The organism is Bacillus sp. 11C (assembly GCF_055486375.1).
This window is the reverse complement of the sequence record NZ_JBUPVZ010000011.1, coordinates 56977-114647: the sequence shown is the minus strand read 5'-3', so window position 1 is coordinate 114647 and position 57671 is coordinate 56977. Positions and strand designations below refer to the sequence as shown.

General features: G+C 45.7%; 50 protein-coding genes and 4 pseudogenes (2 of these 54 only partly in view). 30 read left to right on the top strand and 24 right to left on the bottom strand.

Going from position 1 to position 57671, the window contains the following annotated elements; genetic code table 11:
* From ACY3LV_RS15650 to cysC, 3 genes are all read left to right on the top strand, one after another.
* Positions 1-657 carry the 3' portion of a phosphoadenylyl-sulfate reductase gene (locus ACY3LV_RS15650; RefSeq protein ID WP_333561939.1) on the top strand. 57 nt of this gene lie to the left of the window's left edge, so the window shows 657 of its 714 coding nt (coding positions 58-714); its start codon lies beyond the left edge, outside the window; it ends in the stop codon at positions 655-657.
* 110 nt (positions 658-767) lie between these two features.
* A complete protein-coding gene (sat, locus tag ACY3LV_RS15645) occupies positions 768-1937 on the top strand; it encodes a sulfate adenylyltransferase (protein WP_148964249.1) in 1170 nt (389 codons plus the stop codon).
* Complete coding sequence (gene cysC / locus ACY3LV_RS15640; RefSeq protein ID WP_333561940.1) at positions 1934-2533, top strand: adenylyl-sulfate kinase; 600 nt, start codon at positions 1934-1936, stop codon at positions 2531-2533. The genes sat and cysC overlap by 4 nt, the downstream gene beginning before the upstream one ends.
* Positions 2534-2560: 27 nt before the next feature.
* Here the strand turns inward: cysC and ACY3LV_RS15635 are convergent, their stop codons facing one another.
* A complete protein-coding gene (locus ACY3LV_RS15635) occupies positions 2561-3367 on the bottom strand; it encodes an alpha/beta hydrolase (protein ID WP_333561941.1) in 807 nt (268 codons plus the stop codon).
* A gap of 204 nt (positions 3368-3571) precedes the next feature.
* Between ACY3LV_RS15635 and ACY3LV_RS15630 the strand changes: the two genes are divergently transcribed.
* Complete coding sequence (locus ACY3LV_RS15630; protein WP_333561943.1) at positions 3572-4210, top strand: pentapeptide repeat-containing protein; 639 nt, start codon at positions 3572-3574, stop codon at positions 4208-4210.
* Between the two features lie 6 nt (positions 4211-4216).
* On the opposite strand, the gene ACY3LV_RS15625 is transcribed toward ACY3LV_RS15630, so the two are convergent.
* Positions 4217-5668, bottom strand: coding sequence for a PLP-dependent aminotransferase family protein (locus ACY3LV_RS15625; RefSeq protein ID WP_333561944.1), 1452 nt, complete (start codon positions 5666-5668; stop codon positions 4217-4219).
* A gap of 82 nt (positions 5669-5750) precedes the next feature.
* On the opposite strand from ACY3LV_RS15625, the pseudogene ACY3LV_RS15620 reads away from it, so the two are divergent.
* Together ACY3LV_RS15620 and ACY3LV_RS15615 are read left to right on the top strand one after the other, a co-directional pair.
* Positions 5751-6400: pseudogene (locus tag ACY3LV_RS15620) on the top strand (LysE/ArgO family amino acid transporter).
* 49 nt (positions 6401-6449) lie between these two features.
* Complete coding sequence (locus ACY3LV_RS15615; protein WP_148964243.1) at positions 6450-6959, top strand: DinB family protein; 510 nt, start codon at positions 6450-6452, stop codon at positions 6957-6959.
* A gap of 47 nt (positions 6960-7006) precedes the next feature.
* Here the strand turns inward: ACY3LV_RS15615 and ACY3LV_RS15610 are convergent, their stop codons facing one another.
* From ACY3LV_RS15610 to ACY3LV_RS15600, 3 genes are all read right to left on the bottom strand, one after another.
* The gene (locus ACY3LV_RS15610) at positions 7007-8035 is read right to left on the bottom strand and encodes a Gfo/Idh/MocA family oxidoreductase (RefSeq protein ID WP_148964242.1); all 1029 of its coding nucleotides are present in this window, start codon (positions 8033-8035) and stop codon (positions 7007-7009) included.
* Between the two features lie 207 nt (positions 8036-8242).
* Positions 8243-9256 carry a LacI family DNA-binding transcriptional regulator gene (locus ACY3LV_RS15605; RefSeq protein ID WP_333561945.1) on the bottom strand — a complete coding sequence of 338 codons (1014 nt, stop codon included), beginning with the start codon at positions 9254-9256 and terminating at the stop codon, positions 8243-8245.
* Positions 9257-9273: 17 nt separating this feature from the next.
* Positions 9274-10137: an AraC family transcriptional regulator gene (locus tag ACY3LV_RS15600; RefSeq protein ID WP_333561946.1), complete on the bottom strand. Its 864-nt coding sequence runs from the start codon at positions 10135-10137 to the stop codon at positions 9274-9276.
* A 123-nt stretch (positions 10138-10260) separates the two neighbouring features.
* Between ACY3LV_RS15600 and ACY3LV_RS15595 the strand changes: the two genes are divergently transcribed.
* Positions 10261-11628: an MATE family efflux transporter gene (locus ACY3LV_RS15595; protein WP_414957458.1), complete on the top strand. Its 1368-nt coding sequence runs from the start codon at positions 10261-10263 to the stop codon at positions 11626-11628.
* A gap of 32 nt (positions 11629-11660) precedes the next feature.
* Here ACY3LV_RS15595 and ACY3LV_RS15590 read toward each other — a convergent pair.
* Positions 11661-12472 (bottom strand): annotated as a pseudogene (locus ACY3LV_RS15590) (phytoene/squalene synthase family protein).
* A 207-nt stretch (positions 12473-12679) separates the two neighbouring features.
* Here ACY3LV_RS15590 and ACY3LV_RS15585 point away from each other — a divergent pair.
* The gene (locus tag ACY3LV_RS15585; RefSeq protein WP_087993630.1) at positions 12680-13147 is read left to right on the top strand and encodes a DinB family protein; all 468 of its coding nucleotides are present in this window, start codon (positions 12680-12682) and stop codon (positions 13145-13147) included.
* A 161-nt stretch (positions 13148-13308) separates the two neighbouring features.
* Here the strand turns inward: ACY3LV_RS15585 and asnB are convergent, their stop codons facing one another.
* Positions 13309-15153, bottom strand: coding sequence for an asparagine synthase (glutamine-hydrolyzing) (gene asnB / locus ACY3LV_RS15580; protein ID WP_148964237.1), 1845 nt, complete (start codon positions 15151-15153; stop codon positions 13309-13311).
* Positions 15154-15322: 169 nt separating this feature from the next.
* Here asnB and ACY3LV_RS15575 point away from each other — a divergent pair, with 169 nt between their 5' ends.
* On the top strand, positions 15323-15880 hold the full coding sequence (locus ACY3LV_RS15575) for a DUF2777 domain-containing protein (protein WP_148964236.1): 558 nt from the start codon (positions 15323-15325) through the stop codon (positions 15878-15880).
* 31 nt (positions 15881-15911) lie between these two features.
* Here ACY3LV_RS15575 and ACY3LV_RS15570 read toward each other — a convergent pair whose 3' ends face one another.
* From ACY3LV_RS15570 to ACY3LV_RS15560, 3 genes are all read right to left on the bottom strand, one after another.
* Positions 15912-18593 carry a peptidase S8 gene (locus ACY3LV_RS15570; protein ID WP_333561948.1) on the bottom strand — a complete coding sequence of 894 codons (2682 nt, stop codon included), beginning with the start codon at positions 18591-18593 and terminating at the stop codon, positions 15912-15914.
* 165 nt (positions 18594-18758) lie between these two features.
* Positions 18759-19115 carry a YisL family protein gene (locus ACY3LV_RS15565; protein ID WP_087993634.1) on the bottom strand — a complete coding sequence of 119 codons (357 nt, stop codon included), beginning with the start codon at positions 19113-19115 and terminating at the stop codon, positions 18759-18761.
* A gap of 115 nt (positions 19116-19230) precedes the next feature.
* Positions 19231-20136, bottom strand: a complete 906-nt coding sequence (locus tag ACY3LV_RS15560; protein WP_148964234.1) for a fumarylacetoacetate hydrolase family protein — start codon at positions 20134-20136, stop codon at positions 19231-19233.
* Between the two features lie 154 nt (positions 20137-20290).
* Between ACY3LV_RS15560 and ACY3LV_RS15555 the strand changes: the two genes are divergently transcribed.
* The 8 genes from ACY3LV_RS15555 (at position 20291) to ACY3LV_RS15520 (ending at position 23880) form a co-directional block, all read left to right on the top strand.
* Complete coding sequence (locus ACY3LV_RS15555) at positions 20291-21214, top strand: CotH kinase family protein (protein ID WP_333561951.1); 924 nt, start codon at positions 20291-20293, stop codon at positions 21212-21214.
* Between the two features lie 143 nt (positions 21215-21357).
* Complete coding sequence (locus tag ACY3LV_RS15550; RefSeq protein WP_087993637.1) at positions 21358-21528, top strand: aspartyl-phosphate phosphatase Spo0E family protein; 171 nt, start codon at positions 21358-21360, stop codon at positions 21526-21528.
* 418 nt (positions 21529-21946) lie between these two features.
* Entirely contained in the window at positions 21947-22168 is a 222-nt protein-coding gene (locus tag ACY3LV_RS15545; protein WP_087993638.1) for a spore germination protein, read from the top strand.
* 13 nt (positions 22169-22181) lie between these two features.
* Complete coding sequence (locus ACY3LV_RS15540; RefSeq protein ID WP_148964232.1) at positions 22182-22415, top strand: spore germination protein GerPB; 234 nt, start codon at positions 22182-22184, stop codon at positions 22413-22415.
* A gap of 23 nt (positions 22416-22438) precedes the next feature.
* Positions 22439-23056 carry a spore germination protein GerPC gene (gene gerPC, locus ACY3LV_RS15535; protein WP_087993640.1) on the top strand — a complete coding sequence of 206 codons (618 nt, stop codon included), beginning with the start codon at positions 22439-22441 and terminating at the stop codon, positions 23054-23056.
* Entirely contained in the window at positions 23053-23229 is a 177-nt protein-coding gene (locus ACY3LV_RS15530; RefSeq protein ID WP_333561952.1) for a spore gernimation protein GerPD, read from the top strand. Before gerPC ends, ACY3LV_RS15530 begins: the two co-directional genes overlap by 4 nt.
* Positions 23229-23612 carry a spore germination protein GerPE gene (locus tag ACY3LV_RS15525; protein ID WP_148964230.1) on the top strand — a complete coding sequence of 128 codons (384 nt, stop codon included), beginning with the start codon at positions 23229-23231 and terminating at the stop codon, positions 23610-23612. Before ACY3LV_RS15530 ends, ACY3LV_RS15525 begins: the two co-directional genes overlap by 1 nt.
* 49 nt (positions 23613-23661) lie before the next feature.
* Positions 23662-23880, top strand: a complete 219-nt coding sequence (locus ACY3LV_RS15520) for a spore germination protein (protein ID WP_010333667.1) — start codon at positions 23662-23664, stop codon at positions 23878-23880.
* 36 nt (positions 23881-23916) lie between these two features.
* Here the strand turns inward: ACY3LV_RS15520 and hlpB are convergent, their stop codons facing one another.
* The 5 genes from hlpB to addB form a co-directional block, all read right to left on the bottom strand.
* Positions 23917-24213 (bottom strand): HNH nuclease-like protein HlpB, encoded by a 297-nt coding sequence (hlpB, locus tag ACY3LV_RS15515; protein WP_148964229.1) that lies wholly within the window; start codon positions 24211-24213, stop codon positions 23917-23919.
* 16 nt (positions 24214-24229) lie between these two features.
* Positions 24230-27622 (bottom strand): exonuclease subunit SbcC, encoded by a 3393-nt coding sequence (gene sbcC / locus ACY3LV_RS15510; protein WP_333561953.1) that lies wholly within the window; start codon positions 27620-27622, stop codon positions 24230-24232.
* On the bottom strand, positions 27619-28794 hold the full coding sequence (gene sbcD / locus ACY3LV_RS15505; RefSeq protein ID WP_087993645.1) for an exonuclease subunit SbcD: 1176 nt from the start codon (positions 28792-28794) through the stop codon (positions 27619-27621). The genes sbcC and sbcD overlap by 4 nt, the downstream gene beginning before the upstream one ends.
* Positions 28795-28867: 73 nt before the next feature.
* Complete coding sequence (addA, locus tag ACY3LV_RS15500) at positions 28868-32572, bottom strand: helicase-exonuclease AddAB subunit AddA (protein ID WP_464864115.1); 3705 nt, start codon at positions 32570-32572, stop codon at positions 28868-28870.
* Entirely contained in the window at positions 32559-36059 is a 3501-nt protein-coding gene (addB, locus tag ACY3LV_RS15495) for a helicase-exonuclease AddAB subunit AddB (RefSeq protein WP_464864114.1), read from the bottom strand. The genes addA and addB overlap by 14 nt, the downstream gene beginning before the upstream one ends.
* A gap of 184 nt (positions 36060-36243) precedes the next feature.
* Between addB and ACY3LV_RS15490 the strand changes: the two are divergent.
* Positions 36244-36675: pseudogene (locus ACY3LV_RS15490) on the top strand (ferritin family protein); the annotation flags it as partial.
* Positions 36676-36909: 234 nt separating this feature from the next.
* On the opposite strand, the gene ACY3LV_RS15485 reads toward ACY3LV_RS15490, so the two are convergent.
* On the bottom strand, positions 36910-38637 hold the full coding sequence (locus ACY3LV_RS15485; protein ID WP_333561957.1) for an ABC transporter substrate-binding protein: 1728 nt from the start codon (positions 38635-38637) through the stop codon (positions 36910-36912).
* Positions 38638-38750: 113 nt separating this feature from the next.
* Between ACY3LV_RS15485 and ACY3LV_RS15480 the strand changes: the two genes are divergently transcribed.
* Both ACY3LV_RS15480 and ACY3LV_RS15475 read left to right on the top strand, forming a co-directional pair.
* Positions 38751-39953 carry an MFS transporter gene (locus ACY3LV_RS15480; protein ID WP_333561958.1) on the top strand — a complete coding sequence of 401 codons (1203 nt, stop codon included), beginning with the start codon at positions 38751-38753 and terminating at the stop codon, positions 39951-39953.
* 107 nt (positions 39954-40060) lie between these two features.
* Positions 40061-41215, top strand: coding sequence for an AbrB family transcriptional regulator (locus ACY3LV_RS15475; RefSeq protein ID WP_333561959.1), 1155 nt, complete (start codon positions 40061-40063; stop codon positions 41213-41215).
* 575 nt (positions 41216-41790) lie between these two features.
* Here ACY3LV_RS15475 and ntdR read toward each other — a convergent pair.
* The gene (ntdR, locus tag ACY3LV_RS15470) at positions 41791-42780 is read right to left on the bottom strand and encodes an NTD biosynthesis operon transcriptional regulator NtdR (RefSeq protein ID WP_464864113.1); all 990 of its coding nucleotides are present in this window, start codon (positions 42778-42780) and stop codon (positions 41791-41793) included.
* 105 nt (positions 42781-42885) lie between these two features.
* Between ntdR and ntdA the strand changes: the two genes are divergently transcribed.
* From ntdA to ACY3LV_RS15445, 5 genes are all read left to right on the top strand, one after another.
* Positions 42886-44211, top strand: coding sequence for a 3-dehydro-glucose-6-phosphate--glutamate transaminase (ntdA, locus tag ACY3LV_RS15465; RefSeq protein WP_148964220.1), 1326 nt, complete (start codon positions 42886-42888; stop codon positions 44209-44211).
* The gene (ntdB, locus tag ACY3LV_RS15460; protein ID WP_148964219.1) at positions 44183-45028 is read left to right on the top strand and encodes a kanosamine-6-phosphate phosphatase; all 846 of its coding nucleotides are present in this window, start codon (positions 44183-44185) and stop codon (positions 45026-45028) included. The genes ntdA and ntdB overlap by 29 nt, the downstream gene beginning before the upstream one ends.
* A 16-nt stretch (positions 45029-45044) precedes the next feature.
* Positions 45045-46088, top strand: a complete 1044-nt coding sequence (gene ntdC, locus ACY3LV_RS15455; protein ID WP_464864112.1) for a glucose-6-phosphate 3-dehydrogenase NdtC — start codon at positions 45045-45047, stop codon at positions 46086-46088.
* A gap of 82 nt (positions 46089-46170) precedes the next feature.
* Positions 46171-47376, top strand: coding sequence for a glucose/mannose transporter GlcP (gene glcP, locus ACY3LV_RS15450; protein ID WP_464864111.1), 1206 nt, complete (start codon positions 46171-46173; stop codon positions 47374-47376).
* A gap of 646 nt (positions 47377-48022) precedes the next feature.
* Positions 48023-48220, top strand: a complete 198-nt coding sequence (locus ACY3LV_RS15445) for a hypothetical protein (protein ID WP_087991290.1) — start codon at positions 48023-48025, stop codon at positions 48218-48220.
* A 220-nt stretch (positions 48221-48440) separates the two neighbouring features.
* On the opposite strand, the gene ACY3LV_RS15440 is transcribed toward ACY3LV_RS15445, so the two are convergent.
* From ACY3LV_RS15440 to ACY3LV_RS15425, 4 genes and pseudogenes are all read right to left on the bottom strand, one after another.
* Entirely contained in the window at positions 48441-48968 is a 528-nt protein-coding gene (locus tag ACY3LV_RS15440) for a MarR family transcriptional regulator (RefSeq protein WP_333561961.1), read from the bottom strand.
* A 76-nt stretch (positions 48969-49044) separates the two neighbouring features.
* The gene (locus tag ACY3LV_RS15435; RefSeq protein WP_464864127.1) at positions 49045-50544 is read right to left on the bottom strand and encodes a monooxygenase; all 1500 of its coding nucleotides are present in this window, start codon (positions 50542-50544) and stop codon (positions 49045-49047) included.
* A gap of 177 nt (positions 50545-50721) precedes the next feature.
* Positions 50722-51228 carry a signal peptidase I gene (gene lepB / locus ACY3LV_RS15430; RefSeq protein ID WP_333518271.1) on the bottom strand — a complete coding sequence of 169 codons (507 nt, stop codon included), beginning with the start codon at positions 51226-51228 and terminating at the stop codon, positions 50722-50724.
* A gap of 1 nt (position 51229) precedes the next feature.
* Positions 51230-51854 (bottom strand): annotated as a pseudogene (locus tag ACY3LV_RS15425) (TVP38/TMEM64 family protein).
* A gap of 150 nt (positions 51855-52004) precedes the next feature.
* Here ACY3LV_RS15425 and ACY3LV_RS15420 point away from each other — a divergent pair.
* The 3 genes from ACY3LV_RS15420 (at position 52005) to ACY3LV_RS15410 (ending at position 54258) form a co-directional block, all read left to right on the top strand.
* Positions 52005-52367: a YhjD family protein gene (locus ACY3LV_RS15420; RefSeq protein WP_148964212.1), complete on the top strand. Its 363-nt coding sequence runs from the start codon at positions 52005-52007 to the stop codon at positions 52365-52367.
* Between the two features lie 224 nt (positions 52368-52591).
* Complete coding sequence (locus tag ACY3LV_RS15415; RefSeq protein WP_464864110.1) at positions 52592-52792, top strand: DUF3311 domain-containing protein; 201 nt, start codon at positions 52592-52594, stop codon at positions 52790-52792.
* Positions 52789-54258: a sodium:solute symporter gene (locus ACY3LV_RS15410; protein WP_333561962.1), complete on the top strand. Its 1470-nt coding sequence runs from the start codon at positions 52789-52791 to the stop codon at positions 54256-54258. The genes ACY3LV_RS15415 and ACY3LV_RS15410 overlap by 4 nt, the downstream gene beginning before the upstream one ends.
* 242 nt (positions 54259-54500) lie before the next feature.
* Here the strand turns inward: ACY3LV_RS15410 and ACY3LV_RS15405 are convergent, their stop codons facing one another.
* Positions 54501-54770 carry an excalibur calcium-binding domain-containing protein gene (locus ACY3LV_RS15405; RefSeq protein ID WP_087991283.1) on the bottom strand — a complete coding sequence of 90 codons (270 nt, stop codon included), beginning with the start codon at positions 54768-54770 and terminating at the stop codon, positions 54501-54503.
* Positions 54771-54978: 208 nt separating this feature from the next.
* Here ACY3LV_RS15405 and ACY3LV_RS15400 point away from each other — a divergent pair, with 208 nt between their 5' ends.
* Complete coding sequence (locus ACY3LV_RS15400) at positions 54979-55878, top strand: SDR family oxidoreductase (protein ID WP_148964210.1); 900 nt, start codon at positions 54979-54981, stop codon at positions 55876-55878.
* Between the two features lie 44 nt (positions 55879-55922).
* Here ACY3LV_RS15400 and comK read toward each other — a convergent pair whose 3' ends face one another.
* A complete protein-coding gene (gene comK / locus ACY3LV_RS15395; protein WP_087991281.1) occupies positions 55923-56501 on the bottom strand; it encodes a competence transcription factor ComK in 579 nt (192 codons plus the stop codon).
* A gap of 292 nt (positions 56502-56793) precedes the next feature.
* Here comK and ACY3LV_RS15390 point away from each other — a divergent pair, with 292 nt between their 5' ends.
* A complete protein-coding gene (locus ACY3LV_RS15390) occupies positions 56794-57027 on the top strand; it encodes an IDEAL domain-containing protein (protein WP_148964201.1) in 234 nt (77 codons plus the stop codon).
* A gap of 26 nt (positions 57028-57053) precedes the next feature.
* Here ACY3LV_RS15390 and ACY3LV_RS15385 read toward each other — a convergent pair whose 3' ends face one another.
* A protein-coding gene (locus ACY3LV_RS15385; protein WP_464864109.1) for an SDR family oxidoreductase crosses the window boundary here: on the bottom strand, positions 57054-57671 show its 3' portion. The gene runs 240 nt beyond the window's last position; the window shows 618 of its 858 coding nt (coding positions 241-858); the start codon falls outside the window, past its right edge; it ends in the stop codon at positions 57054-57056.

The following is a 57671-nucleotide window of genomic DNA, read 5'->3' as shown; positions in this document are numbered from 1 at the left end:
ACGGGTCAATTGATCGATGAGCTCGATGTGCTGAAATGGGCTTACCGAACATACGGGGATAAGATTGTGTACGCGTGCAGCTTTGGCGCAGAAGGGATGGTGCTTCTCGATTTATTATCAAAAATCAACAAAAACGCGCACATCATCTTTTTGGATACAGGGCTGCATTTTCAGGAAACATATGAGCTGATCGAGACCGTCAAAGAGCGATATCCGAGCTTGAGAATCCAACTACTCCAACCCGAGCTGAGCTTAAAAGAACAGGAGTCCCAATACGGCGAAGAACTGTGGAAGCATAACCCTAACCTATGCTGCCAATTGAGAAAAATCGAGCCGCTGAAAAAGCACCTTTCCGGCATGACAGCTTGGATTTCAGGGCTGCGCCGGGAGCAGTCGCCTTCGAGAAAGCATATTCAATACGTGAATCTGGATCAGAAATTTGAGCTCATTAAAATTTGCCCGCTCATCCACTGGACATGGGATGACGTTTGGACGTACATCCGCCTGCACAATTTGCCTTATAACAAACTGCACGATCAACATTACCCGAGCATAGGCTGTGAAATGTGTACATTGCCTTCCTCGGACCCGAACGATGAGAGGGCCGGAAGATGGGCCGGACGGGAAAAAACAGAATGCGGCCTGCATCAAGAATAATGGCCGGCATGTCCTTGTTATGGGTTGAAAAGATATTAAGTGCTGCTTTAAAGCTTTCAGCAAGCGCAGAAAAGAAAACAAAGGAAACGTAAAAATGGAGGTTGAACACGTTGAATGGAAACGAGCCCCATGGAGGGGTGTTAATCAACCGCTGCGATCCCGCATGCCATTTTGAAGGGTGCACGTGCGAAGCGGAGCTGGATCAGCTTGCACTGAGCGACCTGGAGCTTATCGCGATCGGCGGCTACAGCCCGTTAACTGGTTTTTTGGGAGAAAAAGATTATCATTCTGTTGTGAAAGAGATGAGGCTGGCAAACGGCTTACCGTGGAGCCTGCCGATTACGCTGCCTGTCGGAGAAGAAACAGCAAAACAGTTGTCTGCCGGAGATCGCGTCAAGCTTGTGAAAGACGGCGTTGCGTACGGCATGATCACAGTCATTGATATATACCAGCCTGATAAAACACAAGAAGCACTGTCTGTTTTTAAAACAAACGATCCTGCCCACCCAGGCGTAAAAAAACTGCTGGAGCGTCCGGATTACTATATCGGAGGGCCTATCACGGTGAGCCGCCTACCCGACAAAACCTTCGAACAGTTTTACGCAGCGCCTGCAGAAACAAGAGCGGCCTTTAAAAAACTCGGCTGGCACACAATAGTCGGTTTTCAAACCAGAAATCCTGTTCACAGAGCGCATGAATACATTCAAAAAACAGCGTTAGAAACGGTCGACGGTCTGCTGCTTCATCCGCTCGTCGGAGAAACGAAGTCAGACGATATCCCAAGCGATATCAGAATGGAAAGTTATCAGGTTTTGCTTGATCACTATTATCCAAAGGATCGCGTCATGTTATCGGTCTTCCCTGCCGCCATGCGGTATGCAGGTCCGCGGGAAGCAATTTTCCACGCGCTCGTCCGCAAAAATTACGGCTGCACCCATTTTATTGTAGGCCGTGATCACGCGGGTGTCGGCAGCTATTATGGAACGTACGACGCACAAACTATTTTTCAATCATTCACAGAGGAGGAACTGGGCATCAAGCCGCTGTTTTTCGAGCACAGTTTTTACTGCCGGAAATGCGGAAACATGGCCACCTCGAAAACATGTCCGCATAGCCAAAGAGACCACATCCACTTATCAGGCACAAAAGTAAGAGAGCTTCTCCGCCAAGGGAAAAAACCGCCTAAAGAATTCAGCCGGCCTGAGGTCGCAAACGTGCTGATCAAGGGTCTACATCAACAGCCCGTTGCCATCCAGCAAAACAGCGGGGGATTGCAATGACGCATAATCCGAACATCATTTGGCACCCCGCTGCAATCTCAAAGTTTGACAGACAGTCCTTAAACGGACACAAAAGCTGCGCCCTCTGGTTTACCGGGCTGTCCGGCTCAGGAAAATCAGTGCTGGCCAATGCCGTTGATGAAAAACTGTACCGCATGGGCATTCAGAGCTATGTGCTTGACGGCGATAATATCCGCCACGGCTTAAACAAAGATCTTGGTTTTCAGACTGAGGACAGGATTGAAAACATCCGCCGGATCGGAGAAGTGGCGAAGCTGTTTGTCGACAGCGGGCAAATGATTTTAACGGCTTTTATTTCTCCATTCAGAGAGGACCGGGACATGGTCAGAGCACTATTCCCTGAAGGAGAGTTCTTCGAAATTTATGTGAAGTGCCCGCTGCATGTATGTGAACAGCGCGATCCGAAGGGACTTTATCAAAAAGCGCGAAACGGAGAGATCAAACATTTTACCGGAATCGATTCTCCGTATGAAGAGCCGCTTTCACCGGATTTCATCATTGAGTCAGACCAGACATCTATTTCCGATGGAGCTGATCTGATCATTACAGAACTGCAAAATAAAGGCATCATATGAAAAACCCGATCAATATCGGGTTTTTTCTCATGATTTGGCAAACTGCGCAATCAAACTGTTGATCTTCTCTTTTTCCTCATAAAAAGCTCCGTGCCCGCTTTTTGCAAATGGAACCCATTCAGACTGCTTGATGCCGCGCTTCAATTCTTTCGCAAAATCAAACGGCGCAATTTGATCCTTTCTCCCGTGCAGGATCAGCGCAGGCACCTTGATTGACGCAAGATCCTTTCTGAGATCCTCGTCTCTTAATGCAATGCCTGAGTGGATCGTCCCATAGGAGGAAGCCTCCAGCATCAAATTGAGAAACCACTGCCTGAGCTCTGGAGACACTTTTTTCTCAAAAAACTGTGTCCCTAAATCAGCAAGTGTTTTGGGCCGATCCATTTTGAATTGTTCGATCATATCGTCAATATCCTGCTTCCTCATTCCGTACGGATAACCCGGGCGTTTTGTAAATGCGGGGGCCGCTGCCGACAATAAAATCAGCTTATCAATATCGGCTCCGTCATGCCTTGCCATATAACGGATTGCAATTGCGCCGCCCATCGAAAAACCGGCAAGAATCGCGTTCTCAAGCTGCAGTGTATAAATGACTGCCTTGACATCATCGGCCATCGTGTCATAATCGTAGCCTTCCCATGGGCGGTCAGATTGCCCATATCCCCGTAAATCAATGCCGATAAAACGGAATCCTCTTTTCGGAAGCTCATTCATTTGATATTCAAACATCTTATGATTCAATGGCCACCCGTGCAAAAAGATGATCGGCCTTCCATGCCCGATATCCTCTACAAACAGTGTCACATGCTCCTCGGTTTTGATGTACTGCCCCATTCCGCACTCCTCCTGTTCCCTTTTCTTTCCCGGCCTGTAAACGCCTTGACGTACAGGAAGCTTTCCATTTATGCTTACAAAACAAGCGGGCTGCCATACCAAGAAAAGGCTCTTCATGATTCACTATATGTAGCAATTCCCGTAACGATCTATTAAATTGATCCCGGAGGCTTCTGGTTTTCGGGCAGCAAAGGATGTCATCGCATGAATAAAATAGTGATTCAAAAACCTCACATACCGGAAAACCTGCAAACCGCAGATTTCCATAAAACCGCGGTGCAGGATGATGTAATCAGCATGCGCTTGTTTGAAGATTGTACAATCTGCGGCGAAGATATTGAAAAACTTTGTGTGGAAAAAACGGTATTCAGAAATGTCGTATTTATTGATGTGTCTTTCCGGCAGATTGAACTGACCGATGTGATCTTTGAAAAATGTGATTTGTCAAACACCGATTTCAGCGGGGCTGTCATTCACAGAACTTCTATTAAGCTATCAAAAATGGTTGGAATGAATGTGGCGGACTCAACGCTGCGGAATGTTTCATTCGAGGAATGCCACGGACATTTCAGTTCATTTTCGTACTCAAATATGAGACAAGTTCGATTTGATCGCTGTGCCCTTATGCAAAGTGAGTGCGGCAATATGACGCTCCAGCAGACACACTTTGACGGGTGCGAACTGGAAGGCGCCAGCTTTACCGGCACGTCCCTTCAGAACATGGACATCAGCACGTGCCGTTTTGAACAGCTTCATGTCTCCCTCGACAAATTGAAAGGCTGCAAAATCGCGCCGGAGCACGCGATGGCTTTCGCCAGAGCGCTGGGAGCTGTCATTGTATAACAAATGTTAGATCATCAGGCGGCGGGCTGTATCGGCTGCCGCTTTAATGCCTGTTTCCAAATCCGCAAGAGATGCATAGGAATATGACAGCCTGATGCTGTTGCGGTCTTCGCCGTTATAAATAGAACCGGGATTCACCAGCACCTGCTGTTTCAGCAGTTCATGAAAGAAACGGCTGACAGGCAAGGGTTTGTGAAATGTCACCCACATATAAAAGCCGCCGGCGGGAATCCGCCACGTCGCGATGTCCCCGGCATACCGCTCGAGAAACTGAACTGCCGCATCTCTCCTTTGTTTTAAAACCGCGCGTATCCATGTCAGATGCTCTTCATAATATCCCTGTGACAGCCATTCGGCTGCCGCCCACTGGGACAGGCCGCTCGATCCGTAGTCTGTCTGCATTTTAATGTCCGCCAGCCGTTCAATGACCGTCTCTGGTCCGGCCAGCCAGCCGATTCGCAGGCCGGGGCTCACTGTTTTTGAAAACGTGCCCACATATAAAATATTGCCTTCATGATCCATTGCTTTTAACGGCTGCGGCGGTTTTTCTTCAAACCATAAATCACCGTACGCATCATCCTCAATGATCGGCAGCTGCTCATTTTTTGACAGGCTGATGATCTCTTTCCTTCGTTGTTCTGACATGACAATGCCCGTCGGATTATGAAACGACGGAATGGTGTAAAGCAGCTGTCCTCCGTACTGTTTTCGATAAGAAGAAATAAGCCCCGCCTTGATTCCCGCTTCATCCATCGGCAAGCCGAGAAGCCGCATCCCCGCTGATTGAAACACATGCAAAGATTGAAGGTAGGACGGCTTTTCCGTCAAAATGACTGAATCTCGTTTTAAAAGCCCGATCGAGATAAGCTGAAGCGCCTGAAGTGCGCCGGACACAATTAAAATCGCTGACGGTGATACATGGATCTGCTTGCCTTTTAAATGGTCCGCCACCGCCTCTCGCAACTTACGGTTTCCTTTCGGCTGCTCGTATCCTAAAGAAAGAGCATGAGGATTGATCTGCTGAAACATCCGGCGCATTGTGTCAACAGGCAGCATGTCCGGTGAAAGCTCCCCTGTGCCTAATCTGATGATATCCGCTCTTGGTTCGTTTTGATTAATCTCCTGAATGATGGAAGAATTAGGGTGATGAATACCTGAACGGACGTAATTGCTCCAATCGAGCGGAGGCTCAGCCGTCAGCACGCTCCACGTACTGTTTACAACCTTCGTGCCGCCACCTCTTCTCCCCTCTAACAGGCCTTGAGACGTGAGTTCATCAATGGCTGCTGTCACTGTGCTGCGGTTCACTTGAAACATGTCGGCCAGCGTTCTCTGTGAAGGGATTTTCGTCCCTACAGCCCACTCTCCGTGAAGTATTTTGTCTTTCATGTACTGTTCGATCTGCCGATGCAGCGGAACATCCGAATATCGGCTTGGCCGCCATTGTGACAAGTTCATCCCCCCTCTTTTCTTCACATTATACATTTGGCTGGTCTTAAACCCAACCAAATGGCCGGAGACTTAGGAAAAAATCTCCCTTATGATTGAAAAAACAGATGTGAAGGGAGTTTTTTCAGTATGAATGCAATCATTCACGGAGTTGTGCTTGCCTTTGGCTTAATTTTGCCGCTGGGAGCGCAGAATGTATTTATTTTTCAGCAAGGGGCATGGCAAAGGCATATTTGGCGGGCACTTCCCGCCGTCATCAGCGCGGCTGTCTGCGATACCCTATTAATCGTATTAGCCGTTGCGGGTGTATCTGTCATTGTTCAGCAGCTGCCTGTGTTTGAAACAGTGATGATGGCCGGGGGATTTTTGTTTCTCCTCTATATGGGCTGGGTGACTTGGAACAGCCATCCGAAAGCAAACCAAAATGAGAAAAATACGTTCACAGCTAAAAAACAAGTTGCGTTTGCGGCCGCCGTTTCTCTTTTAAATCCGCACGCCATTCTGGACACGATCGGCGTCATTGGCACAAGCTCGCTCCAATACTCGGGGCTTGAGAAATGGCTCTTTATGGCCGCCTGCATCGCTGTGTCTTGGTTTTGGTTTATCAGTCTTGCGATAGCGGGCCGGCTGTTTCAGACAATGGATACGAGCGGCAGGCTTATGCTGATCGTAAACAAATGCTCGGCAGTGGTGATGTGGGCAGCAGCAGGGTATTTCGGATTATCACTATTAAGAAATTGAAGGGAAAACAAAAGAGACAGCGAATTTCATAGAAAAGGAGGCAATGCTGATGACTGATGCTAAACAGTTTTATGACTACCATTCCTGGGCGAACAAGCGAATCTTGAATCATATCGAAAGCCTGCCGGAGGAAACAGCTTATCAAGAAGTACAGAGCGTATTCCCTTCTGTCAGCGACGTGCTGCTTCATATGTGCAGGGCTGACTACATTTGGCTGAAAACTCTTTCAGGAGCAACCTACCAAGAGGTGATAGACAGCGTCGGAAAATTTGAGGCCGCGCATCGTGATATGGCAGTGATTAATGGGCATTTTTCTGAACTGGAGGCACAGTATCACGATTTCTTCAGCCGCCAGACGGACTTTGAACAGCAGGTCTTATTTCAGCATCCGACACACGGGACACTCGTAACAACTTATACAGGCGTCATCCTGCATGTCGTCAATCACGGCACGTATCACAGAGGGAACGTGACCGCCATGCTGAGGCAGCTTGGCCATCCAGGCGTACCTACTGATTATGTGTACTATTTATATGAGAAGAAAGAAAGCAAGGGCTAAACTGTCCTTGCTTTTTTGATAGGAAAGATATGCGGGAGTGCCGACGCCTATAAACGAATATGAGCACTTTTCACATCCAGCTGTACAGGCCTGCCGCTTCGATACGATTGGGTCGCGGCAATGCCGACTTCTAAATTGATCGTTGCATCGATATCTGTCACAATCGGTGTTTTTCCATCCCGGACACACTCGGCAAAATGCTGAAGCTCTAAGCAGTAGGCCTCATGAAAACGAGTTTGAAAGTCTGGGATAATATCATAGCTGCTCCCTTTCGCCGACAGGATGGTCACATGTTGATTTCTCAATGTCCCTATGAAAATACTGCCCTCTGTCCCGATAACTTCCGCCCGGATGTCATGTCCGTATGGAGAAGTTCTGCTTGCCTCGACGTCCCCCGCTGCGCCGGAGTCAAATTCTATATATGTCAATGCCTGATCCACATCGCCGTACTGCTCCATAAACGGGTTGTTCAGGATCCTGCCGTGTCCCGAAACAGAAGTGATCTCTGCTCCGAGCAAATAACGGGCGATATCATAGTCATGGATGGAGCAGTCTATAAAGATCCCGCCGCTGTGTTTGATAAACGCTGCGGGAGGCGTTCCTTTATCGCGCGTAAAGCCTTTATAATAGATGGGTTTGCCGATTTCTCCAGCGTCGATCCGCCGTTTGGCGTCTGCGTATGCGGGATCGAATCGTCTCATAAAGCCGACTTGGCAAATGACACCTGTCTCTTTCACTTTTTCAGAAACTGCTTTTGATTCCTCAAGGCTTAATGTCAGCGGTTTTTCAACGAAGATCTGCTTGCCGTTCTCCGCTGCTTTGATGATCATATCGCTATGTGTGCTTGTCGGCGTTACGATAATGACAGCATCAATGCCGGGATCTTGCAATATCTCATACGGGTCCTCTGACCATTTTTCAATACCGAATTCTTTGGCAACTTGCTCCGCTCTCCCTTTCAACGGATCACCGACACTGACCAGCTTTGCACCCGGAACACTTGTGACGAGATTTTTCGCATGGTTATAACCGAGCCTTCCTAACCCTAATACCGCGCATCTTACTTGATATTCCACGTCCCATCCTCTCCTTTATCGCATTTTGGAATCGCCTTAAGAAAGCGCTTTCTCTCGACAGCTAAAAAAACAGTCCTCCAATCCGCTTTAACACGTTGCGCAAGCGCTTTCTCAAAAGATGGTTTCATTTTACAATGTCTTTTGCCTGCACGCAATATGTTTTTTGGCTTCAACAGTCAACATGAAAAAACCCGCTCATTAGCGGGCTCAAGTTTTGAGCGGTGATGTGGAATGCCTGACCACAAGCTCAGGCGGCAGCACGATTTTTTGTTTCGTCTTTCGTTTTCCTTCGATGGCTTCGGCCAGCAGTTCGATGATGCTCCGCCCCATATCTTTAATCGGCTGGGCCACAGTCGTCAGGGGCGGGGCCGCCATTTCTGCAAGAATCGTGTTATCAAAACCGATAATCGAAAGGTCATCCGGCACTTTTAGTCCTCTTATCCTTGCAGCTTGTATGGCAGCGCAGGCCAATACGTCGTTGAAGGCAAAAATAGCTGTTGGGGCGTTCTTGTCCAGCAATTTCCCCGCTTCTTCCTTGCCGCTTTCCAAAGAAAATCGCGTCGGGACGATAAGAGATTCATCTACAGGCGCGTTCGCCTCCTCCATCGCCTGACGAAAGCCTTTGATTCTGTTTTTTTCACCCGTCGTTGACCCGTCTCCAACAATGCAGGCGATGTTCGTATGGCCGAGTGACAGTAGATGTTTGGCGGCCTCGTACCCGCCGCGAATGTCATCCACCACGACAATATCCATCGGGAGCAGCGGCTTATCCTGAGAAATCATGGCAAGCGGGATTTGTTCGCTGGCGATTTCCTCCAAAGCAGACATGCTGTCATGATTCTCAATCCCTGTCGCAAAAATAATGCCGTCCACCTTTTTCTGCTTCAGGACAGAAAAATATTTTGTTTCTTTTTTCGAATCGTAATCGGTGCTGCAAATCATCATTTGAAAACCGAGTTCACCCGCCCTTTCCTCAATGCTTTTGGCAAGTTCGCCGTAAAAAGGATTTGAAATATCAGGCGTTACAAGAGCGATCATATTCGTTCGTTTTCCCGTTAACGCCGAGGCGTGGACATTGGGCGTGTACGCCATTTCTTTCATGACAGTTATCACCTTCTGCCGCGTTTTATCACTGATTCTGCCGGTATTGTTAATCACACGCGACACAGTTGTGATCGAGACACCCGCCGCCCTTGCCACATCGTAGATTGTTGTTTTCATATTCATCCCTCGTCTGGTTATTGAACTTTCCTGCTGACAATTTTCCGGTATTCAATTGGTGAAATGCCTTCTATCTGCTTAAAGAGTTTTGAAAAGTATGTCGGGTCTTCCATTCCGATCGTTTCCGCAATAACGCCCATTTTATCGTTTGTAGAGGATAAAAGTCGCTTCGCTTCCGTCATTCTCACCCGGTTCGTGTATTGTGCAGGCGTAACGCCAAGCACCTGCTGCATGCAGCGGCTCACATAATCCTGATGATAGTGAAGGGCGAGCGATAGATCCTTGATTGTTGTCTTTTCCTTATAATGCTCCTGTAAGTACCGGGCCGCCTCCCAGGCAACCCGCTCTTTCGCAGACGGAATTTGAAACGCCTCTTTTTGAAGATGCAGCATCAGCTCTTCAAATAAGATTTGTTTTCTAAGCGGCAAATCGGAGTTTTCCGCGGAGTAATCGATCAGCCTTTCAAACTGCTGCGCCATAAACTGCGGGCGCTGCACCTTGCCTTTTCTCGGCAAAGCCAGTCCGTAGCGGGCCGGCTCCTCGAAGCTCCCTTTTTCCTGCTGAAGCTCAGACCAATTGCTGCCTCCCTTTGCCGTAAATTTATACCGATGTTCATCAAAGTGAAGCCAATAATAGGAGGTTGCTTCATCACTGCCCTTCGTCCCATAGTGTTCAAGACCGGGAGAAAGCAAGATGTACTCGCCCCCTTCAACTGAGAACGATTTTTCATTTTCTGTAATATATAACGTTCCCTGCTTGACGTATATCAGGTCAAACACAGAGAATACGCGTTTCACATGGGTTTCTCCCTTTTTAAAAACCCCTTCTCCGGCTGCGATAAATACCGGAAATGGCGGGACTGTAAACTGGATGCGGGGCATTTTGATCATCCTCCTTTTTAAGTCGGATTTTTGCAAGAAGTATCGTTTCTCTCCCTTTTTATTATAGGAAAATGGAGGTACACTTTAAAACGTTGATTTTATTTACGAAAGGGGTTAGACACAATGAAACAAGCTGTCTTCAAATCAACTGCTTTGAAAAAACCCGCTGACAAATCGTTCTCATTATTTTCGCTTACTTGGCCGATCTTTATCGAGGTCTCATTATATATGTTTATGGGTAATGCCGATACACTGATGCTCAGCCAATACTCAGACAACAGCGTGGCAGCAGTCGGCGTCAGCAACCAGATTTTGAATTTAATTATCGTGATGTTCAGCTTTATCGCAACAGGAACGACTGTTATCATTTCACAATTTTTAGGGTCACGGCAAAAGAAAGAAGCCATGGAAGTCGCTTATGTGTCAATCGGCGCCAACTTCTTCATCAGCCTTGCCATCAGCGCCCTCGTCTTTTTCGCGGCCGTCCCTCTCCTTCATATGATGGGGTTATCAAACGCACTGATGCCTGATGCGAAAGTTTTTTTACAAGTTGTCGGAGGTCTGTCCTTTATTCAGGCTTTAATCATGACGTTCAGCGCGATCTTAAAAAGCTACGGCTACACAAAAGATACAATGTTTGTCACAATCGGCATGAACCTTTTAAACATTGCCGGAAACTTTATTGTGATTTTCGGCCTGTTCGGCTTTCCTGTTCTCGGCGTTGCCGGTGTGGCGATATCTACATCTATCGCCCGCGTCATCGGATTAATCGCGATGATTGTCATTGTCAACAAACGCATTCAGCTGAAAATGTCGTTGAAAAAAGTCTTTCATATGCATAAAGAGCATCTGCGCAAGCTGCTGAAAATCGGCATCCCTTCTGCGGGAGAACAGCTTTCATACAACCTGTCGCAAATGATTGTCACTTATTTTATCGCCATCATGGGCGCGCAGGCTTTGACAACAAAAGTGTACACGCAAAATATTACGATGTTTATTTTGCTGTTCGGCACCGCTATCAGCCAAGGTACGCAGATTTTAATCGGCCGCTATATCGGCGGGAAACAGTTTGACGCCGCTTATGAACGCTGTATGAAGAGCCTATACTGGGCACTCGGAATTGCGGCGGCAACGTCTGTTTTAATGACGATCTTTTCCAAGGATCTCATCGGCATCTTTACACAAAGCCCTGATATTATCGCTACTGCAAGCTTATTGATTGCGATGACGATTATTCTTGAACCGGGCCGTTCATTTAACGTCGTCATTATCAACTCCCTGCGGGCGGCTGGCGATGCGAAGTTCCCTGTCTACATGGCAATGATTTCGATGTGGGGCATCGGGCTTCCGCTTGCCTATCTATTCGGCATCCACCTCGGTTTCGGCCTTGCCGGCATTTGGATTTCCTTTATCGCGGACGAATGGGTCCGGGGAATCTTAATGTACAGAAGATGGCGCTCACGTATCTGGATTCAAAAAGGCATGGCGTAACACCCGGTTCAAGGCCGGGTGTTTTTTAGATATCAGAACGCTTCGTTCTCTGTGACAGCGTATTGATGTTGAAAGACATCGTATTGCTCCGACCGGATTTTTTCTAAAACAGCACGGTGCAAATGAAGAGCGGCTTTCACCGTTTTTTGCGAATACATCGGGAATAGCGGCAAGGCATCCTGGCACTCTTCAAGGTAGGCTTCCGCTTCAAAAGCGATATACTCCCATGTCATTGTGAACGGCTTATTGACGACGCCCTTCTGAAGATCGTCCTCTGTATATCCAAATTGCTGCATCACCTGCCGGGGGATGCGGCTTTTTTGCTGGTGGTCCGTGCCGATATCTCTTAAGATTCGAATCAGCTGTATAGCCAAGCCGAGAGAGACGGCTGCTTGTTTGAGCTGATCTTGGTTTCGACGTGTCAGTATCGGCAGCAGCATCAATCCGGCCGCACCACCCGTCTGATATGCGTACATGAGCAGTTCATCAAGGCTATCGTACGGTTTATCTTCCGCTTTCTGTGCGGCAATGAACTCACGGAACGGCCCGCTGTCCAATGTAAAGGTCTGGTACGCATGGCCGAAAGCCTTCCATAAATAATCATTTCCGTTATATGTCCCGGAAAATACCTGTTCCGCCTCAGCTTCCATGGCAAATAACGCCTTCTCATCCGCACTGGCCGCCGTATGGCAAAACGCCATGGCCGCCCAAGCGGCCTGTCTTTGCTTCAGCGGCAGAAACAAGAATGCATTGTAACAGGCTGGTTCGCGGGCGCTGACGATCTGCCCGCACTGCTGATAGGCTTCTTTTATCTCTTTCATTTCTTTTCACTCCTATGTATCACTGCTTCTTCAAGTCTATTATGTTTTCTCCCAATTGTATATGAAGAAAAAGCCGATTCCCACTTTGTAAAAGATAAGTGAGTGTATGTTTTTATGATGACAGCTAAACTTGCCTTTCATGTCACAGGCAGGTTACTTCAATAAAAGGAGGAATGTAAGGGAAAAAGGATAATTGTTATTTGATGTATCCTATTATTGGAGTGATTTAAGTGATAAAATTTTTTGAGTATAACTGGCAGGTAAGGGATGAATGGTTTACTTGGTGTCATCAACTATCCACTGAAGAGTTACTGAAAAACCATCTTGGTGGGGTAGGAAGTATTTTATATACCCTTTTTCATATTATTGACGTGGAATATAGTTGGGTTCGTGCTATCCAAGGGAAAGAAGATATCGTTGTTCAGTTCGCTGATTATCATACACTAGAGAAGGTTCAATCCCTTTCAATTAGTTTCCGAACTGACATTATTGACTTTTTAGAAACAAATTCAGATGAAATAAAAGATGAACTTGTAAGCGTTCCTTGGGATAAAGAGGTTTTATATACGAGAGATGATATATTACACCATATCATAGCTCACGAAATTCACCATATTGGCCAACTTTCTGTATGGGCTAGGGAATTAAAATTAAGCCCTATATCAGCTAATTTCATTGGGAGAAAATTGAACTATTGAAGTAACGGGGGTTTTCGTGCAACAACAAGTCGAAATTGGTGCTGCAGTACAAAAAAAGGATAAGTAGAGCATATTTTCTGCTCACCTATCCTTTTTTGTTTTTATATATAAAAAATGTGATATTCTATTGGGAACCTTCTAGATCATAATGTTAAATATCTTTATCCCTCATCAATATCAATGCGATACGCTTCAAACCACGTATGAATTTGGGCAAGGTGGGCGATCAGCTGAGGCCCCTTCATGAGCTGTCCGAACCACGGAACCTTGAAGGAGGAGCCTTCCGTTTCTAAGAGCTGATCCAATTGTTTTCTGTCCAGCAGGGTATGGAGCACGGAGTCCTTTTGGCTTCTGATCGTTTTCAGCCATTCGCTGACGCCTTTTGTATATTCCGGGTGGTGTGTTTTCGGATACGGGCTTTTTTTGCGATACAGAATGTCATCAGGCAAAATGCCCTCGAGCGCTTTGCGCAAAATGCCTTTTTCCCGGTTGTCATGCATTTTCGTTTCCCATGGGATATTCCAAACATATTCCACGAGCCGGTGATCGGCGAACGGCACCCGCACTTCAAGGCTCGCTCCCATGCTCATGCGGTCCTTCCGATCCAAAAGGTTCGTCATAAACCAAAGCATATTTAAGTAGAAAAGCTGTCTTCTTGCTTTGTCCACACCCGTTTCTCCGTCTAATAATGGTGTTTCTGCCAAGGTTTCTTCGTATTTGGCATTTACGTAGTCTTTGAGATTCAATTTTTTCTGCCATGATTCAGATAGCAGCTTGATCCGCTCCTCTGTCGATCTCATCCACGGAAATCCCGACTCAACGTCTGCTGTATGGAACCACGGATACCCCCCGAAAATCTCATCCGCGCACTCTCCCGACAGGCTGACGACAAAGTCCTTTTTGATTTCCCGGCAAAACCACAACAGGGATGAGTCGACATCAGCCATTCCCGGCAAGTCTTTAACCAATACGGCTTCCTCTAAATGATCGACGAGATCCTTTTGGCTGATGACGCATTTGTGGTGCGTTGTGCTGAAGGCATCTGTCATTTTTTCAATCCAAGGCCCATCGTCATTCGGCTGAAAAGCGCTTGCTTGAAAAAATTTATCATTCTCTTCGTAATCAATCGAATAAGTATGAAGCGGGGCTTTTCCTTCCTTTTCAAAATGGCCTGCCGCAACCGCTGTAATGGCGCTTGAATCCAGTCCGCCTGATAGGAACGTACAAACCGGCACATCCGATACAAGCTGCCGCGTCACTGCATCCTGAAACAACGACCTGACATTGGCAACCGTGTCATCAAAACTGTCCGTATGTTTTTCGCTTTCAACATTCCAATAACGCCAAATGTTCAGCCCGTCTTTGGAAAACGTCAGCGCGTGAGCCGGCCGGACTTCTTTCACGCCCTTAAATACGCCAGTACCCGGGGTTCTGGACGGTCCAAGGCCGAAAATTTCAGAAAGTCCTGTTCTGTCCACTCGGGCTTTTATATGAGGGTGTGCGAGAATCGCTTTGATTTCTGACCCGAAGAGAAAAGAAGATCCCTGCTCCGTATAAAAAAACGGCTTCACGCCGAGACGGTCTCTCGCGGCAAACAGCAGTTCACGCTTTTCATCCCACACAGCAAAAGCGAATATGCCATTGAGATGGTCTACACAGTCTTCCTGCCATTCAATGTAGCTGTGCAGCAGCACCTCGGTATCTGACGTCCGCTCGAACTGATGGCCCCGCGCCCGCAATTCTTTGCGCAGATCTTCCGTGTTATACAGCTCGCCATTGTAAATAATGGTGTACGTATCTCCTTTATAGGTGCATGCCATCGGCTGGCGCCCGCCTTCGATATCAACGACCGCAAGCCTTTTATGTCCGAATAAAACATGGTGCTCCCCCCAAACGTTAGAATCATCAGGCCCCCGTTTGGAAAGAGTGTCTGTCATTCTGTTGATCGTTTGTTTTTCCTGGACGAGCTGCTTTTTAAAATCGACCCAACCCGTAATTCCACACATGTGATATCAGCTCCAATCCCGTTTCTTTCGTAACAATTTCGTTTCTTTCAGCACCTTAGTAAGTTTATGCATCTATAGGCAGATAGTTGATTTGTCCACAAAAGAGTTGTATGGGACAGGCTTGAATTGGAAAGAAAGGAGAGGAAAGAAGAAAAAGGAGACAGCATGCATGAAACGGAAACAATTATTATATAAAGAGGAACGAAAATGGGAATACGGTACCATCCTCATCGAAGATGGCATCTGTTTAATCGAAAACGGAGAAGGCGATATACTGCTGGCAGACAGTCTGCATCACAGCCCAATCTGGATCCATCATAAAGGAAAGTGGGAACAGGCCGGCTTTCAGGATAAATCGATTCTGGCATGCGGTGAAGAAAACATCTCCCTTTCAGGCGGAGAACGCATCCGCTATGAAAAATCAGTCAAGCGGCCGCTCATGACGCTTTTGGATTCGCTTGATGACGAAACCTTTCTCGCATTTTTACAGCATTTGCACAGCTTTGGCTTATCGGTATTCGATTGCGTGTTTTCTTATAATAAAGGAGTCTTTACGAATACATCGGAGGAGCAGGGTGTTTCTTTTTATCACTTTTCAAACGACACCGCCCAATGCGCAATGCAGCATCACTATAGCAGCGAAGGGACAGGAGACCGGTTCGAATGGACGGCATCAAATGGAAAGCGATCCATTATGTATTCAGCGGTCCGGCGGGGGCGCAAATAAAAAAAGCGGTGCAGCGAGCACCGCTTTTTGGTTATTTTTCAACGACGACTTTTACATTCTTGCTTTCTTTTTTGTCTGGATCAGCAGCCGTGACGTACAGCACCGTTCCGGCTTTTTGTTTTTTGATTTTCACCGTGAACGTTCCTTTCGCGTCAGCTTTGGCAGAAGCGATGACTTTCTTTGATTTGTTTTTCACTCTGATCATTGCTTTGCTGTTCGCCTTTCCTTTCACTGCCGTATCTTTCGTTTTCACTGCGTTGACTTTCGGTGTGCCTGAAGGTTTTCCTTTGACAACGACAATTTTATACGACGTTTTCGCATCGCCGTTTGCTGCTTTTACATACAGTATTTGATCTTGTTTTTGAGTTGGAATAGTGACCTTAAATGCACCATTTTTTCCGGCTTTGGCGCTGCCGAGTTTTTTCTTGCCGCTCATCACTTCGATAAGCGTGTCTTCCTTCGCGCTTCCTCTGACGGCTGTTTGTGTGCTTTCAAGCTTGTTGACTTTGAGCTGTACATCAACTGCGCTGACAGCCTTCATGACATTCAGCCGCCCGTAGCCTGAGTGCCAGTCAACTCCGGGGATCTTCGGAATGTCAATCGGATCACCATAATCGTCATACAATTCTTCTTCTTCGCCATCGACACTTTCAAACGAAATATCATCCGCCGTCTTTTTCAAAATATCCTCTGCTTCTGTTCTTTTCAGCTTAGGGTTTTGTGCAAACAGCAAGCCTGCAGCAGCGGCAGCATACGGTGTCGCCATAGACGTTCCGCTCATGTACGTGACATTTCCGTTCGGCACTAAGCTCGGGATATCAGACCCTGGCGCTGAGATATCAAGACCTTTACCATAGTTAGAGAAATCAGCGGTCATATCCATGCGGTTCGTTGCTCCGACTGACATCACATATTTAGAAGATGCGGGATAAGATAAGGAATTGGCTCCGTCATTTCCGCTGGCTGCGGCAATCAAGACATTTTTGTCAGCCGCGTATTTCAAAGCAAATTCAAGTACGCGGCTGTAGCCTCCGCCTAAACTTAAATTAATCACCTTTGCCCCTTTGTCAGCAGCATATTTGATGCCGAGGGCAATTTGTTCAGTATCTCCGGCTCCTGTGGAATCAAGCACTTTTACCGGGATGATTTTCGCTTTGGCGTTCAAACCAGTCATTGAATAGCCATTATCGCTTTGAGCGGCGATAATGCCGGCGACGTGCGTCCCATGCCCCTGATCGTCCATTGCGTTGTTATTCCGTCCGACAAAATTGCGTCCGAGATCTGTTCTTACTTTTCCTTTTAAATCGGCAAGTGTGCTGTCCACACCTGTGTCTACGACCGCAATGAATGTATCGTTCAGCTTGCGTTTGGACAGCAGAGTGCTGGCAGGCTCATATTTCACATCCGCGTTTTTAACACCGCCGTTTTCACCATTGTTTTTAAGCGGCCATTGGTAAGGATATTGAATATCGTTTGACAGGCTTTTGTATTCCTGCACAGGTTCCGCAAACTCTACGTTAGACATCTTGGATAATGTCGCAGCAGCACTCTTGACCCGTTTTGCGCTTGCCGTATATGTGCCGTTCTGTTTCTCGTCTTTCGGAAGCTCAAATGAATAAAGATTGTCAAACAGTTTCTTTGCCTTTTTCACATTGGAAATGTCTTTTTTCGATTGCGCGCTTGCAGAAAAGCCCTTCATTTCATTATGTACGGATGAGAGGCTTTTATTGTTCTTCACCTTGAAAATGACTTTTGTTTTCTGAACTTCACTTTTTGCCGCAAGTTTGTTTTCAGTTAAAATCGCTCCAGCTGTTTTGCCTTGCAGCTGCTTGATATTGAATCGTTCCGCCTGTTTCTTTATCTCCTTTTTAAGGAAAGACGGGACGGATTGTAAAGCATTCTCGTATAGCCGATTGATCGCTTTTTGATCCTTTTCGGTTATCTGATATGAAGATGACGCACCGTTTTCTGACACATCATCAAACAACGGCTTTAATGTCACAAGATCCTGATAGATTTCATTTCTCGCTGTTTTATTGAATGCGAGCTTTGCCACAATAAACGGTGCCGCTTTGTAATAAAGGCTTGTCAGTTCTTTGCCTTCTGCTGTTTGGCTTAACTGGTCATCGCGAATCGCTCTCAGTTTGTCCAGAATGCTTTTTCCCGATTTTTTCTGATCGACACTCATTTCCACCGGACAAGCTTCTTCCTGTTCTAAATCTGACGGTTGCTTTTTCGTGCCTTTATACCCAATCGTATACTTGGCTTCCGCAGCTGCTTCCGCCGTTCCGCCGTCCTCTGGTTCTTCTTCCCCGAGGTATTCAACTTTTACATAGTAAGGGCCGCTCCACGCGTACGGAAAAATCACTTCGCTTTTTCCATCCTCCGCCGTATAAGAACGGTACATTTCAAACGTTTCATCTTTAAGCGCTTTTTCCATACTTGGATATACAGATACATTCAGTACTGAATCACTCTTTACGGTCAGTGCCATATGTGAGTTTTTCTGAATATCCGCTTTTCCCGGAGTCACTTTGTACCATTTCACCTGTTCCGGTTCCTTCATGGTGCCTGTCTGTTCTTTGCCGTTTTCCAGAGCATCCGCCTGATCGATCGCGCCGGCCGCCGCTTTGGTTCCCGGAGAAAAAAGGCTGAAGATCAGTGCAAAAATAAGCACTGCCGCCACAAACGAGCTGAACTTTCTGCGTTTCATGATATCCCTCCTGTAAAATAATGAATCTTCTTGAAGGTATCATAATTTCATAGGACGAGATACCGCTTGCAGGGAATTTTAAGGTTATTTTAAATTTTTTTGGGATATTAGGAAGATAGTAACAAAACCCGACTCCATCCATAGAGCCGGGTTCGCACGTTTCTATTAAAATAAGTGAAAGCCGATTGGCAAATGCAGACCGAGCAGCACTGTCAGCACAAGGACAATGACGAAGCCGATCCATAGGCCTCCGGTTGATTTTTCTTTTTTCTTGCGGATGAGGAGCATTTCCATCAGGCCGATAGTGATAATGCCAAGAATCATTTTGCCGGCGTATTCTCCGTTCCAGTTGGCGAAATCGACAAACAGCCAAGCTCCGGTCAAAATAATTAGGATATAGAATAACCGCAGAATCATATGAGTGATTTTTGCGCCCTTCGCACTTCTTGACGCATACAGCGAGTAGCTGACGAAAAGCAGAATCAGCGCTACCACCCATGTCGTAATATGTAAGTGTGTCATACAGGTTCCCCCTATCAGATAAATTACCCCACTTATAGTACCATGAACTTGTCCTCTCCCACAAAGACGAGTCTCAGAAAAAACGGGCGGGTCCGCGTCCGCCCTTCTGTTTGGTTCAGCCGATTGGGTTTGACAGCGTTCCGATCGGATCAATCGTAATGTCGATTTTGTCACCTGACCGCAAGAATTTCGGCGGCGTAAATCCCTTTCCGACGCCAGACGGCGTACCGGTGGCAATGATGTCTCCCGCTTCAAGCGTCATCCCCTTTGAGAGGGTTTCAATTAATTCCGGAATGGAAAAGATCATATCGCTTGCCGAACCGGATTGGCGCAGCTCACCGTTGACTCTCGTTTCAACCTTGAGGCGCTCAGGCTCCTGAATCGATGATTTATGTACAAGCACAGGTCCCATCGGACATGTCGTATCCAGACTTTTTCCGATAAAAAACTGCTTATGCCTTTTTTGCAGATCACGCGCCGTGATATCATTCACAATCGTATATCCGAAAATATGGTCATATGCGTCTTCTTTTGATATGCGGTTGCCGCTTTTTCCGATGACGACAGCAAGCTCTCCTTCATAATCAAGCTGAGAGGTGACCCCTTCATGGCTGTTTACGATATCACCATGCCCTGTAACCGTAACCGGCGATTTTGTAAATACCATCGGATGTTCAGGAATGTCAGCCTCGCTTCCCATTTCAATCGCGTGATCCCTGTAGTTTTTGCCGATGCAGATGATATTTTTTGATGGCCTAGGAATCGGTGCATGGAGCTTCACCTCAGATAATGAATACATAAATGACCCCAGCTCATCATTCGGTTTCTTTGCCCACTCGGCCAGCTGCCTCGCATGCGTAACGAATTTATCCCCTTCTGCGATACATTCAATCAGCGATCCCGGAATCGTCTCAAGTTCAAACAGTTTCTTTTCAGCCTTTTGCAAATCCATGATTTTCTCATCATCAATGATCAGGCCGACAAACTTTCGGTTGTAAAGTTCCCCTGTCGCAAATTTCATGTTATTCCTCCATCATCTTTTAAATCAGAATGCTCCTTCATGTATTCTCTGTCGAATGCTGAAATCCCTTTTTATCACGACCGTTTTCATTTCGTTTCAGGACGGGCTTGCAGTACATATCATACAAATGTCGTTTTGAGGAGGAGGAAAAAAGATGGAGAGCGTACATTTATTTTTTCATCGGCATCAGCTTAAGAAAAAAGGAACTGCCAAGGGGCTTCTGGTGACAGACCGGTTAGTTTCTCCCATTCTTCTCACACAGCGTGACAGAGCGGAAAAGACATCCTATGAAATCAGCTGGGAAAAGGCTCCGCTAGGTGAAAGCACACTTTTTTTGAATGCGGAACAGGGTGATCCGTCCCTGATGCGGCGCAGGCTCGCTTATTGTCTTTTTGGCGAGATCGGTGTTCCTGCTCCCGCCGCCTCATACAGCTTTCTGACCATCAATGGCCAGCCCGAAGGCGTTTATTTGAACATCAAGAACCGTCAGCTAGCCGATAGGACAGCTTATCGAGTAAAGACTGCCGATCCGCGGGTTCCGCTGTCCGTTTTTAAAGATGAATCTTCCGCGTTTTCACACAAATTTTTCACGCTGATTCGTACAGCGGAAGATGCCGAATTAGCTGAACGCATTAAAATGTATCTGGATATCAAATTGTTTTTTTTGTGGCTGATCGGCAATGCCTGCACCCGTCAAGGCTTTTATTACACATTTTGTTTAAACGAATCCGGCCGGCTTCACGTTTCCCCGACAGAGACACGATCGCTTGCCGCACACGGAATAGCTGACGAAGATCCTCTGCTGACTAAAGGACGGACGCTTGCGTCAAGGCTGCTTTCCATTCCCGCTTTCCGGTCGCAATATCACACATTAATGAAAAACGTGCTGTACCGGTCGTTTACCATTGAACGATTGTCTCCTTTCATCAGCGAATGGCAACTTGACATTTGTCAAAAAGCTGATGATGATCCTTTTATAAAAAAAAGCCCCTTTCAATTCGAAAAGGAGCAGACAAACATACTTAGAGAAATTGAGGAACGGCAGGACTTTTTGCAAGCACACTTAGCAAGACTATAGTCCTTCCTTGCATGAAAAAAGGCCGCAAAAAAATTGTCGCTTTTTTAGTCAAATTGACGAAAGGCAACCTTTTCAGCAAAAATGGGTTATACTAACGATATCCTGTTTTGATCAAAATAAATTCTAGAATTGGAGATAGGGTAATGAATAGTAAAATTGAAGAAATGAGAATCACACTAATTGAAACAGCACAAAAATACGGCATGAACTCAAAGGAAACGATTCAATGCAGCCAAGAGCTGGACAGTCTGCTGAACACCCGAATTAAAAAAGAAATGGTTTTTGGGGGATATCCTGAAAACTCCCGTATGTGAATCATTTTCTATAACGTTGAATTCACCATATGTAACTCCGCTTTTTGCTCAGCACTTCTGAGATATACCTCAGGGCGAGAATGTGTCCGCCCAAAAAATCGGTTACCGCAGCACGACAGCTCCAAAAAGCATCCTACACGCAAAAACACCGAAGAAACTGAAATAAAAATCACGCAGGCGGATAGCGGTATCCATCGCCGCAATTCCGCTCGGTTTATACATTCCCCGCTTTTCAAACAATTAAACATATCGGCTGAAAAGATTTAATCGTTTGCATGAAAAGCTGATATGTCCCCTTTAAATTTCCTTCACACATATGTGCGTTTGTCATAAGCTATCGTGAAAAGCCCAATTGAAATCAAATTGTATTTTTACTTTACCCGCCTTTTTTCAATTTTTCAACAAAGGATGTGCTCGTATGCCGGCCATTGTCGGAGCGTTTAAAATTAATGCGATTGGTACGAGCGGAGTCGTTCACATCGGGGACTGTATTACGATTTCTCCTCAGGCACAGGTCAGAACGTTTGCCGGTGCGGGCAGTTTTAATACCGGTGACAGCCTCAAAGTGACGAATTACAAAAACGCGACGAATGTGTATGACAACGATGCAGTTGATCAGCCGATCGCAGGGAATGCATAAAGGAGTGAGGCCCATGAATTTCTATGTGAATCAAACCATTCAAATTAACTATCTTCGGCTTGAATCCATCAGCAACTCCTCTATTCTGCAAATCGGAAGCGCCGGATCAATCAAATCTTTGTCAAACTTGTATAATACGGGCAGTTATGTAGAAGCCGCCCCAGAGGTAACTGCTTTGGGGCAGCCAGTCGAGTCGCAGGAGCCCGATACAGGTGCATTGGTCCCGCTCCAGCCTCCTGGCCGTTAATCATATGAAAGAGGTGAAAGACCATGTATGATCAATCTGTTTCCTCTTATTTGCAAAACTTGAACTCCTTCGTTCAGCAGCAGGCGCTTCATATTCAGCAGCTCGAACGTCAGCTGAAAGAGATTCAAACTGAAATGAATTCGATGAAACAGCGGCCGGCCACAACCATTGAGCGTGTGGAGTATAAATTTGACCAGCTGAAAATTGAACGGCTCGACGGGACACTGAATATCGGCTTAAATCCGACAGACCCGAACAGTGTCCAAAATTTTGAAGTCAGCCAAACAACACCTGAAATCGGGATGATGCAGCAGGAAGAGAGCGCCCAGCTCATGCAGCAGATCCGACAAAATGTCGACATGTTCTTAACCGAAGAAATTCCAGATGTTTTGGAGCAGCTTGAAAACCAATATGACAGCAGGCTTGACGATACCAACAGGCATCATGTCATTGAAGACATCAGAAAACAAATGGACAGCCGGATTCACTACTATATGTCCCATATCAAAAAAGAAGAACAGACACCGCCTAAACAATATGCGGAACATATCGCTGAGCATGTGAAGCGGGACGTGATCCGTGCTGTAGAACATTTTCTGGAACATATCCCATCCGAAATGAAAGGAGATGAGCAAGCATGATTTTCACAGTCATTAACCGTAATCTGGAAGTCGGGAATATTCGAATGAACGGTGTGTCCAGCTCCTCTATTTTCCACATCGGAGACACTGAATCGATCTATCTTTCTTCTATTTTCGATACACCGCCTGAATCTCTTATTATCGGACCGTTTGCTCCGCCGTCGCCGGCATAATGCTTAAGCGTATATCCCGCATCAGAATGATTAAATTTAACTCTCTTGGTATAGCAAGTGTGTTTCAAGTTGGCGATACAAACGAAATCGATATGAGCATAAAAGTATTTGCTGTACAACGCTCGCTGTCTACGTTTTACAATAATGAAGGCTCGTTTCACAGCAAGGATTACCCGATCTTTCAGCAGCAGGCTGTGACACCGATTCCGGAAACAGGGGTGCAAAGCGCATTTTGCCACGAGGTTCCGGTCATTCATGTTCGCAACGTCAAAATTCAAGGGGTCTCATCCTCTTCTGTCTTTCATGCAGGGGCGGCTTCGGTTGTCCGCGGCGATGCGAGAATCAAACATATCAGGCAGATTCAGTCTCCGCGCTCACAATAGTCCGCCAAGAGCATATACTAAACAGAGACTTCGATAAAGGGTGTCGTTTATGCCAGCAATTGTCGGGCCTATAGCTATCAATTCGATATCGGGCGGAGTCGTAAACTTTGGTGATTCCTTTTACCTTTCTCCGAAAAGCTCTTCAAAATCTGCGCTCGGTTCGGGAGCAGGAAACACGGGAGACTTCCTTCTATTAAACAATGCAGTCAACGCGACAAATTATATAGACCCCGATGTCAGCGATCAAGATATGGTTGGAAATGGATAAAAGCAGCCGCTCTGCAAAGAGAGGGCTGCTTTTTAGTTATTTTTTTCGTTCATTTGATTTCTTTGTTTTGATCAGCTTCTCAGGCGGCTGTTTTCTGATCCATTTGACAAACCGCGCAAGCTTCAGATCACTTCTAAGTTCATCTATTCCGTTCAAGCGAACCGCAAGCTCTTGATTGGTATATAAGGCATGAATCTGTTTATGGCAAGGAATACAGAGCATGGCTGTGGGCAGGAATGTTCCGCCTTCCTCTTTCGGTGTGAGATGGTGCTCTGTCAGCTGGACATCACTCCGGCCGCACAGCTCACATATTCCGGCAGTCTGCTTTGCCATATCCGTTTCCCCCTTCTTACATCAACTCAAGAGATATCCGTGTTCCGCGGCCGCTCGGTTCAGCCGGATGGACGATCAGCTTTTTCGGAAGCCGTGCCCGCAGTTCCTGCACATGGCTGATGACACCGACAGACAGATTGTCGGACTGCAGTTTTTCCAAGGCTGTCACAACCGTATCCAGCAGATCTTGATCAAGGGTGCCGAACCCTTCATCTAAGAAAAAGAACTGCAGCGGGTATTCCCCGCGAAGCTGGATCTGCGCGGACAGCGCAAGAGCGAGAGAAAGCGAAGTGAGGAAGGTCTCTCCTCCAGATAAGCTGGATACCGGGCGTTTGACGCCACCATTCGCGTCATCCCGCATCACGAATCCGCCTTCTGAATCCACTTCTATGGCATAGCGCTGTCTCGTCAGCATGCCAAGTCTTGCTGATGCGTCCCGCGCAACGCTTTCAAGCTGCTCCTCAGCTAAAAATTCAACGAAGGTATTGCCTTTAAACACAGCTTGCAGCTTGTCCAGCCTGTCAATATGTGTCTGCCATTTTTTCAGTTCAGCTTCAATTTCGTTAAACCGTTTATGATGGTCGCGAATGACGGCCAGCGCTTTCGCTGCTGCGCCTTTTTCCTCTATAGCAGCGCCTAATGCGTCCTCAGCTTCTTGTAATGCCGTAACGGTTGCGCTCCATTCGCTCTCTGATAAGGCTCGGCCGGCAAGTATCTCTGCTACACGTTTTAAGTTTGCAGCATTCTGCTTCAGCTTATCCATAAACTGGTCGATGCCGACTTTCATCTTGTCAAGCTCATCGGCTGGGATAAGACTTCGCTCCACCTCCTCAGCCCGGGTAAAGCAGGTGCTTTTCGCATGCTCGAGCCAAGCGGCTGCCGCTTTTTCCAATCTGTCCTTCGCCTCTTTAAGGGTGAGCTCACTTGCTGAAGCGCGGCTTTTCGCCTGATTGAGCATCGTTTGGGCGCTTTGCAGTTCTTCATACAGAAATTGCTCTTTTTCCTTTAACAGCTTTAGATCCTGCTGGACAGAGCGGAGTTTGATTTGGATCGAATCTCGTTTTGCGTAATCTCCGAGCTCGAGCTCATAATCAGCTATGACGCTCTTGATGCGTTCAGCCGCATAATGAATCTCCAGCTTTTCCCGTTCAAGCTGGTGTACCGATTCCCGCAGCTTTTCCTTTTTTGCTTCATGCTCAGCAAGAAACGCGATGCTCTTCTCAATCCGTTTTTCACATTCTTCTGCAGCCCTATCCTTTTCTTCAATGGCTTGCTGCCATTTTTCCGCTTCATTCACAGACTGATCCTGAAACGCTTCTTTAAACATTTTCAGGCGGCTGTCCATCGAGGACTGAAGCTCGGCGATAATACTGTCAATCCGGTCAGCCTCTCTTTTTTCAAAGCCGATTTTTTCATGAAGCTGATCGGCCTTTTTTAAAGATTCCTGATAGGCGCTGATCATTTGTGCCATTCTTGTTTTAACAGAAAGAATATCCTGTTTGACTCGTTTCCATTCTAACTTGGCAGTTTCGAAGGCTTCATGCACCGGTTGATTCTCGTAAGAAGCTGCTGCTTCAAGGTTCTGAACTTGCATCGTTTGCAAAAACGGGCACTGTTCAATAAACCGCGCGGATTGTTCTTCAAGCGTGATTTTGGCTGAAAGAATCTCCTGGCTGAAAGCTGCCGCTTCCGTCAATAACACATCTGTCCGCTTAATGTTTTCTTCAAGATTGCTGTCGAGCTCATATGTTTCATGTACTGAGGCAGACGGATCATGATTCGTTGAACCGCAAACCGGGCAAGGCTTTCCGGCGGTCAGTTTTTCGGCTAATTCTTTTGTGAGCAATGCCATTCTTGCTTTTTCACGCTGCGCGTGAAGCGTTTGTTGTCTCTTTTTAGCCTGCTCAGTCATACCGGCTAATGACCGTTCCGTCTCACACACCAAATGATACACGGTTTGTACAGCCTCATATGCCTGTACGATATTGTTTTCTTCCGCCCCCGTCTTTTGATCGAGTGTACTCTTCTCCTCATTCATCTTCTGCAGCAAGAGGTTCAATGCGTCACTTCGTTTTTGCTCTTTTGTGATTTGCTCCTCAGTCTGTCTGATGCGCAATGCCATTTCTGCGGCCTGTTGGCAGTTTTTTCGCTCATCGGATGTTACTTGCAGAGATTTGAGCTGCTGCTTCAATTCCGTCTGTCTGTTTTGCCCTCGTGAAAGGCGGTCTATTACAGACTCCAATTCATTCATGACTGATTGAAGGGCCTCTTCTTTCTGCTGGAGTTCAGCCTTTTTGCGCTCTTCCTCTTGCTTGGCCTCACTCAGTTTGATTTCGATCTCCTGCAACCGGGAAAGCTGCTCCTGCTCGGTTAAAAGCTCAGGCTCTTTCTCGCTTTTATGCCGGCGCCACGCTTCATACTCTTCATGTTTTTGGTGATAGGATGCTGTCCGGTCTGCTAAATCCTTTTCGGCAAGCGTTTGTTCCTTTGCAGCCTTCTCCTCTTGCTGGATCGCTTCTGCATACCGGTCCGCATAAGGCTTCAGAGCAGAGGCTGTTTCTGCTTCCAGCAGGCGTTTTTGCATGCTGTCTACGTGCGGCTGTTCCTCTTCGAGACGTTTTTTCTCTTCTTCATAAGCCGATTGTTCCTTTTGGACATTCCAAATCTCCTGGTGCTCCGTAAACCGCTCTTTTGCCTGGTCACGATTCTTCCTCATTGCTTCCAGATGAGCTTCGGCTTGTTCGAGAGCCTTTTCCGCCTGCTCAACCGCTTCTGAGCTCGCCTCACCTAGACCGGACTGTTCAGCAAGCATTTCACTTTTTCTCGCATTGGCTTCCTGCGCCTGCCGTCTCAGCTTTTTCACAAGCCGGTCTCCATACTGCTCCAAATGAAATAAACGCTGAAGCATATGCCTGCGCTCCGCCCCTTTTAAAGACAGAAATTCGGCAAATTTCCCTTGCGGCAGCACCACCGCTCTTGTAAAGTCGTCGATCGTCAGCCCCAAGAGCTCCTCGACTCTTTTATTCACTTCGCTGGCTTTATCAGCCAGCACCGTGTGCTCGTCTTTGATTTCGATGAAGCGGCAAAGTGCCGTTTTCACCTTCATTTCATCCGTTCTCTTAAACACACGCTCGACTTTGTAAGAGATTTGATGATTCGTCTGAAGCGCAAAGGTAAAGGAAACAGACAGCGTATCTTCCGCATGGTTTAAAATTCCGTGCGTATTGTTTGCGGCCCGCTCCACCTTTCCGTATAAAGCAAGCGTCATTGCGTCGAGGATAGAGGATTTACCGCTTCCTGTCGGGCCGAAAATGCCGAAAACACCGGCGCCCGAAAGGCCTTCAAAATCTATCGTCTGCTCTTCTCTAAAGCTGTGGAGCCCCTTTATAGTTAAGACGATCGGCTTCATTTCGCATCCTCCTCTTCAACGCCTGATGCAAGCTCTAAAAACAGCTTCACCATTTCTTCATCCGGCACCGCGCCGCCAGTTTGTTTTTCATAAAATTTCTTAAAACGGTCTTCGATCGACACATGCTTAACCTCGATCTGTTCCCGGTCTTTGTTCTGTTCTTCAAAAACCGGCCTGATATGGATAAAGCCCGGGTGCGCCTTCCGCAGTCTGTGGATTTCTTCAAGTGATAACTGGTCCGCCACACGGATTTCAAGGTCAATCCAGGCATTCTGATCCCTGCCTTCATCCAGCCAGCTGTACACCTCGCTTAAGCCATTTGCCGCTTTCCACTTCACAAGGGGCTTGCCGCTTGATAATAAAACCTCATGCCAAGAGGCCTCTTCCCCCGGCTTCGCGTCCACGATTGTCACTGATTTAGCGTAGCCCGCTTCAGAAAAGCTGTAGGCGAGCGGAGATCCTGAATAACGCGCAAGCGTACGCGCCCGTTTGATCGTTTGCGGCCGATGCAAATGGCCGAGCGCAACGTAAGCGGCATCAGCCGGCAGGCTTTCAGCGGCCACCGTATAAGCCCCGCCGACTTCAATCGGCCGCTCTGAATCCGTTTGGTTTCCGCCTGCGACATAAATATGGCTGGCGGCAATCTTCACTGCGTCTTTGCGGAACCGGCTTGTCATATGCTCAAACGCCTGCCTGATTTTCACATCATAATGATCACGGAGCAGCTTTTCATCAAATGTATCGGAAAGCACTTCATTTAACCGCGCTTCAGATGGGTACGCCAGTGCTCCGACAGCCAAAAGCTCCCCGGCTGAAGGCACTTCAATATGAAGCGGTTCTGTTGTCGGATAACCGATTAAATAAATGCCGTTTTCATGTGTCAGCGGTGAAGCGGCGGACAAACGGTCAGGATTATCGTGGTTTCCGGCAATGACAGCGATCGGGCGCTTTCCCCTGTCGCTGAGCGCAGACAGGCTTTCATAAAACAGCCGCTCGGCTAAAGCCGGCGGGTTTACGGTGTCAAACGCGTCCCCTGCCATGACAATGGCATCGACCTGCTCTTCTTTTACAATCGTATTCAATTCATCAAGCACATCGGCCTGTTCACTTAGCCTGCTTCTTCCTTCAAGCGTTTTTCCAAGATGCCAGTCCGCCGTATGTAAAATCCGCAAATGCTTTCACCTCTCTTTTTTGTATAGAAAACGAGATCCGCTCCGTCTGAAATCCCGGAGCTTACGGATCTCGCTATAATGTCAGTATGCGCCCTCCGTCAAAGAAATAAAGCGCACATCCTTTTACCTTTGTTTTCGCAATTTGCTCAACCGCCTTCGTGTACAGCTGAATTTGCGTTTCATATCGTTTCTTCAAGATCGGGGCCGCCCCTTCAAAGCCGTGCTGGAATTTGCCCTCAATCCGGTCTGATTTATAGTCCAAGAGATATAAGCCGTTTTCAGTTTCATAGAGACAGTCGATGATTCCCTGCACCAAAAGCGGCTCATCCGCCTCCTGTGCATCAGGATAGATTTCCTTGGCCGGAAGCGCTAAACTAAATGGCACTTCCCGGTCCTTCCATTTAGCGCCGATCAGCTGTCCGCCGATTTCCGTCTGGAAAAATTGCACGATTTCTTCAATATCAATAGCGGCTTTTTGTTCTTCAGTGAGCAGCTCCTTTTCATAAAGCCTGTGAACCGTCTGTTCCGCTTCTTCTATCGTCGGCACATGTGTCAGCGGGATATGCTGCATCACCGTATGCATGGCTGTCCCTTTCTCCGCCGCTGTCAGGCCCTGTTTCATCATAAAAGCGGGGCGCCTGTACAGAATGCTTCCGTCAGCCGGTTTAACGGGAGCCATGCCGCTGTATTCATCCTCGTACTCTCTTTTTCTCTTGATCTCAGAAACTGACTGCTTTGTTCGAATTTGTGTGACCTCTTGATGCGGGTATGTCCAGCTCAGCTGCTCGCGGGCTTTTTTATCAAATGCAAACGAGCCGGGAACTGGTTCACCTTTGCGGATCGCTTCTAAGCGCTCGCTTTTTTCTTCCATTCTTTCTTCCAAATCATCATCAAGCAAATCATAGGAATGAATCATTCGAACGGCAAAACGAGCCGGGTGTTCTGATATATCAGCATGCGCTGCCGCACCGTTTTCAGCTGAAGTCTCCAAATCTCTGTGTCTGGCAAGAGCCGGCCCGATGAAATCTAAATACGTTTTCGCCTGGTAGCGGTCAAATTCGGGCAGAAGCCAGTCAGGTTGGGACGCGGATGCCTGCCATTTTGCGAGCTGTTTCTGATGATCCTTGCACGAGCCAATCAGAAACAGTTTTTCTTTCGCCCTCGTTAATGCGACATAGAGAACACGCAATTCCTCTGACAGCAGCTCCCTGCGCATTTTTTTCTTCATCGCGATGAGCGGAAGCGTCGGGTAGCTGATGCGCATTTGCGGATGGATAAACTTCGTGCCGAATCCAAGCTCCTTGTCCAGCAGGTACGATTTGTTCAAGTCCATCATGTTGAAGTTCCGGCCGAGACCCGCCGCAAACACGACTGGAAACTCGAGCCCTTTGCTGCTGTGGATCGTCATTAAGCGGACAACATCCTCCTGCTCGCTGAGCGCTCGCGCCGTTCCAAGATCATCGCCCCGCTCCTGCATGCGTTCGATAAACCGCAGGAAACGGAACAAGCCGCGAAATGCCGTTGCTTCATATTGGCGCGCCCGGTCATAGAGAACACGCAAATTGGCCTGGCGCTGTTTTCCGCCCGGCATCCCGCCGACATAATCCATGTATTTCGTGTCGCGGTACACTTCCCAAATCAGCTCAGATACTGAGTGGTTTTTCGAAAACGAACGCCATTTTTGCAGATGTCCGTAGAAAGTTTGCAGCTTTTGATAAAGCTCGTCGTTTCGGTCACCCGCCGCCAAATAGTCTTTCATCGCTTCATAGTACGGCGCTTTTGTATTTTCAAGCCGGATCAAAGACAGCTCGTTTTCATCCGCCCCGACAATCGGGGAACGCAGCACAGAGGCAAGCGGTATATCCTGATACGGGTTATCGATCACCTTCAGCACAGAAAGCGCGACGGCAACTTCGACCGCTTCAAAATAACCTGACGTTAAATTGGCGTAAACCGGTATGCCCTGTGCTCTCAGCTCCTCCATGATTTGCGGCGCCCACGGCATGGAACGGAGCAAAATCACGATATCGCGGTATTGAATATTGCGGTGTGTTTTCGTTTTTCCGTCATACACCTTAAATGGCGATGAAATCAGCTTGCGAATTTCCTTGGCGATCGCTTTCGCTTCGAACTGCACGGTTTCCAGCTCTTCTGCTTCCTCACCTGCATCCGTCTCTTCTGTGTTGTCGATCAGCAGCAGCTCCGTTTTCGTCTTATCATTGTCCGGATATGCCGCACCAAGCTTCAGCTCAGCCTGCTCGTCATAATCAACCTCACCGATTTTGCCGCCCATCAGCTGTTTAAATAAAAAGTTCGTGCTGTCTAAAATATCAGTCCGGCTTCGGAAATTTTTATTCAAGTCAATTTTCCGTCCCGTACCTTCTCCGCTCTCTGTAAATCGTTTGTATTTGGAGAGGAAAAGAAGCGGCTCAGCAAGCCTGAATCGATAAATCGACTGTTTGACATCTCCTACCATAAACAGGTTGCCTGTCTCTTCCGGCCCGCTTGTGACGAGCTGCAGGATCGATTCCTGCACGAGGTTGGTATCCTGGTATTCGTCAACGAGCACCTCGCGAAACTGCTCCTGATAAAATCTTGCTGCCTCGCTCGGCTCGCGTTCACCTGTTTCATTCTCTGCTGTCAAAATGGATAAACAGTAATGCTCCAAATCAGAAAAATCAATGATTGATTTTTCCTGCTTCGCGGCTTCGAATCGTTTTCCGTAGCTGATGACAAGCTGTACAAGCGTTTCAATGACAGGCTTCATGTCGGCCAAGCTGTTCAAATGCTGTTCAGGACTTCTCGTGAAGTAATCGGTTTTAAGTTTTTCAAGCAGTTTTTTTGCGCTATTTCTCAAATCCGTCGCTTCTTCAAGGAGCGCAGGATCAAACTCGTCCCCTTTTACTGCTTTCGCGCGCTTAAAAGAGACTGCGGGCACCCGTTTATAAAGTTCAGTGAAATCACCCTGATGCTGAATCAGTTCATCAACCTGCGCAAGATCATCAAGAAAATTGTCAGCGCGCGGCGCGGGGCCGCCCGGCGCTTTCGTCAGCTCAAGCGCGCGCAAGAGCTTTTCCTTCGCTCCGTTAAGCACCATGGCAATATCCTCTTTGACATATTGATAAAACGGAAGCTCTTCGATAGCGCTCTTTTCCGATACATCATACAAATGAACAAAGCTCTCCAGCCATGCCTCCGGGTTCGGGTGGGAACGGGAATACTCGTACACCTGTTTGACGAGAAATTGCAGATCCAGATCGTGCCGGTCTGTCGTGTAGCGGTCAACAAGCTCAAAAAACGCCTTCTCGCCCTTTGCGTATTCGTCTTCAAACAGCTCGTCCAGCACCTCATCCCCAAGCAGCTCGCCTTCTGTCTGATCAGCCATCCGAAAGCCCGGATCAAGATCGATCAAGTAGTAATATTTCTTCAGCACTTGCAGGCAAAAGGAATGAAGCGTCGAAATGCTGGCCCGGTTTAAAAGAGACAGCTGGCGCCTGATATGCAGCGATCCGGGGCGTTTTACAAGCTCTTTTTCCAAGGCATCCGCGATCCGGTGTTTCATCTCTGCCGCTGAGGCGTTTGTAAATGTCACAACGAGAAGCCGGTCTACATCAATCGGGTTTTCTTCCGCGGTGATTTTCCGGATCATGCGTTCAACGAGCACAGCGGTTTTTCCGGAGCCCGCCGCCGCTGCCACGAGAATATCCTGGCCGGTTGAAACAATGGCATTCCATTGGTCATCTGTCCATGTGCTGTCTGCCGGTTTAGGAATGTTCATTGCCATCCGCCTCCTTTTTTATCCACTCAAGTATCGTCTTGTCCTTTTCAGCCTTTAATGGGCGATACTCGTTTTCTTCTAATGATTCATCAAATTGGCATACTGATTTGAACGAACAGTATGTGCACGGCGTCTTGTTCTTCATTTTATACGGCTCAATCGATACACGTCCGTCGGTGATTTGTTCGCCTGCTTCTTGGAAGGTGCGGCGCACATGCTGCGTCAACAGCTCAAATTCCTTTTCGCCGACTGCCGCTGAATCCGATCTGAGAGAGCCGTCTTTCTTCAAGCCGGCGTTAATGATATTGGACCGTCCCTCTTGAAGGGTCGTATCCATGAGGCGAACCGCTTCCTGATCGCCGAGGAGCAGGCCCTTCATTTTAAATTTCTTAAAGATCTCCTGTTCAATCTCGTCAAGCCCAAGCGGGAGATTAGATTGAATCATCGGGTCATGAATATGGAAATACAGCACTCCGGCCGGCGTCGCTCTCATTCCGAGCCAGTCGGCTGAATGTGTAATTGATAAGTCAAGGTACGTCAGCATTTGCAGCGCCAGTCCGTAATATACTTCCGCTAAGTCAAGGCCTTTGTCGCTTGATTTATAATCGACAATCCTGAGGAGCAGGCCTTTTGAGCTTTCCGCTTTATCAACACGGTCAATTCGCCCGACGAGTTCCATCGTGCACCCGTTTTTCAGCTTAAAGGTCAGCGGCGGAAGAGGTCCTTTTCCTCCAAAGCCCAATTCAAGCCCGATCGGCACGAATCCGCTCGCTTTCGCATGCTCGCTTAAAATGCCTGACACACGGGTCACAATTTTTTGCAGCTTTTCCTTTACATAATAATGCCGGTTTGAGCTGAGCAAAATTTCCTTTTGCAGTTTCGGTGCCAGCCGTTCTACCGCATCAAAGGAAAACAGCTCGCACTGCTCCTTCGTTAAATCGCGCCAATCAAGCTTTTGCTCACGCAGCCGGTCTGAAATCAGCTTTAAGCTCGAATGAAAAAGCTGGCCGATATCCGGTGCTTCGAGTTTGAAAAATTGCCGTTCCTTCAGATGAAGCCCGTGTGACGCAAAATGGGAGAATGGGCACGCGTTAAAGCTTTCCATTCTCGATACACTGCCCTGAATGCGTTCGCCATAGAGCTGTCTCGACACGCCGCGATCAAGATGCTTCACTTCATTCCGGAAAAACAGGCTTGAGAACAGCTTTTTCGATTGCAGCCTGTCCGGCTCACTCATCAGCACATTGTACGTGCTCCACCAAACGTCGCTGATGTCGTATTCCCGAGTCCATAATCTGAGCTGGCTTGCGGTAAAGGACTGTGCCACGCTTTTATTGACGACATACTTAAGCTGTTCTTCATCGCTGACCTGCTCAGGTTCATTTGTCAATAGGCGCTCCTTATGCTGCGGAAACAATTCTTCCAGCCGCTTAATGATAATCGACGGCAAAAGCGTTTTTCCTTCCGCATCAGCAATCGGATACGACACATAAAGCCGGTCAGACGGACTGGAAAACGCCATATAGATGAGGAAATGCTCATCAAGCAGACGCTCCCGCCCGCCTGAGGAAAGTTCAATTCCTATGGTTTTCAGCCATTCCCGGTCATCGTCCGACAGCACCCCGTTTTCATCAGGGCGCGCCGGCAGAACGCCGTCGTTTGCCCCCAGCACAAAGGTGCAAGCGGTGCCATACATTCTGGATAAATCCATATTGCCCACAAACACCTGGTCAAGCGCAGGCGGAATAAGAGAAAATGTGAGCGACTCCGCGCCGGCTTCCATCATTTGCTGAAACAAATCTAGAGAAATCTCATCATCTCCCATCATTTCAACAAACTCCTCAAGCAGCTGAATGACTGCATCCCACGCCTGCTGATGCTGCTGCGCTTCAATGATTCTGCCGTCTTCCTCAGCACGCTGTCTTTCCTGATCAAGCTTCAGCGGCACATCTGTCTCTTCCAGATAGCGATAGAGCGCCTCCGCCCTCTCTTGGACCGTCTTTGCTTTTTTCATGCGTTTCTGGAGCTGAAAAAGCGGCGGAACAATCCAGTCGCGTGTGTCATTCAGCATGTTTTCCATTTCGATTTCCTGATCGGTCTGCGTAAAATCATCATCCAATGACACAAAACGTCTGTAGTGGAAACGGTCGCCCTTTGTCCAGCGGTCGCCTTTAATACCGTAGGCGATACAGTAATTTTCAAGCTGATCGACCTGTTCTCTCACCTTCGCCTTCGGTTCGTTAAGCGGGAATAGCAGTTCGGTTTTCACGCAGCGAAACACCGCTTCATAACGCCAATTCCCTTTCAGAACATCAATGCTTGACCGGATAAATTCGATTAAAGGATGGTTCAGCATAGATGCTTTTCCGTCAATGAAATAAGGAATCTCGTAATCCGCGAAAACTTCCTTCACCATATCCTTATAGTCTTCCGTCTGGCGCGCAAGAATCGCTACATCTTTATAGCGATAGCCCTTCTCTCTGACAAGAGCGTGGATTTCCCGGGCAATGCCTTCCAGCTCAGCTCGTCTGTTTGCAGCCTGCATCACAGTTAAGGCCTCTTGTTTTTCTGTGTACGGGACAGCCGGACGCGCTTCATACTGCGCCTCTAGATGCGCCAGTTCCGGCGTCTGCGTATGCCGCTCAGTTCCGTTTAGCTCTTTATAGGTGATGTCCAGATTCAGTTCCTTTGCCTTCTGATGAAGGCGGTAATAGGTTTTTCCCGTCATTCTGAACAATTCCAGTTCATGCGGCTCCCGCTCATATGACGGCTTGTCCGCTGTCAGCGAAAACGTGATGTGCTCTGCATGAACCATAAGCTGCTCCAACACCCTGAATTCCTGCGGTGTAAACTGATAAAAGCCGTCCACATAGATATGCGCGCCTTTTATATCTTCCGCAAGCGGGATATGCTCTGACAGCAATGTCAAATAATCCTCAGAGTGAAGATATTGGTCTGAAAGGCTTTTTTCCATCTGCTGATACAGAATCGATAAGTCATGAAGCTTTTCAGATAAAACACGTTCCCCGCGATACTCGGAAGCCGTTCCGCTTTCCGCCATCCGGCGGATATCTTCCGGTTCCAGACAGTAACGCTTAAACTCTGTCAGCATCCGTTCAACCTGTGCGGTAAACCCGCTTTTGTCACTCGCTTTTTGATAGACTTTAAACTCCTGTTTATGCTCCTCAATGAGCTTCCGCAGGAGCATCTGTACGCCTGTGCTCGTAAGAAACGGCCTGCTCATTCCTCCCGTATGCTGGAGAACGCGCCAAGCCAATCGTGAAAAGCTGAACACTTGAGCACGTATCATTCCGCCCATATCAGGCGTTTTAGCAAGCTCGTATTCCATTAAAAACGTCATTTGATCCGGGACTAGAAAAATGATCGGTTTCCCGAATGGAGCCCGGCGCAGTTCATCCTGAATGCTGTCGATGATCAGCTTCGTTTTTCCACTCCCGGACCTGCCTACTAAAAACTCTGCTCCCAAATTAGAAGACCCCTCTCTTTTTATCTCTATATATTTTATCGAATGTTGACGAAAATGACCAATCTGATTTATTGGTAAAAACGGCCTTTTCGCATATAAAAAGCTGAATTTCTCCGCACATGTCTCCCCGCCCTGCATATATTTTTTACAGAAGCCCAATTCCTAAGAATGGAGTTGAACCCCCTTGCACTACAGCTACTATCCCTATCCGGCGCCGTGCCGGGAAGACCCTGTTTTGATTCGGAATCTGGAAAAGGCCATTAACGGCGAATTCAGCGCGGTTCAATGCTGCCGCAAGCTTTCCGAACTTGCCCGCCGCGACGAAATCAGAAAGCAGATAGAAGACATCAGGCGTGCCGAAATGCGCCACCTCCGTGAATTTTCCACATTGTACGAAGCCATTACCGGCCAACACATTATGCCGAAACAAATGGGGGAGTGCCCGGACAATTTCACGAGAGGGCTGAACGCCGCTTTTAAAGATGAGCAAGAAACAGTCCACTTTTACTTGCGTGCGGCCGAGGAAACCTCAAACGTAAAAGCGAAAGGCCTCTTTACGCGCGCCGCACGGGATGAACAACATCACGCTGTCTGGTTTCTATATTATTTGATAGAAGGTTACATATACTCCGCCTGTTTTTCAAATAAAGCCGGAAAACGAAACGATACGCTGCCATGCAGAGGGTATCAACCATGGATAAAAAATTCCAAATCTTGCACCTGAGGCTCTTCAATCATGATGCGCGCGGCATAGAATATGGAAAGCATGGCCACAATCATTGCCAAGGACTTCAGTATGGCAGTGTCATCATAACAGAGAGGGTTCAAGATTCAAGAAAGAACCCTCTTTTCATTTAGACAGCCACACGGAGTACAAATCTATCCATCCCTCTTCATCAAGCATCAGGCCTTTCACATTCTCGCTTGATGTCACCTGCAGCACATTTTGATACAGCGGAATCGCATTGAATTCCTGTATAAGCTGGCAGTCAATGTCCTGCAGCATATTGATTCTCGAACAGCGGTCAGGCATCGAAAAAAAGCGTTCTGTCATTTCTGAGCATATCTGTTTCATCTTTTCAGATAGATGCTGGCACAAAAAACTGTTCTCAGACAGCAGCAAATGCAGAAAACCAAACTCACTGTCTTGATAAAACGTCGCACTGTCATGGATGATATCCGCCATCTGCACGATTTCGGGCCGGTGCAGATCAGCAGAATCACAAAATTGAAGTGTAAGCCTGATGCCATGTTGGGCGCAAACATTTTGAATCCACTCGGCGTCCTCGCGATGATCCGTTTCCGAAAAGGTATACAGCACCAGCGTTTCTCCTTTGTAGCCACTCTGCTTCAGCAATTCAGAAGGTGAAACACCTCCCCAATCAAAAGGACTCGAATGTAAAAAAGACGTAACCGGGGTTTTGCGGTGCCCTCCCGCTTCACGAACGAGCCGTTCAGAGGAAATCAGCAGGCGGAGTGCTTTTCTAAAGCTTCGATGCCAAAGAGGCCCCTTCTTTTTCAGATTGAGCGACAAATACTGAACATGCCGCTCGTCAAAAACCGTTTGCTTCTCAGGACATGTTTGTTTTTCTTGAATGGTAAAACCGTTCATCTCTCCGGCTTGTTCAGAAAACACAAACTCAACGCGATCCAAAAAAGGCCGTCCCTTAAAGTAGCGCTCATTGGCTTCAAGCACAAGCATCCGGCCGTGCTGCTGCATCACCCGAAAAGGCCCTGTTCCATTGATTCCGCCGCCCTGTTCTGCCGGCAGAATGGACAGCCGTTCATCACAAAGAACATACGGCAAAAGTTCATTCGGCTTATCAAGTATGAGCTCCACGCAATAAGAGCTGTTTTCTAAGACTTGTTTCACTCCGTATAACAGCCATTTATATGGGTTGTCAGCCTGTGCCAAAAAGCGCCGAAGCGTAAACGCAACATCCCGCGCCGTCAGCGGCTGTCCGTTATGAAAAGACACACCCTTTCGAAGAAAAAACCTCCACCGTTTTTTCCCGTCCTCTTCCCATCCATGAACCAAATGAGGCTTCGGCTCCTGCACATCCGGATCAAACGTGAGCAGTGTATCAAATATTTGTTTGACGAAATGCCCCTCAGACCGCAAAAAGATGCGGCACGGGTCCAGGCTGCTGACAGCTTCAGGGGTGATGAACAGCCGAAGCACATCCTTCGCTCCATCCCCGCCAGTCTCTGTCACAAAGCCGAACACCTCAGAAAACCACATATCATATTCGTTTTGAAGCCCCAGAAACGCGGACTGATACTGCTGAATCAGTTCCTTTGCCTTCTTTAGTTTTCCAGCCATTGTATATTCCTTGGCGGTTTGAAAAAGCAGTCCCTCAGGCTGGCGAAGAAACGCGATTTTGGATTTGCGGCCGCGTCCCGCCCCGCTTTCCCGGATAATCCAATTCTTATTCTCCAGCTTGTGTAAAATGAGCTTTGCATTTCTTTCTGTACAAAATAAACAGTCAGCAATCTCAGTGAGCGTCATTTCATTCATTTGTCCATACGCAGCGTGTCCTGTTTTTACAAGTGCCACATAGTGCTCAATCAGCTTCAATCCCCGCACCTCCCGATAAAAGGGGAATCTTTTTCTCTTCTTTTCTTCACTTTTTGGGCCGCCATCCCTTCTATACACTACTACTATATCAAAACGCGAAAGGCGGCGATCACATGTTATCCAGCTTTCAATCTATTAAATCGAGATACACCGCTCCCGTTTGGCTCCGCTTTTTCGGCGAAATGCTGACAAGCCTGACAGGTGCAATGATGGGCCCTTTTATGGTGTTGTATCTGCATGAACAATTAAACGGCAGTGTTATGATCCCCATGCTGATCATCAGTCTTCAGCCATTTGCCGATATTTTCCTGACGCTCGTTGCAGGACGGGTGACGGACCGGCTTGGGCGGCGCACCGCGATTCTGATCGCATTGCTTCTGCAATCAGCGGCAATGACGGGGTTTGTGTTTGCTGAGCATGCGTATGTTTTCGCCTTTCTCTATGTCATGAATGGTGTCGGGAGATCATTGTACATTCCTGCCTCCCGCGCCCAAATTGCCGAAAGCACGCCGGAAAGCAGACGTTCTGAAGTGTTTGCGGTCATCAATGCAATCTATTCAGCGGGCCTGACGGCGGGGCCTGTGCTGGGGGTGCTGCTGTACAATCATAACCCCGTTTGGATATTCGCTTTAGATGCCGCAGCATTGTTCATCTACTTTCTGATCGCTGCACTGAAACTGCCAGAAACGAAGCCGCTACACACAGCTGCAACACCGGAAATGTCCGAGAGCTTTACAATATACAAACCCGTGCTGCTTCTTTTGCTGCTGTCTCTTCCCATCAGCATGTTATACGCGCAAACAGAAACAACATACAGGCTGTTCAGCAAAAACATGTTTTCTGATTATCTGTCCATGCTGACCATCTACTCGGCGGCAAAAGCTTTATTCAGCTTTGTCCTCCAAGTTCCTCTTGTCAAAGGGACAGAAAAGCTTTCACTGAAAACAATCCTTTTCATTACTTATATCTGCTACTCCCTTGCTGCTGCCGGCTTTGCATGTTCAACCTCCGTGACCATGCTATTAGTGACGGCAGCCGTGATGACGGTTGGCGAAAGCATCGGATTAACTCACATCCAGACCTTCATCTCGAGATTGGCACCGCCTCATCTGCTCGGCCGGTTTTATGCGGTATACGGCCTGCATTGGGATATATCCCGCTCAATCGGACCACTGGCAGGCGGGTTGATCCTGACATCGTTTGGCGGAGAAGTGATTTTCTACGCTCTTACCGTATGTTTGTTAGCAGCAGGTTTATGTCTGACTTACACAATAGAAAAGCTCGAACACCAGGTCATAAGAAAAATGAATAGCTAATAGAAAATAATTCATCATTTCTTTATCAACGAAAATATACTATAGTAATCATACATTCACTACGTGAACAATTGGAGTGTTACGTGAAAAGGAAGAAGGGTTTTACATTGAAGAAAGACGAACATCTCCTCAAAGATCTATGGTTTATCGCAATCAGTGCAGCCGGGGGATTTATTCTTTCATTAACCGGAATATCAATTGGATGGATGATCGGAACGCTGATTATCGCCTGCTGCCTCGCCATGATACGGCCGGCATGGCTGATGATGACGCCGGACCAAAAAGGAATTAACCGCCGATGGCTCGCCCTCGGGCAAGTGATTCTCGGCATAGAATTGGGCCAAAAGCTGAATTTATCCGTTCTCTCTGTCCTCAAAGACCATTGGTTTTCAGTCGGCGTTATGCTGGTATTGTCTATACTTATGGCCATGCTGTCAGGATATGTGCTTTGGCGTTTCAGCAAAACGGATATGATGACCAGCTTTGTCGGTACGGCTCCCGGCGGGCTGTCCGCCATGCCGAGCATCGCACAGGAGGTCGGCGCCAATACCGCCATTGTCAGCCTCGTTCAAATGATGCGGGTGCTGCTCGTGGTGCTTTCCATTCCGTTTTTAGTCATCCTGATCTATACAAAACAAGATCGTTCCGCAAGTGCCGCAGCAGAAACGCTTTCCTCAGCAACGACGGATTTTAGGCTCGCTCCCGTTTTGTGGACCGCCGTTCTGATTCTCGCTGCCTGGGGCGCTTGCAAAGCTGCGAAATGTTTAAAATTTCCGGCACCATGGCTGCTCGGCAGCATGCTCGGTGCAGCTCTTATACATGTTGGCGGTGCTGCGGTGACAGGGCACGACATGACGGCATGGTGGCCGTCACAAGCTAACTATGTGTCGCAAGTATTTCTCGGGGCAACGATCGGCTCTAAGATGTACAAAAGCATGTTTACCGGCGTCACCCGCATTATCATCGTCGGATTTGTCTCATCCGTCGGTTTAATCGCGGCTATGTTTTTAAGCGCCGTGATCGTTTCCAAGCTGACAGGAATCTCCCTCATCACTTCTGTTCTGGCATTTGCGCCTGGCGGCATTGCAGAAATGGCGACGACGTCTGTTACCTTGCATGCCGATTCCACCTTTGTCGTTGCGGTTCAGGTCATACGCGTCATCCTTGTCATTGCCCTATTGCCGCCGTTTTATCGCCTGCTTCACCATCTTCATGGTGAGAAAAAAGGCACAGAGAGTTCGATAAGCGGCAGCAATCCCTAGTTGAAAAAAATTCACAAGTGGTATATTTAAATGGAAAAGAGAATTGTTCACTCTATTCTGTAGAGTATGGAAGACTTCAAAATGGGGCAGGTAAGTGTAAATAGCTTCAATCAAGATATTTCGTTGTTAATCGAGACAGCTCGTCGAAAGTATGAGAATGCGTTGATTGGAAATTGCTGACACAAATGAATTACAAGTAAAAACGGATACAGCATAGAGAGCCATGAGTAATGAAAAATCATCAAGACTCCTGATGGATTGGTTGAAATGGAGTTTATGAAGGAAGTCTCTCTAGATTACCACTCTTGCTTAATAGCATAGGGTGGTTTTTTTATTGTATATGTCTGCTCATCCGCATTGCTGAACAAAAATTTGTTTGATCAGAACTTGCATCAGATTTGAAGTAATGCTGCCAGAGGGCGAAATGAAAGGCGAAGAAATCATTGACGACTTTGGTATAGGAGCATTTGTGAGAATTTCAAAAAACAGGCTTCCTGATTGAAAAAGAGGTTAAATATGAATAACCTCTTTTTCTATATAAAGATATAAAATGATACGGAAGTGAAAACCTAGAGTTAAGTTGATTCTCTTATAATAAGATTTGTTGGCAGTTTAATAATTTTTCTGTTTAAAGAAGTGTTACCCGAAATATACTCGATTATTTTCAACACAGCCTGTTGACCTAATTCTATTACGGGAATATCAATTGTTGTTATGGTCGGAGTAACGACTTGGCAAATCAATTGGTTGTCAAAACCAATTACAGCTAAATCTTCTGGAACATGAAAGCCATTTTTTATCGCCTGTTTAATAATCCCTGCAGCGACTTGATCATTTCCTGTAAATATTGCTGAGGGTCTGTCCTTTAAATCCTTTATCTTATTAAAAACACGAAAGCCATCCTCGATATTAAACAATTCGCCGAATATCCATTCGTTTCTATGATGTAAATTGTAATCTTGTAAAGCTTTCAAGTAACCCTCTTTCCTCTGACATTGAGCTTCGCTATATGGAGTATCAAAACAAAATCCAATTTTTTTATGTCCTCTTTCAATTAAATGTTCAACCCCCATGTATGCGGCTTCAAATTCATCATACCCAATGATCGTGATGTCCGCTGAGTGATGATATTCATTACATAATAAGATAGGACCATACTTTAAGAAAGGGGATATCTTACCCCATTCATTTTCTAAAGTTCCAAGAATAATACCATCAACTTCTTTGTGTTTCAATAACTCTAATAGTTCTATCTCTGTCTGTTGGTCATAAAAGGTTTGAAATACAATGACCTTGTAATTCTTAAACAGCGCTTCATGAGAGACCCCTTTTATTAATTGAGCAAAAAATGGATGGTCGATACTCGGAACCGATAAAGCTATCGTTTGTGTCTTATTTCTCCTAAAATTCCGAGCTAAATAATTGGGCGTGTAGTCAAGTTCGTTAATAGTGTTTAAGATCATATCTCTTTTTTCTTTCGACACATAAGGGTGATTATTCAATACTCTTGATACTGTGGTTTTAGACACGTTGCATAATTTTGCTATCTCATCAATTGTAGGCATATTTTCCCTTCCTTAAAAAAGTTATTGACATGTTATCGGTTTCAGAAATTAGGATAAATTTGTAACAAATTTTTAAGATTAAAAAAATCATTGGAGGTACTGTTCATGCAAAAACAGGTTAAAGTTTTAGGTAAAAGTAAAGAAAACATGTTACTACTAAAACACTTAAAAGGTGACGTACAAGGAAAAGAACTTGTTATTGAAGACAGTATTGTAAACGAGCGGTGGAGACAAGTATTAAAAGAAAATACAGATATTGAAAATGACCTTTTCAACTACCAAAAAAATCGCGAAATAAGTAAAGTCCCTTTTATGCCTGTCGATAGATTAATAACCAATGATGAAGTGGATGATATCTTAAATGCTTTAACTAAAGTTTTGCCAACTGGAAAATTTACGAGCGGTTCCTATTTAGATCAATTCGAAAATGTTTTATCTACATATTTACATAAAAGGTATGTAATTGCAACCAGCAGTGGAACAGATGCTATTATGATAGGATTATTGGCTTTAGGGTTAAACCGAGGGGATGAAGTGATCATGCCGGCTAATAGCTTTTCAGCTACTGAAAATGCTGTGTTAGCTGTGGGAGGCGTTCCTATCTATGTAGATATTAACCCACAAACATTCTGCATCGATCCTGACAAAATTGAGGAAGCAATAACTCCTTATACAAAGTTTATTCTACCTGTGCATTTATACGGAAAACATTCAGAAATGAAGCATATCCGTCAAATAGCAAATCGTTATCAATTAAAAGTCATTGAGGATGCTTGCCAAGGAATTGGACTGACAGACTTAGGAAAGCATGCAGACATCACTACATTAAGTTTTAATCCATATAAGAATTTTGGTGTTTGTGGTAAGGCTGGGGCAATAGCAACTGATGATGAAGAACTCGCTAAAAAATGCATTCAATTTAGTTATCATGGTTTTGAAGTAAATGTGAAAAATAAGAAAGTCATCAATTTTGGATTTAATTCAAAAATGGACAATATACAGGCAGCAATTGGTTTAGAGAGAATGAAGTATCTTTCATTAAACAACTTCAAAAGATTATTCTTGGCGGATAGATACATTACTCAACTAGCAGAATTACAGAATAAAGGCCTTATTGAATTACCAGAATTAAGTGAAGATCATGTGTGGCATCTGTTTCCTATTAAGGTAAGAACAGAAGATAGAACAGATATCATGACTAAATTAAATGAAGATTTTGGTGTTCAAACAGATGTATATTATCCAGTACTGTCTCATATGCAAAAAACTCCTTTAGTACAGGAAAAGTATGCAAAACTCCAATTGGTTCATACGGAAAAGGCTCATAGTCAGGTACTGCATTTGCCTTTATATCCGTCATTTACTTTAGAAGAGCAAGACAGAGTAATGGAGGGACTGTTTCATGTTATTAAGCAAGATGTCGGAGTATAAAACGTTATCCAAGGTTGAACATCCTAAGTATATTGTTTTTTGTGATTTTGATGAAACGTATTTTCCGCATACAATCGATGAACAGAAACAACAAGACATATATGAACTCGAAGACTATCTAGAACAAAAAAGTAAAGCTGGGGAACTACTAATCGGATGGGTTACTGGGAGTAGTATAGAATCTATTCTCGATAAAATGGAACGAGGAAAATTTAGATATTTCCCGCATTTTATAGCTAGTGATCTTGGAACTGAAATTACGTACTTTTCAGAGCATAACTTCGGACAGCAAGATAATGAGTGGAACAGTCGTATAAATGAAGAGTTTAGTAAAGAAAAGATTGAAATGCTCGTGAACCAGTTACACGAAAAAAATAACATTCTTTTGAATCCTCAAACTCAATTAGGAAAGTCACGGTATAAGCATAATTTTTATTATCAGGAACAAGATGAAATAAACGACAAGAAAAACCTATTAGCAATTGAAAAAATCTGCGAGGAATACGGAGTTTCAGTTAATATAAATCGCTGTAATCCCTTAGCAGGTGATCCAGAAGACAGCTATGATGTAGATTTTATACCCATGGGTACAGGGAAGAATGAAATTGTGAAGTTTATGTTAGAGAAATACAACCTAAATACCGAAAAAGCGATCGCATTTGGAGATAGCGGAAATGATGTTCGTATGTTACAAGCAGTCGGGAATGGATATCTGTTAAAAAATGCAACACAAGAAGCCAAAAACCTGCACCAACTTATATCTGATAGTGAGTACTCAAAAGGAATTACCAATACCTTAAAAAAAATCATTGGATAATGAGGAGGAATTAGATATGAAGAAGATTGGTATTATAGGTGCAGGTGGTATTGCAAGAGCTCATGCAACTGCTTTATCTACAATAAAAAATGCAGAGTTAGTAGGGGTGTATGACATCAATCAACAAAACGCGGAAAGCTTTGTTAAAACTTTCGGTGGGAAAGCATATGAAAATGTAGATGAACTAATTGATGTCTCAGAAGGTTTAATTGTAGCATCTCCAAACTTTTGCCATAAAGAACATGCTTTGCAAGCATTAGCAAAACATAAGCATGTATTGTGTGAAAAGCCTATGGCCATTTCTCTTGAGGAAGCAAGCATAATGAAAGATACTGCTGAAAGGTTAGACGTAAGAGCTAGTATGGGATTTAATTATAGATATCTGTCTTATGTAAATATTTTGAAAAGCTTAATTATCAATCATGAACTAGGTAACATACTGTCCATAAAAGTACACTTCAAGAAAAACAGTGCAATTAGACGTAAGAAGTTTACTTGGAGAGATGACGCTAATAGTAAGAAGACTAGTGGATCATTGGGGGATCTGGGTATTCACCTCATCGACATGGTATGGTATTTGTTTGAGAGTGATTTCATTCCAGAATCAGTAAGAGCAAAGATGAACACAAATGTAAAAACAAAAGAGGATAAACAGGTACTTGTAGATGACTATGCAGAAATTTATGGTCAACTGAAGAACAAGGTATTTGTAAATATCATCACATCAAAATGTTCTGTACCTGAAGACTGTGGTTTTAGCATTGAGGTAGTTGGACACAAAAAAGAATTTAAATACCACACGGGTAATCCTCACGTTTACAAGCTCATAGATGGCTTGAACGTGGTAGACTGCCAGGTACCGCAAAGTTTATTAAACGATCCGCCAAACGAATTTTATGGTTGGGCTGATTCTTTTAGAAACGAGTTAATCAATTGGATTGCATCAACTCAGAAAGATTGGGTTGAGATCCCTTCTTTTAACGATGGTTTTAGATCGCAGGAAGTATTAGAAATGTTCTTTGAGAAAGATAGCAACCCTCAAACAATGTCTGTTCTTTAGCAGTCAATTCGTATTTCGAAGAGGTAAGTTACTAAAAAAGCAGGAATTTATTTTCCTGCTTTTTAATATAGGGGTGTAATGAATGTTAAGAGGGACATATTTATTTGGATATGCTTTCTTTTTTACAGTAGGTATTATCCATATATCAACAGGGAGTTTGACACCATTTCTGTTAGAATCTTTTAACAAGACAACAGATGATATTTCGGTCATCATTTTCTTTCAATTTACCGGATTCCTAAGCGGCGTATTAATCGCACCGTTAATGATTAAGAAATACAGTCACTTTAGGACACTTACGTTAGCTTTGACAATAATGCTTGTAGCGTTAAGTATCTTTTTTCTAACTAAGGATTGGTATTATATTGTTGTAATGGCTTTTCTCTTAGGATATGGAGCAGGTACATTAGAAACGACAGTTGGTTCCTTTGTTATTGCTAATTTCGAAAGTAATGCAGAAAAAATGAGTAAGTTGGAAGTTCTCTTTGGATTAGGGGCTTTATCTTTTCCATTATTAATTAATGCTTTCATCGATATTAATAACTGGTATTTACCGTATTACTGTATATTCACCTTTTTGTTCGTCCTATTAGCAGGGTGGTTCATTTTCTTATCCAAGAACCGAAAGTACGCTAAGAATGCTAACCAGCAAGTGGCCTTGCCAAATGTAGGAGCATTTCAATACTTTATAGGAGATAGAAAAAAATCAAAGCAATTAGGCTTTTTTGTATTTTTCGCTTTCCTATATGCTGGAATTGAAACAAATTTCGCCAACTTTTTACCTTCAATCATGATAAACCAAGACAATAAACAAATTAGTCTCATAAGTGTCTCCTTTTTCTGGGTAGGGATCATCATAGGAAGAATACTGATCGGTTTAGTAAGTAGGAGGCTTGATTTTTCTAAGTACCTCCTCTTTAGTTGTAGTTGTTTAATTGTTCTGTTGATTGCCTTCTCTTATATAAGTAACCCAATACTTCAATTGTGTGGTACATTTTTGATTGGTCTAAGTATAGCGGGCATATTTCCCATTGCTTTAACACTAGCATCAATCATTATTCAGAAGTACGTTGACGAAGTTACAAGTTTATTTATTGCTTCGGCAAGTTTCGGAGGAGCGATAATCTCTTTCTTAATTGGATGGAGTTTAAATCAGGATACGATCTTATTAACCATGGGAATATTTACAACTATGGCGGTGATTCTAGTAGGGATTTCTGTAAAGATTAGGAGAACTAAAACAGAAGACCCTATTTCACTTGAAAGCAAAGCTTCAAAAACACAGTAAAAAACGTGTGAATGAAAGATACTCATAGACATATCGTAAGTAAGAAGAGGACTTAATGTCCTCTGTTTATATGGAGAAAACAGTGTTTTAGCACGGGAGATAGAAGGGATTGTAATTGGATTCTTTACCTGTCCGAGATACGCACAGGTGACGTAGCAAAGGTATTTACAGAATTGTTTTATGATGCATCCATAAATTAACCTGTTGCTGCCATCAACAATAGCTGCTGAATTGGAACCGCTCATTAGCACATGGTTAAAGAAGATTAAAAATTTAACTATCAAATGTGGAGATTTCAAGAAAAGTGTCAAACTAGACATTCAGTATAAGGACAAACCTATACTTTAGAATATGCTGAAAATGTCAACGAAGATGTATACAAAGCCAAGTTGAATATTATATATTTTTTGTGTCACAACAGGAATTTAGAAGCACTGAATGCAAAAATATCCATTCTTAAAGAAAAGAAATTGTGGTCGACGTGGCAGAGTTATCAGAAAACGTAACTGTATACTTTAAAAAGAAAAATAATTCTAACATTTCCTTGACATATTTTAAGGATGCATCAAAAGCCAAAGATCAAATTTTGAGATTAACCGAAGATGCATGTAAACTAAAGGAGAAACCTTAAAATTAATGGGGCGTTATGATGAAAAAGATTTTTAAAGGGGTTTTGCTGCGCGACAATCCCGAGAAGGCAATGCACTTATATTACGGATTATGTTTAGGTATCTGGCTGATTTACAATTTAGTAACATCCGGTTCCCCCGGACTGCCGCTTATCATTTTAGCCGGAGGAAATTTGATTTACGTTACAATCTTGAAAAAGAAAGAGGAAACGTAAAAAACACACACCCGGTGCGTGTTGATTGTTGACAAAATCCTAAAACGATGAATCGTTTTAGGATTTTGTCATCTTTTCAACGTGATTGAAAACCCTTGCTGCTGAAGAAAGTGAGTATGGAAGCAAAGAAACTGTTCTAATTCGTATGCACCAACGCGCAGACCAGACAACGAACCAGAGTTTGCCGACACGCTGAACCACGCATCCTGTGCATGGTTTTTTATTCAAAAACGCTGTGGATACCTTCTTCAATCTCTTCTGAGGATGGATACCACTTTGTCACCAAATCCCGTAACAGCCGTTCCGCAAAAAGAATTTCTTCCTCAGTGTACCGGTCAAAAAATGACAGAAAACGCTGTTCGACCTTCTGATGATAATATTTGTGCAACCCATGCAGTTTTTTTCCAGCCGGCGTCAAACGGAAGTAGACCTCCTTCTTATTATCGCTAAGCTGTGTTCTGTGAAGGAAGCCGGCGCCAAGCAATTTTGTGCTGATGCGTGACACCGTCGCTTTTGTTGTATTCATTTTTTCAGCAATAGACGTGACATTAATCGGCTCATTGTCTCCGACACAGGATAGAACATGAATTTCTGTCATCGTCAATTGTGATTTACTCCCGTGCTCGTCATCCAGCTTCTTCAACTCGTCAGCCAAAAAGGCTTTCATGAGTCCCTCCCATTTCTCCTGTTGATGAATGAGCTCCGCATATAATTCAAAAAGATTGCGTTTCGTATGATCTGTGTTCATCGGGTTTTCCATCCTTTTTCATTCGATTGTTCCTTCTATCATACCGTTTTGTTACAGATGAAACAATCGAATTGCGTTACACCGGACTGGTGACGGAAAACCATCGGCTGATTCCTGTTTGAATCACCCCGGCACAATCGGGCGCTGATGCATCCACCGCCCAGGCAACATGTCCATCAGGGCGAATCAATACCGTATGCACGTCCCGCCACTTTTCATTCGGTTCTGCAAGCGAGGCGTTTACCGTACGCAGGCCTTTCACTCGGCTATGATCATCAGCTTCTTGTATCAATGACAGTAAAACGAATGTCCCGTTTTGAAGACAGCTGTACAGCCGTTCCGAACTGCCACCGGGAACATTCAGCTTCATATCCGGGAGTCTTAACCCGTTCAAACGATGCGGCGGCATATCCGGATCAGCTTCATACCTGACATCAAGCGCGGAAATTTGCCCCGCTACATATCGATTCACTTCAGGGAAGGCGAGCAGCTCCGATATCATACTGCGCAAATGGAGTCCTGCTTGAGTGAAATCAATCAGTTTTGTCTGTGCCTCCGTGTTCCTCAGGAGCCCTTCAGCAGCCGGGTGCCGCTCCTTATGGTAGCTGTCCAAAAGCCACGAAGGCGCAGCGCCCTTGACTGCCGCCGCCAGCTTCCACCCAAGGTTCATCGCATCCTGAAGGCCGACATTCAGCCCTTGGCCGCCCGCTGGAAAATGAATATGCGCCGCATCCCCTGCAAGAAAGATTCTGCCGTCCCGATACCGCTTCGCTTGGCGTGCGGCGTTCCCGAACCTTGACATCCACGAAGGCTCACTTAAACCGAAGTCAGTTCCGCAAATTCGTATAAGATCAGTTTTTAGCTCCTCCTCAGTGACCGGCACATCTTTCGGTGTCTGAGTACGGTATGGGCTGATTACGACGACACGGTATCGGCCCGGGGAAAGCGGAACAATCATCGCACCGCCCTCTTTTGTGCAAAGGGACAGCACTCCTGACGGCGGCGGAGAAAGGAGCTCCACATCTCCAAGCGCCGCTGTAACGGTGCTGTCGGTACCCGGAAACTCAATTCCAGCCTGTTTCCGGACAGTGCTACCTGCACCATCGGCACCAATGACAAACTTGCTTATGATCGTCCGCACACTCCCCTCCCGATCCTTGAAAATCGTTTGCGCCCCTTCCCTGTTTTGCGTAACCGCCAGCGCCTCTGCTCCTCTAAACATCTCTGCTCCCAGACTTCGCGCATGTTCCTCAAGCAGCTGCTCCGTTTTAGCCTGCGGAAGCAAAAGCGTGTAAGGACAGCTCGTATCCAAGCCTGAAAAATCAAGACGGGTATCCAGCATCGAAAAGTGCCCGGAAGGTACCTTGCTCCCCTTGGATACAAACCGCTCCAAGAGCCCTCTCATCTCAAGTAGCTCCAGCGTGCGGGGATGCAGCGTCAGCGCCTTGGAATAAGGAACAGGCTTTTCAAGCCGCTCAATCACACATGTTTTCACCCCGGCCATCGAAAGCTCGGAAGCCAGCATCAACCCGACCGGCCCTCCCCCTATAATCACAGCTTCAACATTCATTTTAATCACTCCTTTTGTTTCATATAAAACGAATAAAAACCAATAAAAACAATCCAAAATCAAAAACGAATTCTATTTTTGTTACACGTGAAACAATTTTGATTATAACTCCTTACAAATTTTTCTTCAACACATTTTTCCAAACCAGCGCAAAAAAGACGCCGTTTCAATTGGCGTCTTTTTTTATTCAGAATCGGAGATCACACCGACAATCTTTTTTTCACTAATCGGACCAAAGTGCCGGCTATCGAAGCTGTATATGCGATTATCTCCAACAACAAAATATTGTCCTTTCGGCACTCTGCTTGTTCCTGTCACATCTTTCAAGGTAAAATCACCCGTTACATGGCTTCCGGCAGAAACAGATTTCAAATGCTTCAAAAATGGCTCAGCAACCTGCTTTCCGTCCACATACAGCTGATCATCTTTATATTTGATCGATTCACCGGGCAGGCCGATCACCCGCTTAATCAGCACTTTTTGATCAGGGCCTTTGAAAAGGACAATATCAAAGCGATGAATGGTTTTAAATCGATGCGAAAATTTATTAACCAACAATTCGTTCCCTTCATGAAAGGTCGGGTTCATACTGACGCCTTCCACCTTGTAATCAATAAAGACGGCATTTTTAACCTGTATGGCGAGAACGACGGACACTACACCGGCAAGAAACCAAAACCTTTTTTTCATGTTACTGTCTCCCTCCATCATTGCTCACGCTGACTGGCTCTCACATGCAAATACCGCTCCACCTTTTTGCCCACATACCATAAAACAGCGATCACCAATACAGCAATGATCGTTCGTATCGGCTGTGTGATGAGCGCGTGCAGATCATATCCGATAAAGCTGATCATAAAAATCATGACAAGCTTCCCCGAAGCTGCCGCCAAAATAAACGGCCGCGTTCCGATCCTCGACAAACCGGCAACAACATTCACCGCGGCTGACGGTGTAAACGGAAAACAAAGCAGAAGAAACATAGGGCCAAAGCCGTGTCTTTCCACCCATAACATCAGTTTTCTGACCGACGGGTGACTGCGGATAAATCCAAGCAATCTTCTCTGCCCGTATTGACGGACAATCAAAAAGACAAGTATAGATCCAGCAGTTGATCCCGCCCATGACAGGATGAATCCTTCCCACAGGCCAAACGAGTTCGTATTCGCCACCACAAACACGATCAGCGGCAAAAATGGGAGAAATGCTTCTACTAAAGGCAGCAGCACAGCAATGAGCGGACCTAAAGCCCTGTAGCTTTGGAATAATTCAGTTAAGTTTTCTTGTGTAAAATAGGATAAAAAATGATCCAACATTTATACTCCTTACCGGGTTTGTCTATCCTTATTCTACACATTATCAGCAAAAAACTAAAAAGTTTTGGCGATTTTTTCTGTATTGAAACATTTCACCAGCCAATATAGAATATACAGAACGAACGTTCCCGTAAGAAAGAAGGAGTCAGCATGCCGAATTTGCAGGAAGAAATATACGATTTAATTGAACGGGCTCTTTTTTTGCCCATGGCCATTACGATTTTAAATCGTGATCTCGCCGGAATTGAGCAAAGCACTTTAAAATTGAAGCATCCTTATAAACAGCTTATCAGCGAATCATTAAAAATAGCACAAAAGGATTTGATTGAGGTCAGAAAAGAGCTGAGGAAAAGAAAAATTGTGATCCACGAGGCGGAACGCGATGAGGCCTTTACGCTTTATGTATTTGTGATCGAAGGTTACGAAGAAAAGCACCGTTATTTTAATCCGCGAATCCGTGAACAGGTTAGCGAATTATTAACGTTTTATCTATTTGCCCCGGACAGGCCATAAGTCTTTTGAATCATTTTGCGGCTTTCCGAAACTGCCCGCTCCCTCTTCGGGCAATTCCAATAATAAATTTCAGACAATTCACACTATACAAACAAAATGAATTTATTTATAATTCGAACCACAGCCTTTCACCCCAAAAAATGACATGTGCCGCCATATTTCCCGACATCATTTTCAGTACGCTCCGGCTTGCACACCCCACCTTAAAATAAAAGGAGGATTCTATGAAACTGATTCACGTTCTCGCCGCTTTGCCCTTTATTGGTATCTTACTCGGCATCCCTTTCGCAAATAAAATGACTCCCTATGTGTTGGGCATGCCGTTTATTCTTGCCTATATCGTGATGTGGGCTCTTTTGACCTCTGCGTTGACGGCGATTGTATATGTCCTCGACAACGAAAATAAAAAGGAGGAAGCAGAATGAACGCAGCTCTCATCATCATTTTCGGCGTCCTGCTCTTGAGCATTTTTCTCGGTATACGCGCCCAAAAAGGAAAAGACATGAACCTTGAGCAGTGGACGGTTGGAGGCCGCGGCTTCGGAACCTTGTTCGTCTTCTTATTGATGGCAGGCGAAATTTATACCACATTTACGTTTCTCGGCGGAAGCGGCTGGGCCTATGGAAAAGGCGGACCGGCCTTTTACATCATTGCCTACGGCTGCCTGGCCTACATCCTTTCTTATTGGCTCCTGCCGGCTGTTTGGAAGTACGCGAAACAGCATAAGCTGATGTCGCAGTCTGATTTTTTCACCCAAAAATATAACAGTCCGCTGCTTGGCGTGCTCGTTTCACTGGTGGGCATCGCCGCGCTCATTCCGTATCTTGTGCTGCAGCTGAAAGGCCTCGGGCTGATTGTATCGGAAACATCGTACGGCAAAATCTCCCCCGCCGCCGCCATCTGGATCGGCGCCATTTCCATCACGGTTTACGTTATGGTTTCCGGCATTCACGGATCTGCCTGGATATCGGTTGTGAAAGACATTATGATTTTGGTCGTTGTTCTGTTTTTAGGTGTGTATTTGCCCATTCATTACTACGGCGGATTTCAAGACATGTTTCAGCAGATTGAAACGGCAAAGCCGGGCTTTCTTACGCTTCCTGAAACGGGGCAAAGTACGGCGTGGTTCAGTTCAACCGTGCTCTTAACAGCCCTCGGGTTTTATATGTGGCCTCATACATTTTCCGCTTCGTATTCAGCCGAAAACCCAAGAGTCTTTCGCAAAAACGCCATCATCATGCCTCTATACCAGCTGGTCCTGCTCTTCGTCCTGTTCGTCGGCTTTGCCGCTATCCTCCAAGTGCCTGGTTTGAAAGGTACGGACGGTGATTTATCGCTTTTGAGACTGTCTCTGCAAACCTTTGACCCATGGTTTGTCGGGATCATCGGCGCTGCCGGACTGCTGACGGCGCTTGTGCCGGGGTCTATGATCTTAATGTCAGCTTCCACCCTGTTTGCAAAAAATGTGTACAAAGTGTTCGCACCCCGCACGACAGAACAGCACGTATCGACACTTGCTAAATATGCAGTGCCGGTGATCGCGCTGATTTCGGTTTATTTTACGTTCAAAGGCGGTAATACCATCGTTACACTGCTATTAATGGGCTACAGCCTCGTCACACAATTATTCCCAGCCCTGCTGTTCAGCTTGTTCAAGCATAATATAGTAACGAAGCAGGGAGCCTTCGCCGGCATCGTTACAGGTGTCGGAGCGGTGTCTTATATTACATTGACGGAAACGACGATCAGCACTTTATTTCCGGCGCTGCCGCAAGCCGCAAAAGACGTAAATGTCGGCATCGTCGCCCTGCTTTTGAACATCACAGTCATGGCAGCAGTAAGCTTTGTGACAAGAAAAGCGAAAAGCGCTGCGGCCGATCAAGCGGCGTAAATAATAAAAAAGCAATCTGCACATCAGATTGCTTCAGATTGTAGACAAAGTCCTAAAACGTTTTCGTTTTAGGACTTTGTCATCTTTTCAGCGTGATTGAAAACCCTTGAAGTCTAGGAAAGACGAGCATTGGAGCGGAGCGAATGTTATAATTCGTGAGCACCAACGCGCAGGACTGACAACGAATGCGAGGGTTTGTCAACACGCTGAAGCAATCTGCACATCAGATTGCTTTTCCTTGTTTAGCGTTCGCAGGCGATATAATCTTTATCGCGGTCTTTCTTTTTATTGGCATCATAAAGCGCCTTAGAGACGTAAGGCTTGTACTTCGTTTTTCCGCCTTTATTTTTCACCTTCGATGTGCGGGCCACCCCGCCTTTGTATACTTTGTTTAACTCCTTGCAGTTCTTATAGACTTTCACCTTTGTTTTGGCTTCCGCCACATGGCCGGCTCCGTATGAAAAACCGAAAACGAGACCGAGTGATAACAAAACCGCCGCCGCTTTTTTCATGACGATTTACTCCTCCTCATACCCAATATTTAGTTGTTTTATAGCTGGATTTCATCTTAATTCATACAGTCAAATTTGACAAGATAAATATGGAAAAAGAGTTGCGTTTTTCTTGTCTTTCAGCATTCAAACTGTCAAAACATGTTTTCCTGAAAATACTCAGGGGTACACATACGAATGTACACCAAACAGAAAAGGAGCGTTGATGATGTCTGATTCAAATCTTAGCAATCCTTTAACAGCATTTTTTCATGATGAATTTCCCGAACAATATCAACAACCGCCCGGCCTGCAGCAGAACATGAAGCCAGTGCCGGATTGCGGAGAAAAAAGCTACAAAGGATCGGGTAAACTAACCGGCCGAAAAGCGCTTGTCACCGGCGGCGATTCCGGTATCGGCCGAGCGGCAGCGATTGCTTACGCCCGGGAAGGCGCCGATGTGGCCATTAACTACCTGCCTGCGGAACAGCCTGATGCTGAAGAAGTGAAAGAACTGATAGAAGCAGAAGGGCGAAAAGCAGCACTGATCCCCGGAGACTTGAGTGACGAATCCTTCTGCCAGGATTTCGTCAAACAGGCGCATCAGGAACTTGGCGGTCTGGATGTGTTGGCGCTGGTCGCCGGCAAACAGCAAGCGGTCGAAAACATCGAAGATCTGCCCACTGAACAAATCTATAAAACATTTGAAGTGAACGTCTTTTCCCTTTATTGGGTTGTAAAAGCGGCGCTTCCGTATTTGCCTGAGGGCGCATCAATTATTACCACCACCTCAGTTGAAGGCTACAATCCAAGCCCGATGCTGTTAGATTACGCAGCAACGAAAAACGCCATTATCGGCTTTACCGTCGGATTGGGAAAACAGCTGGCTTCGAAAGGAATAAGAGTGAATTCAGTAGCGCCCGGGCCAATTTGGACACCGCTGCAAATTTCCGGCGGACAGCCGACGGAAAACATCCCTAAATTCGGCCAAGGCACGCCGCCGTCACCTTTAAACCGTGCGGGCCAGCCAGTGGAATTGGCAGATGTTTATGTATTTTTAGCTTCAGAGAATTCAAGCTATGTGACATCCCAGGTATATGGCATCACCGGAGGAATTCCGACTGCCTAAGCAGGAGAAGGAGCTGTCCTGTTTGGTCAGCTCCTTTCTATTTTCTAATACCGCTCCCCAAGCTCACGCAAAATAAAATCATAAATCATCTTCGTCCGCTCTTCCTTCGGATACAGCATAAATTCCTGCCGTTTTGGCACGCGGTGTTCGATTCTGTCCTGGAATTTGGTTCTGAGCCACGCTGTCCGGTAAACCTGGTTTTCGAACGAATTGCAGGAGATCGGCAGCTCCATTGTTTTGCCGTTCGAAAATGTCACTTCCGTATCGTCGAATGCAGTCGGTTTGAATTCTTTTACGTACACATGGGAAATCCAGCCGCATTGGGGTCTTGTCGAAGAAAGTGTAGGGAATAAAAAGATTTGGTTCGAAGGGTCCACCATGATCGGCGGTTTGTGTGAAATTTTTGTCACTTCATAAGTTCCCGCTTTTCTTCCCGCATAGCTTGATCCGAAAAAACGGCAGCTTCTGTCGACGATTTGCAGCGGCTTCATGCTGACATAAAATACGCAGTCTTTTTCAATAATTTTGGAACAGATTTTGCCGTCAATTTCTTCTGGCAGCACGGCAATTGTTGCGCCGTTTACTTCATACGATTCTAAAGGTGCGTCAGTTTTCTGACTCATATTATAGCCTCCATCCTTTTTCTGCAAAATTTATACTAATAATCTATCATCTGTTTTTATAAAACGACAGGTTTTTTTAACAAATAAGCTAAAATCATCTTTTAATGATATTTTCTGGTACTAAATTACTAGTAATAACCCGATTTTACATTCATATGATCTACCGGTTTACGGCATTTTGCAGGATATGTCGATAGATTGCCAAGTATTAGTTGTCTAAAAATTATAAAAATTGATTGATTTTTTCGACCGTTATCCATATACTATAAAAAAGGCATTGGGGGGATTCTTTATGAAAGAGAAAAAATCGTACACTGAGCTCATGAAGTCCCGCAACACGCAAAAAACAAAAGAATTTGATGTCACAATGACGGATGTCTACATTCAAATGGTGCTCGATGAATCCTTGTATAAGCGTCGGCTTGCCATGCTGACGGACCAAATCAATAAAGCCTTGGACAAAAAAGATAAAGATGCGTTTCTTACGCTCTCTAAAGAATATGCAGCGCTCAAGCAGAGCGAATAAGCCAATCCTTAAGGATTGGCTTTTTATTACCCATTCACAATTGTTCCGCCATTGACGTGAATCGTCTGTCCTGTGACATAGGTGGAATCGTCGCTGGCAAGGTATAGATAGCTTGGCGCCACTTCCACCGGCTGTCCCGGGCGTTCCATCGGCACATCTGAACCAAACACTTCCACATCCTTTGCGGAAAAACTGGCCGGGATAAGCGGTGTCCAAATAGGACCCGGCGCTACTGCATTGACCCGTATGCCCTGCTGAACAAGCGACTGTGAAAGTGACCTTGTAAACGTAACGATCGCTCCTTTTGTCGCTGAATAATCGATCAGCGTTTTATTCCCTTTGTAGGCGGTAATTGAGGCTGTATTAATGATGGAGCTCCCCTTTTTTAAATGAGGCAGCACCGCCTTTGTTAAGTAAAACATGGAGAAAATGTTTGTTTGAAAGGTTCTGACCAGCTGGTGGCTTGTGATTTTTTCAATGCCGGGCTGGACATGCTGCTCAGCTGCATTGTTGACCAATATATCAATGGACGAAAACGATTGGCTTGTCTGCATAACCACATCATTGCAAAACGCTTCATCCCCGACATCTCCAGCAATCAGCAGGCATTTTACCCCTTCCTTTTCTACATACTGCTTTGTCTC

What these genes read in the sequence shown, in the direction of transcription:
- ACY3LV_RS15525 (WP_148964230.1), top strand. Translation starts at nt 23,229, where the DNA reads ATGCTTAAGCGTATATCCCGCATCAGAATGATTAAATTTAACTCTCTT.
- ACY3LV_RS15555 (WP_333561951.1), top strand. Translation starts at nt 20,291, where the DNA reads ATGGAGAGCGTACATTTATTTTTTCATCGGCATCAGCTTAAGAAAAAA.
- ACY3LV_RS15605 (WP_333561945.1), bottom strand. Translation starts at nt 9,256, where the DNA reads ATGAAAACAACAATCTACGATGTGGCAAGGGCGGCGGGTGTCTCGATC.
- ACY3LV_RS15545 (WP_087993638.1), top strand. Translation starts at nt 21,947, where the DNA reads ATGCCGGCCATTGTCGGAGCGTTTAAAATTAATGCGATTGGTACGAGC.
- ntdA (WP_148964220.1), top strand. Translation starts at nt 42,886, where the DNA reads ATGCAAAAACAGGTTAAAGTTTTAGGTAAAAGTAAAGAAAACATGTTA.
- asnB (WP_148964237.1), bottom strand. Translation starts at nt 15,153, where the DNA reads ATGTGTGGAATTACGGGTTGGGTCGATTTTAAAAAGCAGCTCGTCCAG.
- ntdR (WP_464864113.1), bottom strand. Translation starts at nt 42,780, where the DNA reads ATGCCTACAATTGATGAGATAGCAAAATTATGCAACGTGTCTAAAACC.
- ACY3LV_RS15445 (WP_087991290.1), top strand. Translation starts at nt 48,023, where the DNA reads ATGATGAAAAAGATTTTTAAAGGGGTTTTGCTGCGCGACAATCCCGAG.
- ACY3LV_RS15440 (WP_333561961.1), bottom strand. Translation starts at nt 48,968, where the DNA reads ATGAACACAGATCATACGAAACGCAATCTTTTTGAATTATATGCGGAG.
- ACY3LV_RS15410 (WP_333561962.1), top strand. Translation starts at nt 52,789, where the DNA reads ATGAACGCAGCTCTCATCATCATTTTCGGCGTCCTGCTCTTGAGCATT.
- ACY3LV_RS15600 (WP_333561946.1), bottom strand. Translation starts at nt 10,137, where the DNA reads ATGCCCCGCATCCAGTTTACAGTCCCGCCATTTCCGGTATTTATCGCA.
- ACY3LV_RS15630 (WP_333561943.1), top strand. Translation starts at nt 3,572, where the DNA reads ATGAATAAAATAGTGATTCAAAAACCTCACATACCGGAAAACCTGCAA.
- ACY3LV_RS15550 (WP_087993637.1), top strand. Translation starts at nt 21,358, where the DNA reads ATGAATAGTAAAATTGAAGAAATGAGAATCACACTAATTGAAACAGCA.
- sbcC (WP_333561953.1), bottom strand. Translation starts at nt 27,622, where the DNA reads ATGAAGCCGATCGTCTTAACTATAAAGGGGCTCCACAGCTTTAGAGAA.
- comK (WP_087991281.1), bottom strand. Translation starts at nt 56,501, where the DNA reads ATGAGTCAGAAAACTGACGCACCTTTAGAATCGTATGAAGTAAACGGC.
- ACY3LV_RS15390 (WP_148964201.1), top strand. Translation starts at nt 56,794, where the DNA reads ATGAAAGAGAAAAAATCGTACACTGAGCTCATGAAGTCCCGCAACACG.
- ACY3LV_RS15565 (WP_087993634.1), bottom strand. Translation starts at nt 19,115, where the DNA reads ATGACACACTTACATATTACGACATGGGTGGTAGCGCTGATTCTGCTT.
- ACY3LV_RS15635 (WP_333561941.1), bottom strand. Translation starts at nt 3,367, where the DNA reads ATGGGGCAGTACATCAAAACCGAGGAGCATGTGACACTGTTTGTAGAG.
- ACY3LV_RS15570 (WP_333561948.1), bottom strand. Translation starts at nt 18,593, where the DNA reads ATGAAACGCAGAAAGTTCAGCTCGTTTGTGGCGGCAGTGCTTATTTTT.
- ntdC (WP_464864112.1), top strand. Translation starts at nt 45,045, where the DNA reads ATGAAGAAGATTGGTATTATAGGTGCAGGTGGTATTGCAAGAGCTCAT.
- ACY3LV_RS15405 (WP_087991283.1), bottom strand. Translation starts at nt 54,770, where the DNA reads ATGAAAAAAGCGGCGGCGGTTTTGTTATCACTCGGTCTCGTTTTCGGT.
- ntdB (WP_148964219.1), top strand. Translation starts at nt 44,183, where the DNA reads ATGTTATTAAGCAAGATGTCGGAGTATAAAACGTTATCCAAGGTTGAA.
- ACY3LV_RS15400 (WP_148964210.1), top strand. Translation starts at nt 54,979, where the DNA reads ATGTCTGATTCAAATCTTAGCAATCCTTTAACAGCATTTTTTCATGAT.
- hlpB (WP_148964229.1), bottom strand. Translation starts at nt 24,213, where the DNA reads ATGGCAAAGCAGACTGCCGGAATATGTGAGCTGTGCGGCCGGAGTGAT.
- ACY3LV_RS15520 (WP_010333667.1), top strand. Translation starts at nt 23,662, where the DNA reads ATGCCAGCAATTGTCGGGCCTATAGCTATCAATTCGATATCGGGCGGA.
- lepB (WP_333518271.1), bottom strand. Translation starts at nt 51,228, where the DNA reads ATGAAAAAAAGGTTTTGGTTTCTTGCCGGTGTAGTGTCCGTCGTTCTC.
- ACY3LV_RS15540 (WP_148964232.1), top strand. Translation starts at nt 22,182, where the DNA reads ATGAATTTCTATGTGAATCAAACCATTCAAATTAACTATCTTCGGCTT.
- ACY3LV_RS15595 (WP_414957458.1), top strand. Translation starts at nt 10,261, where the DNA reads ATGAAACAAGCTGTCTTCAAATCAACTGCTTTGAAAAAACCCGCTGAC.
- ACY3LV_RS15530 (WP_333561952.1), top strand. Translation starts at nt 23,053, where the DNA reads ATGATTTTCACAGTCATTAACCGTAATCTGGAAGTCGGGAATATTCGA.
- ACY3LV_RS15560 (WP_148964234.1), bottom strand. Translation starts at nt 20,136, where the DNA reads ATGAAATTTGCGACAGGGGAACTTTACAACCGAAAGTTTGTCGGCCTG.
- ACY3LV_RS15420 (WP_148964212.1), top strand. Translation starts at nt 52,005, where the DNA reads ATGCCGAATTTGCAGGAAGAAATATACGATTTAATTGAACGGGCTCTT.
- cysC (WP_333561940.1), top strand. Translation starts at nt 1,934, where the DNA reads ATGACGCATAATCCGAACATCATTTGGCACCCCGCTGCAATCTCAAAG.
- ACY3LV_RS15615 (WP_148964243.1), top strand. Translation starts at nt 6,450, where the DNA reads ATGACTGATGCTAAACAGTTTTATGACTACCATTCCTGGGCGAACAAG.
- glcP (WP_464864111.1), top strand. Translation starts at nt 46,171, where the DNA reads ATGTTAAGAGGGACATATTTATTTGGATATGCTTTCTTTTTTACAGTA.
- ACY3LV_RS15625 (WP_333561944.1), bottom strand. Translation starts at nt 5,668, where the DNA reads ATGAACTTGTCACAATGGCGGCCAAGCCGATATTCGGATGTTCCGCTG.
- ACY3LV_RS15415 (WP_464864110.1), top strand. Translation starts at nt 52,592, where the DNA reads ATGAAACTGATTCACGTTCTCGCCGCTTTGCCCTTTATTGGTATCTTA.
- ACY3LV_RS15480 (WP_333561958.1), top strand. Translation starts at nt 38,751, where the DNA reads ATGTTATCCAGCTTTCAATCTATTAAATCGAGATACACCGCTCCCGTT.
- ACY3LV_RS15575 (WP_148964236.1), top strand. Translation starts at nt 15,323, where the DNA reads ATGAAACGGAAACAATTATTATATAAAGAGGAACGAAAATGGGAATAC.
- gerPC (WP_087993640.1), top strand. Translation starts at nt 22,439, where the DNA reads ATGTATGATCAATCTGTTTCCTCTTATTTGCAAAACTTGAACTCCTTC.
- addA (WP_464864115.1), bottom strand. Translation starts at nt 32,572, where the DNA reads ATGAACATTCCTAAACCGGCAGACAGCACATGGACAGATGACCAATGG.